Origin of the sequence: Hydrogenophaga sp. (assembly GCF_026125825.1) — a bacterium.
GTDB lineage: Bacteria > Pseudomonadota > Gammaproteobacteria > Burkholderiales > Burkholderiaceae_C > Hydrogenophaga.
This window is the reverse complement of sequence record NZ_JAHCKK010000004.1, coordinates 55,802-112,508: the sequence shown is the minus strand read 5'-3', so window position 1 is coordinate 112,508 and position 56,707 is coordinate 55,802. Positions and strand designations below refer to the sequence as shown.

General features: G+C 65.6%; 53 protein-coding genes and 1 tRNA gene (2 of these 54 cut by a window edge). 24 read left to right on the top strand and 30 right to left on the bottom strand.

Annotated elements, in window-relative coordinates; translation table 11 throughout:
* Positions 1–602 carry the beginning of a bifunctional tetrahydrofolate synthase/dihydrofolate synthase gene (gene folC / locus KIT86_RS03650; protein ID WP_297395126.1) on the bottom strand. 721 nt of this gene lie to the left of the window's left edge, so only the first 602 of its 1,323 coding nucleotides appear in the window; it begins with the start codon at positions 600–602; its stop codon lies off the left edge, out of view.
* A gap of 72 nt (positions 603–674) precedes the next feature.
* Here folC and KIT86_RS03645 point away from each other — a divergent pair, with 72 nt between their 5' ends.
* From KIT86_RS03645 to argG, 3 genes are all read left to right on the top strand, one after another.
* Complete coding sequence (locus tag KIT86_RS03645; RefSeq protein ID WP_297395124.1) at positions 675–1,046, top strand: ArsC family reductase; 372 nt, start codon at positions 675–677, stop codon at positions 1,044–1,046.
* Between the two features lie 138 nt (positions 1,047–1,184).
* Complete coding sequence (locus tag KIT86_RS03640) at positions 1,185–1,502, top strand: pyrimidine/purine nucleoside phosphorylase (RefSeq protein ID WP_297395123.1); 318 nt, start codon at positions 1,185–1,187, stop codon at positions 1,500–1,502.
* Between the two features lie 22 nt (positions 1,503–1,524).
* Entirely contained in the window at positions 1,525–2,877 is a 1,353-nt protein-coding gene (gene argG / locus KIT86_RS03635; RefSeq protein ID WP_297395121.1) for an argininosuccinate synthase, read from the top strand.
* A 27-nt stretch (positions 2,878–2,904) separates the two neighbouring features.
* On the opposite strand, the gene murB is transcribed toward argG, so the two are convergent.
* Positions 2,905–3,981: a UDP-N-acetylmuramate dehydrogenase gene (gene murB / locus KIT86_RS03630; protein ID WP_297395120.1), complete on the bottom strand. Its 1,077-nt coding sequence runs from the start codon at positions 3,979–3,981 to the stop codon at positions 2,905–2,907.
* Between the two features lie 54 nt (positions 3,982–4,035).
* On the opposite strand from murB, the gene KIT86_RS03625 reads away from it, so the two are divergent.
* The 3 genes from KIT86_RS03625 to KIT86_RS03615 are packed head-to-tail and all read left to right on the top strand — an operon-like array spanning position 4,036 to position 6,222.
* A complete protein-coding gene (locus KIT86_RS03625) occupies positions 4,036–4,521 on the top strand; it encodes a YajQ family cyclic di-GMP-binding protein (protein WP_297395118.1) in 486 nt (161 codons plus the stop codon).
* A gap of 17 nt (positions 4,522–4,538) precedes the next feature.
* Positions 4,539–5,216 carry a retropepsin-like aspartic protease gene (locus tag KIT86_RS03620; RefSeq protein ID WP_297395116.1) on the top strand — a complete coding sequence of 226 codons (678 nt, stop codon included), beginning with the start codon at positions 4,539–4,541 and terminating at the stop codon, positions 5,214–5,216.
* Positions 5,217–5,256: 40 nt separating this feature from the next.
* Positions 5,257–6,222: an HD domain-containing phosphohydrolase gene (locus KIT86_RS03615; RefSeq protein WP_297395114.1), complete on the top strand. Its 966-nt coding sequence runs from the start codon at positions 5,257–5,259 to the stop codon at positions 6,220–6,222.
* Between the two features lie 184 nt (positions 6,223–6,406).
* Here the strand turns inward: KIT86_RS03615 and plsY are convergent, their stop codons facing one another.
* From plsY to KIT86_RS03595, 4 genes are read right to left on the bottom strand one after another with little or no spacing between them, the layout of a single operon-like run.
* A complete protein-coding gene (gene plsY, locus KIT86_RS03610) occupies positions 6,407–7,045 on the bottom strand; it encodes a glycerol-3-phosphate 1-O-acyltransferase PlsY (protein ID WP_297395113.1) in 639 nt (212 codons plus the stop codon).
* A gap of 43 nt (positions 7,046–7,088) precedes the next feature.
* Positions 7,089–7,580 carry an aminoacyl-tRNA deacylase gene (locus tag KIT86_RS03605; protein WP_297395112.1) on the bottom strand — a complete coding sequence of 164 codons (492 nt, stop codon included), beginning with the start codon at positions 7,578–7,580 and terminating at the stop codon, positions 7,089–7,091.
* Positions 7,580–8,641, bottom strand: coding sequence for an aldo/keto reductase (locus KIT86_RS03600; RefSeq protein WP_297395110.1), 1,062 nt, complete (start codon positions 8,639–8,641; stop codon positions 7,580–7,582). Before KIT86_RS03600 ends, KIT86_RS03605 begins: the two co-directional genes overlap by 1 nt.
* 31 nt (positions 8,642–8,672) lie before the next feature.
* Positions 8,673–10,394 carry an acyl-CoA synthetase gene (locus KIT86_RS03595; protein WP_297395137.1) on the bottom strand — a complete coding sequence of 574 codons (1,722 nt, stop codon included), beginning with the start codon at positions 10,392–10,394 and terminating at the stop codon, positions 8,673–8,675.
* 88 nt (positions 10,395–10,482) lie between these two features.
* Here KIT86_RS03595 and KIT86_RS03590 point away from each other — a divergent pair, with 88 nt between their 5' ends.
* From KIT86_RS03590 to KIT86_RS03530, 13 genes are all read left to right on the top strand, one after another.
* Entirely contained in the window at positions 10,483–11,415 is a 933-nt protein-coding gene (locus KIT86_RS03590; RefSeq protein WP_297395108.1) for an alpha/beta hydrolase, read from the top strand.
* A 56-nt stretch (positions 11,416–11,471) separates the two neighbouring features.
* A protein-coding gene (gene prfB / locus KIT86_RS03585) for a peptide chain release factor 2 (protein ID WP_297395107.1) occupies positions 11,472–12,576 on the top strand; the annotation gives its coding sequence in 2 pieces (ribosomal slippage) (positions 11,472–11,552 and positions 11,554–12,576; 1,104 coding nt in all).
* The gene (locus KIT86_RS03580) at positions 12,576–13,244 is read left to right on the top strand and encodes an HAD family phosphatase (protein WP_297395106.1); all 669 of its coding nucleotides are present in this window, start codon (positions 12,576–12,578) and stop codon (positions 13,242–13,244) included. The genes prfB and KIT86_RS03580 overlap by 1 nt, the downstream gene beginning before the upstream one ends.
* Complete coding sequence (gene pepN / locus KIT86_RS03575) at positions 13,237–15,951, top strand: aminopeptidase N (RefSeq protein WP_297395104.1); 2,715 nt, start codon at positions 13,237–13,239, stop codon at positions 15,949–15,951. The genes KIT86_RS03580 and pepN overlap by 8 nt, the downstream gene beginning before the upstream one ends.
* 13 nt (positions 15,952–15,964) lie before the next feature.
* Positions 15,965–17,017 (top strand): class 1 fructose-bisphosphatase, encoded by a 1,053-nt coding sequence (locus KIT86_RS03570; RefSeq protein WP_297395103.1) that lies wholly within the window; start codon positions 15,965–15,967, stop codon positions 17,015–17,017.
* Positions 17,018–17,060: 43 nt separating this feature from the next.
* Positions 17,061–17,675, top strand: a complete 615-nt coding sequence (locus tag KIT86_RS03565; protein ID WP_297395102.1) for a 1-acyl-sn-glycerol-3-phosphate acyltransferase — start codon at positions 17,061–17,063, stop codon at positions 17,673–17,675.
* Between the two features lie 113 nt (positions 17,676–17,788).
* Positions 17,789–18,466, top strand: a complete 678-nt coding sequence (locus KIT86_RS03560; protein ID WP_297395100.1) for a response regulator transcription factor — start codon at positions 17,789–17,791, stop codon at positions 18,464–18,466.
* Positions 18,453–19,856 carry a sensor histidine kinase gene (locus KIT86_RS03555; protein ID WP_297395098.1) on the top strand — a complete coding sequence of 468 codons (1,404 nt, stop codon included), beginning with the start codon at positions 18,453–18,455 and terminating at the stop codon, positions 19,854–19,856. Before KIT86_RS03560 ends, KIT86_RS03555 begins: the two co-directional genes overlap by 14 nt.
* A 229-nt stretch (positions 19,857–20,085) precedes the next feature.
* The gene (locus tag KIT86_RS03550; protein ID WP_297395097.1) at positions 20,086–20,787 is read left to right on the top strand and encodes a TerC family protein; all 702 of its coding nucleotides are present in this window, start codon (positions 20,086–20,088) and stop codon (positions 20,785–20,787) included.
* Positions 20,788–20,843: 56 nt separating this feature from the next.
* Positions 20,844–21,281, top strand: a complete 438-nt coding sequence (locus tag KIT86_RS03545) for a universal stress protein (protein ID WP_297395096.1) — start codon at positions 20,844–20,846, stop codon at positions 21,279–21,281.
* Between the two features lie 69 nt (positions 21,282–21,350).
* Positions 21,351–21,426 (top strand) — tRNA-Thr (locus KIT86_RS03540).
* A 424-nt stretch (positions 21,427–21,850) separates the two neighbouring features.
* Complete coding sequence (locus KIT86_RS03535) at positions 21,851–22,462, top strand: hypothetical protein (protein WP_297395095.1); 612 nt, start codon at positions 21,851–21,853, stop codon at positions 22,460–22,462.
* Entirely contained in the window at positions 22,449–23,525 is a 1,077-nt protein-coding gene (locus KIT86_RS03530; protein ID WP_297395094.1) for an ImmA/IrrE family metallo-endopeptidase, read from the top strand. Before KIT86_RS03535 ends, KIT86_RS03530 begins: the two co-directional genes overlap by 14 nt.
* 358 nt (positions 23,526–23,883) lie before the next feature.
* Here the strand turns inward: KIT86_RS03530 and KIT86_RS03525 are convergent, their stop codons facing one another.
* From KIT86_RS03525 to KIT86_RS03420, 22 genes are all read right to left on the bottom strand, one after another.
* Positions 23,884–25,032: an acyl-CoA dehydrogenase family protein gene (locus KIT86_RS03525; RefSeq protein ID WP_297395092.1), complete on the bottom strand. Its 1,149-nt coding sequence runs from the start codon at positions 25,030–25,032 to the stop codon at positions 23,884–23,886.
* 19 nt (positions 25,033–25,051) lie between these two features.
* Positions 25,052–26,032: a tripartite tricarboxylate transporter substrate binding protein gene (locus KIT86_RS03520; protein WP_297395090.1), complete on the bottom strand. Its 981-nt coding sequence runs from the start codon at positions 26,030–26,032 to the stop codon at positions 25,052–25,054.
* A gap of 59 nt (positions 26,033–26,091) precedes the next feature.
* Positions 26,092–28,227: a 3-hydroxyacyl-CoA dehydrogenase NAD-binding domain-containing protein gene (locus KIT86_RS03515; protein ID WP_297395088.1), complete on the bottom strand. Its 2,136-nt coding sequence runs from the start codon at positions 28,225–28,227 to the stop codon at positions 26,092–26,094.
* Positions 28,224–29,435 carry an acetyl-CoA C-acetyltransferase gene (locus tag KIT86_RS03510; RefSeq protein ID WP_297395086.1) on the bottom strand — a complete coding sequence of 404 codons (1,212 nt, stop codon included), beginning with the start codon at positions 29,433–29,435 and terminating at the stop codon, positions 28,224–28,226. Before KIT86_RS03510 ends, KIT86_RS03515 begins: the two co-directional genes overlap by 4 nt.
* 79 nt (positions 29,436–29,514) lie before the next feature.
* Complete coding sequence (locus KIT86_RS03505) at positions 29,515–32,205, bottom strand: LuxR C-terminal-related transcriptional regulator (protein WP_297395084.1); 2,691 nt, start codon at positions 32,203–32,205, stop codon at positions 29,515–29,517.
* A gap of 36 nt (positions 32,206–32,241) precedes the next feature.
* Entirely contained in the window at positions 32,242–33,783 is a 1,542-nt protein-coding gene (locus KIT86_RS03500; RefSeq protein WP_297395082.1) for an AMP-binding protein, read from the bottom strand.
* A gap of 120 nt (positions 33,784–33,903) precedes the next feature.
* Positions 33,904–34,662 carry a 3-hydroxyacyl-CoA dehydrogenase gene (locus KIT86_RS03495; RefSeq protein ID WP_297395080.1) on the bottom strand — a complete coding sequence of 253 codons (759 nt, stop codon included), beginning with the start codon at positions 34,660–34,662 and terminating at the stop codon, positions 33,904–33,906.
* Entirely contained in the window at positions 34,662–35,843 is a 1,182-nt protein-coding gene (locus KIT86_RS03490) for an acetyl-CoA C-acyltransferase (protein WP_297395078.1), read from the bottom strand. Before KIT86_RS03490 ends, KIT86_RS03495 begins: the two co-directional genes overlap by 1 nt.
* A 5-nt stretch (positions 35,844–35,848) precedes the next feature.
* Entirely contained in the window at positions 35,849–36,820 is a 972-nt protein-coding gene (gene cofD / locus KIT86_RS03485) for a 2-phospho-L-lactate transferase (protein ID WP_297395077.1), read from the bottom strand.
* A 9-nt stretch (positions 36,821–36,829) separates the two neighbouring features.
* Positions 36,830–37,603 carry a coenzyme F420-0:L-glutamate ligase gene (cofE, locus tag KIT86_RS03480; RefSeq protein ID WP_297395075.1) on the bottom strand — a complete coding sequence of 258 codons (774 nt, stop codon included), beginning with the start codon at positions 37,601–37,603 and terminating at the stop codon, positions 36,830–36,832.
* Positions 37,600–38,265 carry an NADPH-dependent F420 reductase gene (gene npdG, locus KIT86_RS03475; RefSeq protein ID WP_297395074.1) on the bottom strand — a complete coding sequence of 222 codons (666 nt, stop codon included), beginning with the start codon at positions 38,263–38,265 and terminating at the stop codon, positions 37,600–37,602. Before npdG ends, cofE begins: the two co-directional genes overlap by 4 nt.
* Positions 38,262–40,709 (bottom strand): 5-amino-6-(D-ribitylamino)uracil--L-tyrosine 4-hydroxyphenyl transferase CofH, encoded by a 2,448-nt coding sequence (cofH, locus tag KIT86_RS03470; RefSeq protein WP_297395072.1) that lies wholly within the window; start codon positions 40,707–40,709, stop codon positions 38,262–38,264. The genes npdG and cofH overlap by 4 nt, the downstream gene beginning before the upstream one ends.
* A complete protein-coding gene (locus tag KIT86_RS03465; RefSeq protein WP_297395071.1) occupies positions 40,706–41,662 on the bottom strand; it encodes an enoyl-CoA hydratase/isomerase family protein in 957 nt (318 codons plus the stop codon). The genes cofH and KIT86_RS03465 overlap by 4 nt, the downstream gene beginning before the upstream one ends.
* On the bottom strand, positions 41,662–42,870 hold the full coding sequence (locus tag KIT86_RS03460; RefSeq protein WP_297395069.1) for an acetyl-CoA C-acetyltransferase: 1,209 nt from the start codon (positions 42,868–42,870) through the stop codon (positions 41,662–41,664). The genes KIT86_RS03465 and KIT86_RS03460 overlap by 1 nt, the downstream gene beginning before the upstream one ends.
* Positions 42,860–43,918: a TIGR03617 family F420-dependent LLM class oxidoreductase gene (locus KIT86_RS03455; protein WP_297395068.1), complete on the bottom strand. Its 1,059-nt coding sequence runs from the start codon at positions 43,916–43,918 to the stop codon at positions 42,860–42,862. Before KIT86_RS03455 ends, KIT86_RS03460 begins: the two co-directional genes overlap by 11 nt.
* 40 nt (positions 43,919–43,958) lie before the next feature.
* Positions 43,959–45,275, bottom strand: coding sequence for a phenylacetate--CoA ligase PaaK (paaK, locus tag KIT86_RS03450; protein WP_297395067.1), 1,317 nt, complete (start codon positions 45,273–45,275; stop codon positions 43,959–43,961).
* Complete coding sequence (locus tag KIT86_RS03445; RefSeq protein ID WP_297395065.1) at positions 45,272–46,804, bottom strand: 4-hydroxyphenylacetate 3-hydroxylase N-terminal domain-containing protein; 1,533 nt, start codon at positions 46,802–46,804, stop codon at positions 45,272–45,274. The genes paaK and KIT86_RS03445 overlap by 4 nt, the downstream gene beginning before the upstream one ends.
* An 85-nt stretch (positions 46,805–46,889) precedes the next feature.
* On the bottom strand, positions 46,890–47,630 hold the full coding sequence (locus KIT86_RS03440; protein WP_297395064.1) for an ABC transporter ATP-binding protein: 741 nt from the start codon (positions 47,628–47,630) through the stop codon (positions 46,890–46,892).
* Positions 47,623–48,405: an ABC transporter ATP-binding protein gene (locus KIT86_RS03435; RefSeq protein WP_297395062.1), complete on the bottom strand. Its 783-nt coding sequence runs from the start codon at positions 48,403–48,405 to the stop codon at positions 47,623–47,625. Before KIT86_RS03435 ends, KIT86_RS03440 begins: the two co-directional genes overlap by 8 nt.
* Complete coding sequence (locus KIT86_RS03430; protein WP_297395060.1) at positions 48,402–49,361, bottom strand: branched-chain amino acid ABC transporter permease; 960 nt, start codon at positions 49,359–49,361, stop codon at positions 48,402–48,404. The genes KIT86_RS03435 and KIT86_RS03430 overlap by 4 nt, the downstream gene beginning before the upstream one ends.
* On the bottom strand, positions 49,358–50,230 hold the full coding sequence (locus KIT86_RS03425) for a branched-chain amino acid ABC transporter permease (protein WP_297395058.1): 873 nt from the start codon (positions 50,228–50,230) through the stop codon (positions 49,358–49,360). Before KIT86_RS03425 ends, KIT86_RS03430 begins: the two co-directional genes overlap by 4 nt.
* 14 nt (positions 50,231–50,244) lie before the next feature.
* Positions 50,245–51,399, bottom strand: coding sequence for an ABC transporter substrate-binding protein (locus KIT86_RS03420; RefSeq protein WP_297395057.1), 1,155 nt, complete (start codon positions 51,397–51,399; stop codon positions 50,245–50,247).
* Between the two features lie 206 nt (positions 51,400–51,605).
* On the opposite strand from KIT86_RS03420, the gene KIT86_RS03415 reads away from it, so the two are divergent.
* Both KIT86_RS03415 and cofC read left to right on the top strand, forming a co-directional pair.
* Positions 51,606–52,736, top strand: coding sequence for a CaiB/BaiF CoA-transferase family protein (locus tag KIT86_RS03415; protein WP_297395056.1), 1,131 nt, complete (start codon positions 51,606–51,608; stop codon positions 52,734–52,736).
* 8 nt (positions 52,737–52,744) lie between these two features.
* Positions 52,745–53,488, top strand: coding sequence for a 2-phospho-L-lactate guanylyltransferase (cofC, locus tag KIT86_RS03410; protein WP_297395055.1), 744 nt, complete (start codon positions 52,745–52,747; stop codon positions 53,486–53,488).
* On the opposite strand, the gene KIT86_RS03405 is transcribed toward cofC, so the two are convergent.
* Positions 53,394–54,431, bottom strand: a complete 1,038-nt coding sequence (locus KIT86_RS03405; RefSeq protein WP_297395054.1) for an AraC family transcriptional regulator — start codon at positions 54,429–54,431, stop codon at positions 53,394–53,396. The two genes, cofC and KIT86_RS03405, sit on opposite strands and share 95 nt — an antisense overlap.
* On the opposite strand from KIT86_RS03405, the gene KIT86_RS03400 reads away from it, so the two are divergent.
* Complete coding sequence (locus KIT86_RS03400; RefSeq protein WP_297395053.1) at positions 54,431–54,652, top strand: hypothetical protein; 222 nt, start codon at positions 54,431–54,433, stop codon at positions 54,650–54,652. The genes KIT86_RS03405 and KIT86_RS03400 overlap by 1 nt on opposite strands.
* 225 nt (positions 54,653–54,877) lie before the next feature.
* On the opposite strand, the gene KIT86_RS03395 is transcribed toward KIT86_RS03400, so the two are convergent.
* Positions 54,878–55,528, bottom strand: a complete 651-nt coding sequence (locus KIT86_RS03395) for an NUDIX domain-containing protein (protein ID WP_297395052.1) — start codon at positions 55,526–55,528, stop codon at positions 54,878–54,880.
* A gap of 88 nt (positions 55,529–55,616) precedes the next feature.
* Between KIT86_RS03395 and KIT86_RS03390 the strand changes: the two genes are divergently transcribed.
* Both KIT86_RS03390 and KIT86_RS03385 read left to right on the top strand, forming a co-directional pair.
* Positions 55,617–56,111 carry a GTP pyrophosphokinase gene (locus KIT86_RS03390; RefSeq protein ID WP_297395051.1) on the top strand — a complete coding sequence of 165 codons (495 nt, stop codon included), beginning with the start codon at positions 55,617–55,619 and terminating at the stop codon, positions 56,109–56,111.
* Between the two features lie 99 nt (positions 56,112–56,210).
* A protein-coding gene (locus KIT86_RS03385) for a hypothetical protein (RefSeq protein WP_297395050.1) crosses the window boundary here: on the top strand, positions 56,211–56,707 show its 5' portion. Its footprint extends 616 nt past the window's final position; the window shows 497 of its 1,113 coding nt (coding positions 1–497); it begins with the start codon at positions 56,211–56,213; its stop codon lies beyond the right edge, outside the window.

The following is a 56,707-nucleotide window of genomic DNA, read 5'->3' as shown; positions in this document are numbered from 1 at the left end:
ACGATGACCGGCCGCCCGGTGCGCATCACCCCGGCCTTCTCGCGGCCGATGCTCTCGCGGTCCGGGCCGAGGAACTCCATGTGGTCCAGGTCCACGCTGGTGATCACCGCGCAGTCGGCATCGACGATGTTGACCGCGTCCAGCCGACCGCCCAGCCCCACTTCGAGGATCGCCACGTCGAGCTTCGCGCGCGTCATCAGGTCCAGGATCGCCAGCGTCGTGAATTCGAAATAGGTCAGCGACACATCCGGCGGGGCCTGGCAACGCGCGCGCTCGACGCGGGCGAAGGCCTCGATCAGCGGGTCCACGGCCACGGCCTCGCCCTGCAGCCGCAGCCGCTCCTCGAAATGGACCAGGTGCGGCGAGGTATAGACACCGGTACGAAAGCCGCTTTCGCCCAGGATGGCCTCGAGCATGGCGCAGGTCGAACCCTTGCCGTTGGTTCCGGCCACGGTGATCACCGGGCATGCGAACCGGATGCCCATGCGCTCGGCGACCAGGCGCACCCGCTCCAGCCCCATGTCGATGTGTTTCGGGTGCAGCCGCTCGCAATGGTCGAGCCAGTCCGCGAGGGTCCGGAATCCGGCGGGATCGGGGGTCAATCAGGCCTCCTGTGGTGCTGTGTTTGCATGGCAGGCGCATTGTCGCGCAGCGGATTGCGGCATGATGTGCGCATGAAAAACACTGCCATCACCGTATACGGCATTCGCAACTGCGACACCGTCAAGAAGGCGCGCCAGTGGCTGGACGAGCACGGGCAACCCTACGTGTTCCGCGACTTCAAGACCGAAGGCGTGCCGCCGGCGCTGCTCGACCACTGGATGGAGCAGGTCGGCTGGGAGACCCTGCTCAACCGCAAGGGCACGACCTGGCGCCGGCTCGACGAGGCCACGCGCGCATCCGTGGTGGACGCCGCGGGCGCACGCGCCGTCATGCTCGAGCACCCCAGCACCATCAAGCGCCCGGTCGTGGCCTGGGGCGGCCCCACCAACAAGGACGTCAGCGTCGGCTTCAAGGCCGAACTCTGGGAAACCCGGCTGGTCTGACAGGGCACCGGCGCGCGGCGCGCGTGCACAACGGCGTGGCCTAAAATCGCCGGCTGGCCTGGCTGCGGCATGTCCGAGCCGGCCGCCCGTCCGAGGCGCGGCTTCGCCCCTTGTCTTCGCTTGATCACTGCCTTTCCCATGACCACCCCTGTCATCTCCAACGTGTCCGTCACGACCCAGGCCAACGTGTATTTCGACGGCCGCTGCGTCAGCCACAGCCTGAGCCTGCCCGACGGCACGAAGAAGTCGGTCGGCGTCGTGCTGCCGATGGAACAACGCTTCAACACGGCCCAGGCCGAGGTCATGGAGTGTGTCGCCGGCAGCTGCGAATACCGCCTGGCCGGCAGCGACGCATGGCAGACGTCACGCGCCGGCGAATCGTTCCGGATCCCGGCCAACGCGTATTTCGACATCCGCGTGACCGAGCCCTACCACTACATCTGCCACTACGGCTGACACAGGAAAGCACCGACCCACCATGGCCACCATTCTCCAGAACCTGCCACTGCAACAGAAAGTCGGCATCGCCTTCTCCGGCGGCTTGGACACCAGCGCCGCGCTGCACTGGATGAAGATCAAGGGCGCGATCCCCTACGCCTACACCGCCAACCTCGGTCAGCCGGACGAACCCGACTACGACGAGATTCCGCGCAAGGCCCTGCAATACGGTGCCGAGAAGGCGCGGCTGATCGACTGCCGCGCCCAGCTGGCCCATGAAGGCATTGCCGCGCTGCAGGCCGGCGCTTTCCACGTCACCACGGCCGGCGTCACCTACTTCAACACCACGCCGCTGGGCCGGGCCGTGACCGGCACCATGCTGGTGGCGGCGATGAAGGAGGACGACGTGCACATCTGGGGCGACGGCAGCACCTTCAAGGGCAACGACATCGAGCGTTTCTACCGCTACGGCCTGCTGACCAACCCCAGCCTGAAGATCTACAAGCCCTGGCTGGACCAGGCCTTCATCGACGAACTCGGCGGCCGCGCCGAGATGTCGGCCTTCATGACCAAAGCGGGCTTCGGCTACAAGATGTCGGCCGAGAAGGCCTACTCCACCGACTCCAACATGCTGGGCGCCACCCACGAGGCCAAGGACCTGGAGCACCTCGACAGCGGCATCCGGATCGTGCAGCCCATCATGGGCGTGGCGTTCTGGCGCGACGAGGTCGAAGTCAAGCGCGAGGAGGTCACGGTCCGGTTCGAGGAAGGCCAGCCGGTCGCCCTCAACGGCGTGCAGTACAGCGACCCGGTCGAACTCATCCTGGAGGCCAACCGCATCGGCGGGCGCCACGGCCTGGGCATGAGCGACCAGATCGAGAACCGCATCATCGAGGCCAAGAGCCGCGGCATCTACGAGGCCCCCGGCCTGGCGCTGCTGTTCATCGCCTACGAACGCCTGGTCACCGGCATCCACAACGAAGACACGATCGAGCAATACCGCGACCATGGCCGCCGGCTCGGCCGCCTGCTCTACCAGGGCCGCTGGTTCGACCCGCAGGCCATCATGCTGCGCGAGACCGCCCAGCGCTGGGTCGCGCGCGCGATCACCGGCGAGGTCACGATCGAGCTGCGCCGCGGCAACGACTATTCGCTGCTCAACACCGAGTCGCCCAACCTGACCTACCACCCGGACCGGCTGACGATGGAAAAAGGCGAATCCGTGTTCTCGCCGCAGGACCGCATCGGCCAGCTGACAATGCGCAACCTGGACATCGTCGACACCCGCGCCAAGCTGGGCATCTACACCCGGACCGGGCTGCTGAGCATGGGCGACGGCTACGGCGTGCCGCAGCTGGGCAACGACGACGACAGCAACAACAGCCGCAAGTAAGGCCGGGCCCCGGCGCCGGGGCCCCGGTCAGACGACGACCGGCTCCGGCTCGAGCTGGATGCCGAAACGCTCGTACACGCTGGTCTGGATCGCCCGGGCCAGCGTCATCACCTCGCCGCCGGTAGCGTCACCCCGGTTCACCAGCACCAGCGCCTGGCGCTCGTACACCGCCGCATTGCCGACCGACTTGCCCTTCCAGCCGCAGGCGTCGATGAGCCAGCCGGCGGCCAGCTTGACCGCGCCGTTGTCCAGCGGGTAATGCACGATGCGCGGCTCGCGCTGGATGATGTCGTCGCACTGCTCGCGCGTCACCTGCGGGTTCTTGAAGAAGCTGCCGGCATTGCCCAGCACCGCCGGATTGGGCAGCTTGGCGCTGCGGATCGCGCAGACCCAGTCGAAGATCTGCCGCGCGTCGGGCGCGGTGATGCCGGTCTCGATCATCTTGCGTTCCAGGTCGGCATATCCGAGCACCGGCTTCCAGGGCTTGGGCAGGAACAGCCGCACATGGGTGATGACGACGCGGTCGCGCAGGCCGAAACCGGTCACCGGCGCGCCATCGGCACCCAGGGCCGCGCTCGCCGCGTCCGGCGCCGGATGTTTGAACACCGAATCGCGGTAGCCGAACCCGCACTGGGCGGCGTCCAGCGTGTAGCGTGCGCCGGTGACCAGGTCGGTGGCATCGAGCGAATGGAAGCGGTCCTGCAATTCCAGCCCGTAGGCGCCGATGTTCTGCACCGGCGAGGCGCCCACCGTGCCCGGGATCATGGCCAGGTTCTCCAGCCCGGGGTAACCCTGGTCCAGCGTCCAGGCCACCAGTTCGTGCCAGTTCTCGCCCGCGCCGACCTCGATCACGGTGCCCTTGTCGGTCTCCTGCAGCACCCGCCGGCCCATGACCTCGACCTTGAGCACCAGCGGCCGGACGTCGCCGGTCAGCACGATGTTGCTGCCGCCGCCCAGGATGAACCGGGGTTCGGCCGCCAGTTCCGGGTCCGCCAGCACCTGGTCGAGCACGTCCACCCCGGTCACGCGCACCAGCGAAAAGGCCTTCGCCACGATGTGAAACGTGTTGTAGGGTTGGAGCGGGACGTTTTTCTCGACTAACATGACAGGATTGTCGCATCGGGTCCCGATGCGGCCGCATTTGAAACTGGTGGAACCATGCCCTCATTCGACACAGTCTGCGAGGCCGATCTCGTGGAAGTCCGCAACGCGGTGGACAACACCGTCAAGGAAATCAGCACCCGGTTCGATTTCAAGGGAACCTCGGCCGCGATCGAACTCAAGGAAAAAGACATCACGCTGATCGGCGACGCCGAGTTCCAGCTCGGCCAGATCGAGGACGTGCTGCGCAACAAGATGACCAAGCGCGGCGTCGACGTGCGATTCCTCGACCGTGGCGACGTGCAGAAGATGGGCGGCGACAAGGTCAAGCAGGTGATCAAGGTCCGCAACGGCATCGAGACCGAGGTGTCCAAGAAGATCCAGCGCATGATCAAGGACAGCAAGCTCAAGCTGCAGGCCGCGATCCAGGGCGATGCGGTGCGCATCACCGGCGCCAAGCGCGACGACCTGCAGGCCGCGATGGCGCTGATCCGCAAGGACATCCCCGACCTGCCGCTGAGCTTCAACAACTTCCGCGACTGACCCCGCCACGGCGCGCCATGCTCCACCGCCCACGTCGCCGCTGCAGCGTCCTTGCGACGCTGGCGCCGCTTGCCGCGGCCGGCGCCATGGTCGTCGCGCCGGCGCAGGCGCAGGACGTCAACCTCTCGGGCATGCTGGGCAACAAGGCGCTGCTGGTCGTCGACGGCAGCGAGCCCAAGCTGGTGGCGCCGGGCGAATCCTTCCGCGGCGTGCGCGTCCTGTCCACCCAGGGTCAGAGCGCGGTGATCGAGGTCGGCGGACAACGCCAGAGCCTGCGCATCGGCGCCGCGCCGGTCAGTGTCGGGCAGCCGGTGGCGCAATCGAGTGGCGCGCGCATCGTGTTGTCGGCCGATTCGGGCGGCCACTTCGTGACCCAGGGCCTGCTCAACGCCAGGCCGGTGCAGTTCATGGTCGACACCGGTGCGACCACGGTCGGTGTCAGCGTCTCCGACGCCGATCGCATCGGCCTCAAGTACAAGCACGGCCAGGCGGTCCAGGTCGCCACCGCCAACGGCGTCGTGCCGGGCTGGAAGATCCGGCTCTCGTCGGTGCGCATGAACGACGTGGAGGTGCGTGACATCGACGCCGTGGTCACGCCCATTGCCATGCCCTTCGTGCTGCTGGGCAACAGCTTCCTGGCCCGCTTCCAGATGACGCGCAACAACGAGCAGATGGTGCTGGAGAAGCGCTACTGATGCGCCGCCACGCCCTCCACCCCCACCGGCACGCCGCACCGTGAGCCTCAGCGTCGAAAGCGAAACCGAATACGAGGACCTGCTCGGCCTGTGGTCCGACCTCGAGGCCGGCCTGGGCATCGTGCTGGGCCATTCGTCCAGCGTGCAGGAGTTCGAGCAACGCGTGTGGCAATACGACCGCTGGATGCAGACGCTGCTCGAGCGCGACACCGACGTCGGCCTGTACCTGCTGTTCCAGCTGGCGACCAATTCCCCGGTGGGCTACAGCGCCTCGCACGCGCTGGTGTGCGCGGTGCTGGCCCACCTGATCGGCGCCGAACTCGGCCTGCCGCAGGACGAACGCGACTCCATGGTGCATGCCACGCTGACGATGAACATCGGCATGACCGCGCTGCAGGACGAACTCGCCGGCCAGCTCGAGCGCCCCACGCCCGACCAGCAGGCCGGCATCGACGCGCACTCGGCGCTGGGCCGCGACATCCTGTCCGCGCTCGGCATCCGTGACGCCCTGTGGCTGGACATCGTCGCGCACCATCACGACGAGATCGCCGACAACAAACCCCTGGCCACGCTGACGCCGGTCGATCGCCTCGCGCGCATCGTGCGCACCGTGGACCGCTACGGCGCCATGATCAGTCCGCGCAAGTCACGGGCCGGGCGCAGTGCCACCGACTCGGTGCGCTCCATCATCAACGACGCCGGCGAACAGGGCGACGAGATCGGCCACGCGCTGGTGCGCGCCGTCGGCCTGTGCCCGCCGGGCACCTTCGTGCGGCTCGACAACGACGAGGTCGCGGTCGTGATGCGGCGTTCGCGCAAGCCCAACCATCCCCACGTGGCCATCGTGCTCAACGAGGAAGGCCTGATGGTCGGCCAGCCGCGCCTGCACCGCACGGCGCACGGCAGCCCGCAGATCCGCGCGGCACTGGCCACCGCGCTGGTGCGGGTGCGGCTCAACCACCACCTGATCCTGCGCCTGGGCGCGTACGCGGCCCAGCAGGCATAAGCAATGGACGCCCCCTGTCTGGCCGGCTTCACTTCGTGTAAGCCGGCCGAACCCCCCACTGGGGGGCGCCCCCTACGGCCTGGCAGAGCCAGATCCGTGGGGGTCTGGGCTGGCCTGCTTCTCGGCCGCTTGCGCTTTCGTGACCTGTGTTTGCACGTAACGCCCTGGAGCACGGGGATGGCCGTCAGGCCTTCTTCGCGCCCAGCTTCGATTCGGTGCCCTTGAACAGGCGGTTGATGTTGGCCGCATGGCGCCAGGCCAGCAGCAAGGCCATCACCACCATGGCCAGCAGCAGGCTCTTGTCCAGGTACCAGGCCACGCCGTCGCCGAAGATGTAATACACCGGCGCGAACACCGCCGCCACCAGCGAGGCCAGCGACGAGTACCGGAAGAACACGGCGATCACCAGCCAGCTGGCGGCAGCCGCCAGGCCGAGGATCCAGTTGAAACCCAGCAACACGCCCAGCGCCGTGGCCACGCCCTTGCCGCCCTGGAAGCGGAAGAACACCGGGAACAGGTGCCCCAGGAAGGCGGCCAGCCCGGCCATCGCCATCGTGCCCTCGAACATGCCGTACGGCTTGCCGTACCAGGCGATCAGTGCCACCGGCAACCAGCCCTTGGCGCCATCGAGCAGCAAGGTCACCACGGCGGCCGGCTTGCTGCCCGAGCGCAACACGTTGGTCGCCCCCGGGTTCTTGCTGCCATAGGTGCGCGGGTCGTTCAGCCCCATCAGGCGGCTCACGATCACGGCAAACGACAAGGATCCGACCAGGTAGGCGGCAAGCACCACCAGCACGGGCCACAAGGGGTTGGAAGCGTCCATCAGTCAATGTCTCCGCAGCGTCCGGGTCGGCGCCGTTCTGGCGTCATTCTGCCAGCGCGCACGATACCGGCCTGGCACCGAGCAGGCGCACGCACACCTCGGGCGCCAGGCCGACCAGGAAACCCCGGCGCCCGCCGTTGATCAGGATGCGCGGCAACTCCAGGATGGTCTGCTCGATGTACACCGGCATCTGCTTGCGCGTGCCGAACGGCGAGGTGCCGCCCACCAGATAGCCGCTGTGCCGGTTCGCGACCTCGACCGCGCACGGCTCGACCGACTTGCAGCCGATCTGCCGCGCCAGGTTGCGCGTGCTGACCTTGCGGTTGCCGTGCATCAGCACCAGCAGCGGCCGGGCCCGTTCGTCCTGCATCACCAGCGTCTTGACCACGGCGAACGGGTCCTCGCCCAGCACCTCGGCGCTGTGCTGGGCCCCGCCGTGTTCGAGGTATTCATACGGATGCTCGGTGAACGCCACGCCGTGCGCACGCAGCAGCGCGGTGGCCGGCGTCTCGCTGACGTGGGCCTTCTTCGCCATCACTGGGCCGGGTCACGCAGCTCCCACCGAATGGCGTCGATCGCGGCCAGCAGCTCGGGCGACAGGACCGTGCCCCAGGCGTCCAGGCATTCGTCGAGCTGGGCCACGCTGGTGACGCCGATGATGGTGCTGGCCACGCGCCAGTTGGTGTAGCAGAAGGCCAGTGCCAGCTGCGTCGGGCTCAGGCCGTGTTCGCGCGCCAGCGCGTTGTAGCGCCGGGCGCCGGCCAGCGATTCCGGCCTCCCCCAGCGCTGCTTGCGCACCGACTCGTAGCTGGAGATACGCGCGCCCTTGGGCGCATCGGGTCCTTCGGTGCCGCTGGCATCGTATTTGCCGGTCAACAGGCCGAACCCCAACGGCGAATACGCCAGCAGCGACACGCCCAGCCGGTGGCAGGTCTCGTCGAGGTTGTTGTCGTAGCTGCGGTTGATCAGGCAATACGGGTTCTGGATCGACACCACGCGCGACAGGCCGTGCTGTTCGGCCAGCCGCACGAATTCGTGCACGCCGTACGGCGTCTCGTTGGACAGGCCGATGTGGCGAACCTTGCCCGCCCGGACCAGCCCGGACAGGGCCTCGAGCTGGTCGTGCAGCGTCGTGGCGGTGCGCTCCTTGGCGGGGTCGTAATACATCGAGCCGAACGACGGCACATGGCGCTCGGGCCAGTGGATCTGGTACAGGTCGATGACGTCGGTCTGCAGCCGCTCGAGGCTCTTGTCGCAGGAGCGGCGGATGTCGTCGGGCGTCATGCCCGGGCCCTCGCGCACCCAGTCCATGCCGCGCGAGGGGCCGGCCACCTTGGAGGCGATCACCAGCTTGTCGCGCAGGCCCGGACGCGCCTGGAGCCAGCGGCCGATGATGGCCTCGGTCGCGCCGTAGGTCGCCGCGCGCGTGGGCACCGAATACATCTCGGCGGTGTCCAGGAAATCGATGCCGCGCTCGTAGGCGCGGTCCATGATGGCGAAGGCGTCGGCTTCGGACACCTGTTCGCCGAAGGTCATCGTGCCCAGGCAGATGGGCGTGACATGCAGGTCGCTGTGACCAAGCGGGACTTTGTTCATCGGATCCTCATTCATCGTATGAATGCCGAGTTTAGACGCCCGTTCGCGCCTTCGCCCGCGCCTCCTCCTGCAGCCGCAACACGCGCCGCTGGACCTTGCCGGTGGTGGTCATCGGCAGCTCGGTGACGAACTCGATCTCCTTGGGGTATTCGTACGGCGCGAGCTTGCCGCGCACATGGGCCTGCAGCTGGGCGACCAGGCGCTGGTCCAGCTCCGCACCCGGCCGGGCCTGGCGCTGCGCGGCGGCGTCCGGCGCCAGCACCACATAGGCCTTGACCAGTGCGCCGCGCTCCGGGTCGGGCTTGGGCACGACGGCGGCATTGAGCACCGCCGGATGCTTGACCAGGCAGTTCTCGATCTCGCCCGGCCCGATGCGGTAGCCGGCGGCCTTGAACACGTCGTCGGCGCGGCCCTGGTACCAGAGGTAGCCGTCCGCGTCGCGCGTGGCCAGGTCGCCGGTGCGGCACCAGTCGCCGGTGAACCGGGCCGCGGTGGCGGCCGGGTTTTTCCAGTAGCCCAGGAAAAACACCGGGTCCGGCTGGCCGTGCACGTCGTAGCGGTTCACCGCCACGTCGCCCGGCACGCCGACCGGGCACTCGTTGCCGTGCTCGTCGATGACCATGACCCGGTGGCCGGGGTATCCCTTGCCCATGCTGCCGGGCTTGGCCGGCCAGCCGACGCCGCCGGCGCGCTGGTCGTTCATGGTGCAGTTGCCGACGATGTAGTTGATCTCGGTCTGGCCGAACATCTCGTTGACGACGACGCCGAGCCGATCGCGGCAATAGTCGAACACCGCGTCGCCGACCGCCTCGCCGGCGCTCATGATGGCCTGCAGTTGCAGGCGGAACTGCTGCTTCGGCTCGGGATAGGCCTTCATCATCGCCTTGAGCGCGGTCGGAAAGATGAAGCTGTGCGTCACCGCGTGGCGCTCCATCAGCTCGAACGCGGCCTGCGGGCTGAAGCGGCCGTTCCAGGCCACGATGGGCCGGCCGAAATACAGCGTGGGCAACAAGGCGTCCATCAGGCCGCCGGTCCAGGCCCAGTCGGCCGGCGACCAGAACACCGCGCGCGAGTCCGAGCCCGGGCGCAGCGGGTCGAAGCCGAACCAGTTCTGGCTGCACACGAAGCCGCTGAGGTTGCCGATCAGCCCGCGGTGCGCGATCAGCGCGCCCTTGGGTTGGCCGGTGGTGCCGCTGGTATAGATCAGCACCGCCGCCTCGTCGGCCCGGGTGTCGCAGGGCGTGAATCGGTCCGACTCCTGTTCGAGCACGGCCTCGTAGCCGGGGTTGCGGTCGCCGGCCCGCTCGCCGACCCGGATCACGCTGCGCAGCAGCGGGCAGTTCTCGCGCACCGACTCCAGCGCCTCGATGGCCACGGCGTCGCAGATCGCGACCACCGCCTCGCTGTCGTGCAGGCGGAACTCCAGCGCCTCGGGGCCGAACAGCATCGACAACGGCATCGCGACCGCGCCGAGTTGCAGCACGGCCATGTAGGCCACCGCGGTCTCGAACCGCTGCGGCAACACGATGGCGACCCGGTCGCCCCGCTCCACGCCCAGCACCGCCAGCGCGTTGGACAACCGGTTGGCCGCCTGCTGCAGCTGCGCATACGACCATGGCGCGGGGGCCAGCCCGGTGCCGTCGGCCACCACCGCGACCCGACTGGCGGCGTCGGAGCCGTCTGCCCAGCGTCCGCAACAGGCCTGCGCCATGTTGAAACGCTCCGGCACATGCCAGCCGAATCCGCCATGCATGGCGGCGTAATGGTCGTGCGCCAGCGCTGCCGGCGCCCTGTCCTTCAGTTGACTGCGTGCCACGCCTTGTCTCCTTATGATCGCCGTAATGTACCAAGTCAAACGACCCTCGCGCTGCCTGCGCGTGCCCATCCGCGGCCTGCAATACAACGTGCGCTGCTGGGGTGAACCCGCGCCCGGCCAGGCTCCGGTGGTCCTGCTGCACGGCTGGATGGACGTGGCCGCCTCGTTCCAGTTCGTCGTCGACGCCTTGTCCGACACCTTCGTGCGGAACCGCTTCATCATCGCACCGGACTGGCGCGGTTACGGCGACACCGACGGCGGCGGCGTCGACAACTACTGGTTCCCCGACTACGTCGCCGACCTGGAATTCCTGGTCGACCACTTCTCGCCCGAGACACCGATCGACCTGGTCGGCCACAGCCTGGGCGGCAACGTGGCGATGTTCTATGCCGGCATCCGGCCCGAACGGGTGCGCCGCCTGGTCAACCTCGAGGGATTCGGCGGCCCCCCCACCGAACCGGCGCAGGCCCCCGGCCGTTATGCCGACTGGCTGGACCAGTTGAAGAAATTCCGCCGCGGCGAACTGGCGCTGCGGCCCTACGACACCGTGGACGGCGTGGCCCGGCGCCTGGCCAAGACCAACCCGCGGCTGGCGCGCGACCCGGCCGGGCGCGACAAGGCCGAATGGCTGGCCGGCCACTGGGCGCGCGCGAACGCCCAGGGGCAGTGGGAGATCCTGGGCGACCCGGCGCACAAGATCATCAACGCCCAGCTGCTGCGCGTGGACGAATTGCTCGAGATCTACAAGCGCATCACGATGCCGCTGCTGGCCGTGGAAGCGTCGGACGACGAGATGTGGCAATGGTGGAGGGGCCGCTTCACCCGCGAGCAGTACCACGAACGGCTGCAATCGGTGCCCGACTGCCGGATCGCGGTCGTCGACGATGCCGGCCACATGCTGCACCACGACCAGCCCGGGCAACTGGCCGCCTTGCTGGAGCCGTTTCTGGGCGGCTGATGGGGCGTGAGAAAATGCCCGGTTGTTTCGACATTTCCCCAACCAGGACAAGCACCATGGACGCAGTACACATCAACCAGATCGGCACCCAACTCGAGGACCTGTCGGAGCGCACCCAAGAGTTACGGGGGTATCTTTGACTACGATGCCAAAGCCGAACGCCTGAGGACGGTCAACGCCTCGCTGGAAGACCCCGCGGTCTGGAACGACCCCAAGAAAGCCCAGGAACTCGGGCGCGAGAAGAAGTCGCTCGACTCCGTGGTGTTGTCGCTGGGCCGGCTCACGACCGAGCTGGCCGACAACTCCGAGCTCTATGCGATGAGCAAGGACGAGGGTGACGAGGACAGCCTGCTGCAGATCGAGCGCGACACCGCCAAGCTGGCGGCGGAAATCGAGAAACTCGAGTTCCTGCGCATGTTCAACAAGCCGGCCGACCCGCTGAACTGCTTCATCGACATCCAGGCCGGCGCCGGCGGCACCGAGGCCTGCGACTGGGCCAGCATGCTGCTGCGCCAGTACCTGCGCTACGCCGAACGCAAGGGTTTTTCGACCACCATCGAGGACGAGTCCCCCGGCGACACCGCCGGCATCAAGGGCGCGACGATCAAGGTCGAGGGCGAATACGCGTTCGGCCTGCTGCGCACCGAGACCGGCGTGCACCGCCTGGTGCGCAAGTCGCCGTTCGACTCCTCGGGCGGTCGCCACACCAGCTTTGCCAGCGTGTTCGTCTACCCGGAGATCGACGACTCGATCGAGATCGAGATCAACCCGGCCGACGTGCGCACCGACACCTACCGCGCCAGCGGCGCGGGCGGCCAGCACATCAACAAGACCGACTCGGCGGTGCGGCTCACGCACATCCCCACCGGCATCGTCGTGCAGTGCCAGGACGGCCGCAGCCAGCACAGCAACCGCGACGTGGCCTGGAAACGGCTGCGCTCCAAGCTGTACGACCATGAGTTGCGCAAGCAGCAGGAGGAGCAGCAAAAGCTCGAGGACACCAAGACCGACGTCGGCTGGGGCCACCAGATCCGCAGCTATGTGCTGGACAACAGCCGCATCAAGGACCTGCGCACCAACGTCGAGGTCTCGGCCACGCAGAAGGTGCTCGACGGCGACCTGGACGTGTTCATCGAAGCCTCGCTCAAGCAGGGCGTGTGATGCAGCGCGTGCAAGGCCTGATCTTCGACATGGATGGCACCATGATCGATTCGATGCCCTACCACGCGAAAAGCTGGGTCGCGTTCGCCCGGAACCACGGCATCGCCATCGACGTGGCCGAACTGCTGCGCCGCACCACCGGGCGCACCGGCGCCGAATGCATGGAGCTGCTGTTCGGCCGCGCCATGGAGCCGCAGGAGTGCTGGGCGCTGATCCACCAGAAGGAAGAGATCTACCGCGAGCTGTTCGCGCCGGTGTTTGCCGAGGTGGCGGGCTTCAAGGCGTTCTTCGCCGATGCCCACCGGCGCGGGCTGCGCCTGGGCGTGGGCACGGCCGGCGACAAGCACAACATCGCGTTCGCGATGCAGCACCTGAAGATGGATCCGCTGCCCCATGCCATGGTGGGCGGTGACGAAGGCCTGCCGGGCAAACCCGAGCCGGCGATCTTTCTCGAGGCGGCGCGGCGCATCGGCGCCGACCCGCAGGCCTGCATCGTGTTCGAGGACGCGCCGTTCGGCATCGAGGCGGCGCGTCGCGCCGGCATGCGGGCGGTGGCGGTGTGCACCAGCCACCGCGCCGAGGAACTCGCCGGCGAGCATGTCATCGCGCATATCGACAGCTACCACGACCTGATGAAAAACAACTTCCTGGAGACATTGCATGCCTGAGACCCGTGATGACCAAGGCCCTGCAGTCAGCGTCCAGCGCGCCGACTACACCGCGCCCGCCTTCTGGATCGACACCGTCGACCTGACCTTCGACCTCGACCCGGCCAAGACCCGGGTGCTCAACAAGATGCGGCTGCGCCGCAACCCCGACGTGCCGGTGCAGCCGCTGCGCCTGGACGGCGACGAGCTCAACCTGTCGCGGGTGCTGGTCAACGGCGCCAGCGCCTCGTTCAAGATCGACGGCGGCAAGCTGGTGCTCGACAACCTGCCCGCGGCCGACGCCGGCGCCTTCGAGCTCGAGATCTTCACCACCTGCGCGCCGGCCAAGAACACCAAGCTGATGGGCCTGTACGTCAGCAACGACTCGTTCTTCACGCAGTGCGAGGCCGAGGGTTTCCGGCGCATCACCTATTTCCTGGACCGCCCGGACGTGATGGCCACCTACACCGTGACGCTGCGCGCCAACAAGGCTGCCTACCCGGTGCTGCTGTCCAACGGCAACCTGGTCGACAGCGGCGATCTCACCGGCGACGGCAATGCCGGCCGGCATTTCGCGCGCTGGGTCGACCCGCACCGCAAGCCGTGTTACCTGTTCGCGCTGGTGGCCGGCCAGCTGGAGTCGCGCCAGCAACGCATCACCTCGCGCGCCGGCAAGGAACACCTGCTGGAGATCTACGTGCGCCGCGGCGACCTGGGCAAGACCGACCATGCGATGGAATCCCTGATGGCCTCCATCGTCTGGGACGAGGCCCGGTTCGGCCTGCCGCTGGACCTGGAGCGTTTCATGATCGTCGCCACCAGCGACTTCAACATGGGCGCGATGGAGAACAAGGGCCTGAACATCTTCAACACGAAATACGTGCTGGCGACCCAGGCCACAGCCACCGACACCGACTTCTCGGGCATCGAGTCGGTCGTCGGCCACGAGTATTTCCACAACTGGACCGGCAACCGCGTGACCTGCCGCGACTGGTTCCAGCTCAGCCTCAAGGAAGGCCTGACGGTGTTCCGCGACCAGGAGTTCTCGCAGGACCTGTGCGCCGACGCGTCGGCCCGCGCCGTCAAGCGCATCGACGACGTGCGCGTGTTGCGTACCGCGCAGTTCCCCGAGGACGCCGGCCCGATGGCGCACCCGGTGCGTCCCGACAGCTATGTCGAGATCAACAACTTCTACACCGTCACCGTCTACGAAAAAGGCGCCGAGGTCGTGCGCATGATGCAGACCCTGGTCGGGCGCGCCGGCTTCGCCCGGGGCTTGCAGCTGTATTTCGAGCGCCACGACGGCCAGGCCGTGACCTGCGACGACTTCGCCCAGGCCCAGGCCGATGCCAACCCCGCGTCCGACCTGGCCCGGTTGCTGCCGCAGTTCAAGCGCTGGTACAGCCAGGCCGGCACGCCACAGGTCAAGGCGGTCGGCCGCTACGATGCCGACGGCGGCAGCTACACGCTCACGTTCACGCAAAGCTGCAAGCCCACACCCGGCCAGGGCGACAAGCTGCCGTTCGTGATCCCGGTCGCGCTCGGGCTCGTCGGCCCGCAGGGCGACGACCTGCCGCTGCAGCTGGCCGACGAAGCGGCACCGACCATGGTGCCGCGCACCCTGGTGCTCAGCGAGGCCGAGCAATCCTTCACCTTCGTCAACGTCGCGGCCGAACCGGTGCCGTCCATCCTGCGCGGCTTCAGCGCGCCGGTGGTGCTGGAGTTCGACTACAGCGACGCGCAGCTGCTGCATCTGCTGGCCCATGACAGCGACCCGTTCAACCGCTGGGAAGCCGGCCAGCGCCTGGCGATGCGCTGCGCACTGGCCGCGCTCGCGCAACCGGCCGACGCGCCGGCCGTCGCCGAGGTGTTGACGCCGCAATACCTGGACGCGATGCGCGGCATCCTGCGCCACGACGGCCTGGACGCGGCCTTCAAGGAGCTGGCGCTGACGCTGCCGTCCGAGGGCTACATCGCCGACCAGCTCGCGGTGGTGGACCCGCAGCAGATCCACGCGGTACGCGAGTCGATGCGGCTGCAGCTGGCCACGGCACTGGCCGACGATTGGCAACAGGCCTGGGAGGCCAACCGCGACACCGGCGCCTACCGCCCCGACCCACTGTCCAGCGGCAGGCGTGCGCTGGCCGGCATGGCCTTGTCGATGTTGTGCCTGGGCGCCGACAACGACATGTGGCCCGGCAAGGCCTTCGAGCGCTTCAAGCAGGCCGGCAACATGACCGACCGCCTGCACGCCCTGTCGGCGCTGGTGGGTTGTGCGCATCCGCTCGCGGGCGAGGCCTTGAACCGCTTCCACGCCATGTTCAAGGGCGACGAGCTGGTGCTCGACAAGTGGTTCGCGTTGCAGGCCGGCGCCAGCGACCGCGACGGCCACATCCTGCCGCTGGTAACAAAGTTGATGTCGCACCCCGACTTCCACCTGAAGAACCCGAACCGGGCGCGCAGCCTGCTGTTCGCGTATTGCAACGGCAATGCGGCCGCATTCCACCGCAAGGATGCGGCGGGGTATCAGTTCTGGAGCGTGCGCGTGCTCGAGATCGACGCGTTCAACCCGCAGCTGGCCGCCCGGCTGGCGCGCGCGCTGGACCGCTGGAGCCGCCTGGCCGAACCCTACCGCAGCGCGGCCCGCGAGGCCATCGCCAAGGTGGCCGCCAAGCCCGACCTGAGCAACGACGTGCGCGAGGTGGTCAGCCGCGCGCTGGCCGACTGAACACACGCACACCATGGCAACGAACAACAAGATTTCCCTGACGCGTTACCTGGTCGAGCACCAGCGCGTGCACAACCTGATCCCGTCCGACCTGCGGCTGCTGCTCGAGGTCGTCGCGCGCGCCTGCAAGGGCATTAGCCAGGCCGTCAACAAGGGAGCGCTGGGCGGCGTGCTCGGCGCGGCCAAGACCGAGAACGTGCAGGGCGAGATCCAGAAGCAGCTCGACATCATCGCCAACGAGGTGCTGATCGAGGCCAACGAATGGGGCGGCCACCTCGCGGCCATGGCCAGCGAGGAGATGGAAGGCATCTACGTCGTGCCGCACCGGTATCCGCAGGGCGAATACCTGCTGCTGTTCGACCCGCTCGACGGCTCGAGCAACGTCGACGTCAACGTCAGCATCGGCACCATCTTCAGCGTGCTGCGCAAGCCCGAGAACAACGGCGCGGGCGTGTCCGAGGCCGACTTCCTGCAACCCGGCAACAAGCAGGTGGCGGCCGGTTATTGCATCTACGGCCCGCAGACCACGCTGGTGCTGACCGTCGGCGACGGCGTGGCCATGTTCACGCTCGACCGCGAACAGGGCTCCTTCGTGCTCACCCAGGAGCGGCTGACCGTGCCGGCCGACACCAAGGAGTTCGCGATCAACATGAGCAACATGCGGCACTGGGACGCGCCGGTGAAGCGCTACATCGACGAATGCCTGCAAGGGGTGGAAGGCCCGCGCGGCAAGGACTTCAACATGCGCTGGATCGCCAGCATGGTGGCCGACGTGCACCGCATCCTGACGCGCGGCGGCATCTTCCTGTACCCCTGGGACAAGCGCGAACCCGGCAAGCCCGGCAAGCTGCGCCTGATGTACGAGGCCAACCCCATGGGCTGGCTGGTCGAACAGGCCGGCGGCGCCGCGAGCACCGGAACACAACGCATCCTCGACGTGTTGCCGACCCAGTTGCACCAGCGCGTCAGCGTCATCCTGGGCAGCCGGAACGAAGTGGAACACGTCGTCGCGCTGCATGCCGCCGCCGCCACCACCGACGCCGAACCGGCGACACGCGCTGGCTAACGCAGACGCCACGCCGCAAGCACCACCACCGCCGCCACAGCCGATGGCGGTGGTTGCGACGACCGTCACCACTGATCGCGGCAGCGCCTGGATGCGGCGCCTGCTCGGCCTGTTCGGCTGGCGCGTGTGTTACCACGGCACGCCGCCGGGCTGCGGCGTCATCGTGGCCTATCCACACACGTCGAACTGGGATTTCGTCGTCGGCATCGTTGCCAAATGGTCCATCGGCATCCCGGTGGCCTTCCTGGGCAAGGACAGCCTGTTCCGCGCGCCGGTGCTGGGCCGCTTCATGCGCTGGTGCGGCGGCATCCCGGTGCGGCGCAACAGTGCCAACAGCGTCATCGCCGACATGGCCCGCCGACTGCAGTCGGAAACGGAGCGCGGCGCGCGCTGGTGGCTGGTCATCGCCCCCGAAGGCACGCGCAAGGCCGGCGACGGCTGGCGCTCGGGCTTCTACCACATTGCCTGCACCGCCCGGGTGCCTATCGGCCTGGCGTATTTCAACTTCCGGCGGCGCGAGATCGGCGTCACCACCTTTTTGATGCCCAGCGGCGACATCCAGGCGGACCTGCGGCAGATCGAATGCTGGTATGCCGAACATGCGGTGGGCCGGTATCCGGCGCTGGCGGCACCGGTACGGGTCCAGGCGCGGCGCTGAGACGGCCACCCAGTGCGGCGCCCGCCGTCGCTGGCACGGCGGGTCTGGCGCATGCCGTACGATCACGCTTCCCACGAAGCCAACGCCTGCCTTGCGGCCAGGCCTTCATCGCCATGCGGATTCTTCTGGTCGAGGACGACGCCATACTGGCCGACGCGCTGTCGCGCGCGCTGGTGCAGTCCGCCTATGCGGTGGACGTGGTCAGCGACGGCGCGCAGGCTGACCATGTGCTGGCGCTGGACATCTACGACCTGGCCATCCTCGACATCGGCCTGCCCGGACTGAGCGGCCTGGACCTGCTGCGCCGCCTGCGTGCGCGCAAGTCGGCGTTGCCGGTCCTGATGTTGACCGCCTTCGACACGCTGGCCGACCGGGTACGCGGCCTGGACCTGGGCGCAGATGACTACCTGGCCAAGCCCTTCGACCTGCCCGAGCTCGAGGCGCGCGTGCGCGCGCTGATCCGGCGCGCCAGCAGCAACCCGACGCCATCGCTGATGCACGGAAAACTGCGCCTGGACACTGCGGGCCGGCGCGTCTACTACGACGAGCAGCCGGTGGACCTGTCGGCGCGCGAGTTCGCGGTGCTCGAGCTGCTGCTGCTGCGCGAGGGGCGCGTCGTGAGCAAGGAACACATGGTCAACCACCTGTACGGCTGGGGCGACGAGGTCGGCGCCAACGCCATCGAGGTCTACATCTACCGCATCCGCAAGAAACTCGAAGGCCGTGGCTTCGAGATCCGCACCGTGCGCGGCATGGGCTACCTGCTGGAGCGCGACGGTGGCCCGGGCTGAACCGCGGCTGCAGACCCAGCTGCTGGGCTGGCTGCTGCTGCCCCTGATGGCGCTGATGGTCGTCGACACCGCGGCCAGCTACTGGGCTGCGCTGCATTTCTCGAACCGCGCCCACGACCGCTCGCTGCAGGAGATCGCACGCGAGGTGGCGCTGCATGTCAAGGCCAACGGCGCCGGGCCCATGGTCGACATGACGCCGGCGGTGGAGCGGGTGCTGCTGGTCGACCAGGACGACCGGCTGTTCTACAGCGTGAAGCGGCGCGACGGCGTGCTGATCGGCGGCGATGCCGCACTGGCCGCGCCGGGGCCCGCCACGGAGACGATCACGCCGGCCGCGCGGTTCGGCGACGCCATTTTGCACGGCGAGCCGGTGCGGCAGGTCGCGCTCTGGTTGCCGTACGACACGGCCGCGACCGCCGACCCGGTACTGGTGCAGGTGGCCGAGACGCGCAACCGGCGCCAGCGGCTGGCGCTGGAGATCCTGGCCAGCATCGTGCTGCCGCAGCTGCTGCTGATCGTGCTGGCCGGCGCCGTGGTGTATGTCGGTGTCTCGCGCGGCCTGCTGCCGCTCAAGCGGCTGCGTACCGCGGTATCGAGCCGCTCGCACGTGGACCTGAGCCCAATCGAGCTCGACCGGGTGCCGGGCGAGGTCCGGCCGTTGGTGGATGACATCAATGCGCTGATGCTGCGCCTAGGCCAGACGCTGGACGTGCAGAACCGTTTCATCGCCGATGCCGCGCATCAGCTCAAAACGCCGGTCAGCGGCCTGAAGGCGCAGATCGAGATGGCACTGCGCGAGGACGACCCGGCCCGGGTGCGTCACGCGCTGGCCCAGCTGCACCTGGGCGCGGAGCGGCTGTCGCGCCTGGTGCGCCAGTTGCTGACGCTGGCGCGCAACGAACCCGGCGCCATCCACACGGTGGACATGCAGCGCATCGACCTCAATGCGCTGGCGGTGGACGTGGCCATGCGCTGGGTGCCGGACGCGCTCAAGCGCGGCATCGACCTGGGTTTCGAGCCGGCGGCCGAGACGGTGACCATCGACGGCGACCCGGACCGGCTGCGCGAGCTGATCAACAACCTGGTCGACAACGCCGTGCGCTACAGCCGCGAGCAGGGCCGCGTGACCGTGGCCGTGGGCCGCACCGGCGACGGCCAGGCCCGACTGTCGATCAGCGACGACAGCCCGACCATTCCGGTGGACGAGCGCGAGCGCATCTTCGAGCGCTTCCACCGGCTGCTGGGCAGCCACGTCGACGGCAGCGGCCTGGGCCTGGCCATCGTCAGCGAGATCGCCGCATTGCACCAGGCGCGCATCACGCTGGAGGACGACACCGACGGCATCGGCAACACCTTCAGCGTGGTGTTTCCGACCGCGGCCAGCCATTAGTCGCCCGCGCAATACCGGCGCAAGCGCCGACGCGCGACCCGGCGCCGTGCGATTGACCGGCATGGCGCCCAGGAACGGACGCCGCTGCCACCGTAAGCGTGGCGACAGCAAACCGACATCGTGGCGACAGCCAACCGGCAGAAGGCCGTAAGCGCGACTGCTTAAGCTCGTTACATACGCGCGCCCACCCGGGCACCGCACATCGACCCACCAAGCAGAGGAGCACCGGATGGCCACCATCATGACGCCAGAATTCTGGCTGGCGTTGTCCCAGATCATCTTGATCAACATCGTTCTCAGCGGCGACAACGCCGTCGTCATCGCGCTGGCCAGCCGCTCGCTGCCGCCATCGCAGCAAAAAAAGGCGATCCTGTTCGGCAGCGTCGGCGCCATCGTGCTGCGCGTCGTGCTGACGTTCTTCGCGATCTACCTGCTCAGCCTGCCCTACCTCAAGCTCGTGGGTGCCGCACTGCTGTTGTGGATCGGCATCGGCCTGCTGAGCGGCGACGACGAGGGCGGTGACCTCGAAGGCCACTCCAACCTGTTCGCCGCGATCAAGACCATCATCGTCGCCGACCTGGTGATGAGCCTGGACAACGTGATCGGCGTGGCCGCCGCTGCCAAGGGTGACATCGTGCTGCTCGTCGTCGGCCTGGTGATCAGCATCCCGCTGATCATCTACGGCAGCACCGTCATCCTCAAGCTGATGAACCGCTTCCCCATCATCATCACGCTCGGCGCCGGCCTGCTCGGCTGGGTCGCCGGCGAGATGGCGTTCAGCGACCCGTCGATCGCGGGGTGGGCCGGCAGCCACCACGACCTGCACCTGGTGCTGCCCGTCACCGGCGCGGTATTGGTCGTGGCGGTGGGCAAATGGATGGAAAGCCGCGCGTCGGCCCAACAGGCCGCGCTCGAAACCCGCGGCGCCTGACGACACCACCGACACCAACATTCCACGCACGCCACGAACCCGAGGAAACCACCACCATGCACAAGATGCTTGTCGTTGTCGACGGACTCAGCGCGGCGCGCACCCGCGACGCAGTCAACCGGGCCATCGGCCTGTACCAGCAGGAGCCGGCCGAGGTGCACCTGCTCAGCGTGCAACCGCGCGTGTCGGGCGACGTCGCGATGTTCTTCGGCGCCCATGAGCTGCACGACCTGCAACACGGCGCCGGCATGGACGACCTGGCGCCGGCCCGCGCCCTGCTCGACCTGGCCGGCGTGCCGTACCAGGCCACCGTCCACGTCGGCCGCAGCGCCCAGACCATTGCCCGGACCGCGCGCGAGCTGCACTGTGACCGCATCGTGATGGGCCAGGACGGCAACGACCATGGCCTGGCCCGCACATTGTTCGGCAGCGTGGCCGCGCAGGTACGGCAGCTGCTGGTGGGCACGGGGGACTACCAGGTCCTGGGATCCTGACGCGCCTTGCACGCACAGCGGCCCAGTCGGTTCCGGGCTGCATGTTTACGTGGCTATAATCACGCCTTCGCCGGTGTAGCTCAGTCGGTAGAGCAGCTCATTCGTAATGAGAAGGTCGGGTGTTCGATTCATCTCTCCGGCACCATGAAAACCAAGGGAAACCCGCTGCGATATTCGTAGCGGGTTTTTTCTTGGCACAACCTTGTAGGCAATCTGTAGGCAAATGGCTCGCGCGGAGCAGGCCAATTTCTATAAGCCTTCCATGCCTCTGGCGATCACACCCCACCGTGACAAGGCTGGCGTCCGCTTCGCGGAACGTCGCCACCCCAAACGTGTGTGCAGACTCCAACATGCTTTCGCATGTTATGAGTAGTCGCCACATGTTCTCATCGTGAAACTCTGCCTTCCGGAGGGCCCGGCTGGCACGGTAGTTTGTTGAGTCGGGTCTGCTTGGCTGCCCTGCCTTGCGAGGATCGCAAGGAGGCATCGGAATAATTTTTGGAATATTTTGTCGTTGATTCTGTAGTTTCACGATATAGTGCGATCGTCGCCACTTCGACCGCCGCAACATGCCCTTCGCCACAGAATCTCAAGTGAACTCGACGCTTAAGCCGTACTACCCCGACCTGATCGATCTCATCTATCAAGCCCACTACGACTGGGCTCAGTCGCCCTTTTCCGCATCAATGCAGGACCCTAAGGTCCGCGCTACCTTGATCTGGAATCAATTTCTAGCCCGTGCGAAGAAGACCTTTGAGGGCCGTGAGGGCATCTCTGTTCAGGTGATGCGCCATTGGCAAGGCCTGGTCGTGGGCAATAGCTTCTTCGTACGAATGAAGAAGGGCACAAACCAGCTGCTCTCTCGAAACTACCCAACACAGGCGGCCTTGGATTTCAATGACGCCAGCGTTGACTTGTTTGAAGGAGTGGTGCGCCTAGAGCTTGTTTACACGCTGAATGATCTTCAAACGGAAGTCGACCGTATCGTGATCGCTCAACGCCATCGCTCGAAATTACTTTGGTCTATCGATTTGCTTGATTCGGCTGAGGATCATGGTCAAAGTGTGATTTCTTTGCCCAAGCAACCGACTGGAGGCACGCCGGCCGAGCGCATGATCAAGCCCAAAAAGCCAACAGAGGAAAGCCAGGTGAAGCGCGAGGCGAACGATGGCAGAACTTAATGGCGCTTTCCGCCCAGAGATGGTGGGTGTGCGGCGACGGATGCTCGGATACAGCCAAGCGGACTTGGAAGGGAAGACCGGGGTCACGCAAGGAACAATCTCGAAAATCGAGCAAGGTCTGAAAGACCCCACTGAGCAACAGATCGCCAAGTTGACACAGGCCCTCTCCTGCTTGGAGTCTTTCTTTTATCAAGCTGAACGTGAATACGGGCCTCCAATTAGCGCTCATCCGATGTACCGGAAGCAGGCCTCTGTCGGTCAAAAGGTCCTGGATAAAGTCATCGCCGAATTGAGCGTTAGGCTTGGTCACGCGCGAGTCTTACTCAAGTCCGTCGACTTTGAACCCGAGCTTCCCCTTCCAAGATATGACGCGGAGGACTACGCTGCCGACATTGAGGAAGTCGCGGCGATGGTGAGGCGCGCCTGGTACGTTCCGCGTGGACCAATTCGATCTCTTATGGAGTACGTCGAGCGTGCTGGCATTCTCGTCATCCAGTCTGACATGGAAGCTGCGCGCATCGACGGCGCCAGCTACCAGGTTCCAGGGATGCCTCCGGTGATCTTCCTCAACAGAAATCTCCCGGGCGATCGTCAACGGTTCAGCCTTGCCCACGAACTTGGTCACATCATCTTGCACCGATTTCCATCACCAGACATGGAAAAACAAGCCGATGATTTCGCAGCCGCATTCCTTATGCCAGCGGAGGACATTGGCGGCGAGCTTCGCGATCTGACTTTGCCTCGTGCTGCCCAGCTAAAGCCCTACTGGCGCGCCTCGATGGGGTCAATCATCGTGCGGGCAAAAACCCTTGGGAAGATCGATACTGGGACTTCCTCATACCTGTGGCGTCAGATGTCGTTCAAGGGCTACCGCACACGGGAGCCAGCAGTACTTGATCTCCAGCCTGAATCGCCCACCCTGGCCCACGCGTTGATTTCCAACCTCACTGACGCCTTCGGCTACGGCGTTCAGGAGTTAGAGGGCGCGTTCCATTTACGCTACGACGAAATCGCGACTTTGTATGGGCTTAGCAAGCCAACTGCTCTGCGACGCATCAAGTAGCCTTCATTCCTACAGCCCGCACGACGCGGGCTTTTTTGCGCTTGTTCGCAGGACATGTCGTCAAGCGGCTTCATATCTTTAAGTGCTGCGTCCTCAAGAGTCTTCACACTTCTCTCTTTGCAATTGGCACCGGGTACATTGAGCTCTCCATCGGATTGAGCCCTGCTCACCGCTTCCGATGTACCGCGAAAATTGAACTGGCGCCAAAGTGCTGCGACCGGAGGTCGTTAGTTGTCGCGATTGCCCTATTTCGCGGTCAGAATGCGCACTCCAGGGCATTTCCTCCTTCACCCTCCACTTCTGAGCGGCTCACCAATTCAACGGGACTTCGATTTGGGGAATGCAGAGGGGATTTCCTTTACATTGCGCGCGCGATCACTTCGCGCATGACCTCGTTGGCGCCACCGTAGATGCGCTGGATGCGCGCGTCCACGTACATGCGGCCCACCAGGTACTCGTTCATGTAGCCGTAGCCCCCGTGCAGCTGCAGGCACTCGTCGATCACGCGGCCCTGCTGCTCGGAGCTCCAGAGCTTGACCATGGAAGCGGTGGCGGTGTCGAGCTGGCCGGCCACGAGCTTTTCCACGCACTGGTCGACGAAGGCGCGCGCGACCTGGCAGGTGGTGGCGATCTCGGCCAGGCGAAAGCGCGTGTTCTGGAAGTCGGCGATGGTCTGGCCGAAGGCCTTGCGGTCGCGCACGTAGTTGAGCGTGGTCTGGTAGGCGCCTTCCATCGCGGCGGCGGCCATCACACCGATGATGGTGCGCTCGTAGGGCAGGTCGGACATGAGCTGGAAGAAGCCCTGGCCTTCGGCGCCGCCGAGCAGGTTCTCTTCGGGCACCTCGACGTCGTCGAAGAACAGCTCGGAGGTGTCCTGCGCCTTCAGGCCGATCTTGTCGAGCACGCGGCCCACGCGGTAGCCCTTGAGGTCCTTGGTCTCCACGATCAGTATGGAGGTGCCGCGCGCGCGCTGCGTCGGGTCGGTCTTGCAGACCACCAGCACCAGGCCGGCGAGGTAGCCGTTGGTGATGAAGGTTTTGGACCCATTGATGACATAGCGGTTGCCGCGTTTCTCGGCGCGGGTGCGCACGCCCTGCAGGTCCGAGCCGGTGCCGGGTTCGGTCATGGCGATCGCGCCCACGATCTCGCCGCGCGCCAGGCGCGGCAGCCACTTCTGTTTCTGGGCCTCGGTGCCGTGGTTGAGGAAGTAGTGCGCCACGATGCTGTGCACCGACGGGCTCATGCCGGTGAGGCCGCGCCGGCTCATGGCGTCGTACAGCACGGCCTCGTGGCGGAAGTCGCCACCGCCGTCGCCGTAAGCCTCGGGGATGTCCGAGCACAGCACGCCGAGTTCACCGGCGCGCTTCCACAGGTCGTGGCCGACGTGGCCCTGGTGGCGCGCCGCCTCGTCGTTCGGCAGCATCTCGGTTTCGACGAATCGGACGACGGTGTCCTGGTACATCGCCAGGTCTTCGTCCAGCCAGCTGGGGCGGAATTCGATGGTCATAAGCGTCCCACGCCACGCGTCATTCGGCGACCACGCCCAGCTTTCTGATGAGGCTGTTGGTTGTCACGAACTCCTTGCCGATCTGGGCCGAAAAGTCGCCTGACTGCGCCACATAGGGGGCCATGCCAACCTGCGACAGAAAGGACTTGAAATCCGGCGACGCCACCACGGCCGTGAACTCCGTGGAAAGACGGTCGACCACCGAAGCAGGCAGGCCGCGGGGACCGACAACCCCCATCCACAACCTCGAGCGGGCCAAGTCGCCCTCTACAGCCTGCTCCGCGAGCGTTGGCACATGGGGCATCAAGGCGGAGCGCTCGTCGCTGACCACGGCGATCACATGAGCCATGCCCTTCTGCACGTACTGGGCGGCAATGTGCGGCGGCGCGAACCCAATCTGGATCTGACGCGCCACGACATCCTGGATCGCGGGCGCCTGCCCCCGGTAGGGCAGTTGCACGAACCGGCCTTCGTCCTTGGGATCGATGGTCGCCATGAGCAGGTGCGGCAGTGTTCCTGGCCCCCAGGAGCCGTAGGTGAGCTTTCCGGGTTGCGCGCGACCGCGTGCCAGGAGATCCTGCACGCTCTTGATGTCCGAGTCCGTGCTCGTCATCACCGCTACGGGCGAAGCCACCAATCGGACGATGGCCGTCAGATCCCGTCGCGCGTCGTAGCTCGGAGACTTCACCAACGACGCCACACTGATGAGCGAGTCCGGAATGGCCCATGCGAGGGTGTAGCCATCCGCGGCGGCTCTGGCGACTTCACCGGTTCCGATGGAGCCATTGGCCCCCGGCTTGTTGTCGATCACGATGGGTTGCCCCAGACGAACGCTGGCCATCTCGGCCACCTTGCGCGCTACCACATCCGTCCCCCCGCCCGCGGGATAGGGCACCACCAGGCGGATGGGCCGGCTGGGGTATGGGGCCTGCGCCAGAGCGGCCGGCGTGGTGGCCAGCAGTCCGAGGACCGCCAGCAAAGAGGCAATGCGTCGATTCATGGTCGTGTCTCCTAGTCGTTGTGGAAAGCCGCTTCGCGGCGAACGTGAAAATCCAGTTTTCAGGTCGTCTCGGCCTCGTGAAAGCGCCGACCTTCTGAGGCCATGCGTTGCAGCAGCGCCGGCGGCGCGAACCTCGTCCCATGCCGCTGAGCCAGCTGCCCAGCCTGCAGGCAGAAGTGCTCAATGCCGTTGCGCTCGATGGCTGCAAATGGGCCGCCGAGGTGAGAGGGGAAGGCCCAGCCGAGCACGGCCCCCAGGTCCGCCTCCGCGGCGTCCTCGACGACACCCTGCTCAAAGGCCGATGCGGCGGTCAGGCACTGGATGAAGAGGAGGCGCTGTCTCACCTCCGCGTCGTCCATCCCCGGTCGCTCGTCGGCGCGCAAGTCGGCAATGCCGGACCACAACCGCTTGCCGGTCCCGCCGTACTCGTAGAAGCCGCCGCCGGATTTACGCCCCAGCCGGCCACGGCGCTTCATTTCGTCGAACAGCCGATCCGACTCGTCGGGCACATAGGTGCTCCCGCACGCCAAGCGTGCCGATTCCTTGATGTTCCACAACACGTCAAGGCCGGCCTCATCGGCCATGGCCAGAGGCCCCACCGGCATGCCGATGGCCAGCGCCGCGTTCTCGATGCGCGCGGGCTCGACGCCTTCTGCGACAAGCCGCAGGCTCTCCCGCACATAGGCCTCGACGCAACGGGAGGTGTAGAACCCATGGGCGTCGTTGACCACGATCGGCGTTTTGCGCAGCTGCCGCACAAAGTCCAGGCCGCGCGCCAGCGTGGTGTCGTCGGTCGCCGATGTCACCACCGTTTCGACCAGTGCCATGCGTGGCACGGGTGAGAAGAAGTGAAGGCCGATGAAGCGCTCGGGATGCTTCAGGGCCTGCGTCAGCCCGCCGATGCGCATCGTGGAGGTGTTCGAGGCGATGACCACGCCAGGTGCCATCACGTCGTCGAGTTGGCGAAGCACCTCCTGCTTCAACCGCGCATCCTCAAAGACCGCCTCGATCACAAGATCGCAATCGGCCAGCGAATGCCAATCGGCCACCGGGGTGATGCGGGCCTTTGCCGTCGCGGCGGCGGCCTCGCTCAAACGCTTTTTCTCCACCGCGGCGTCGATTGCGGCGACCACGGCGCTCACGCTGGCGGTCGACGCGGCCAGATCGCGGTCCATGACTTGAACGTCAATGCCCGACAGCGCGGCGACCTCTGCAATGCCCCGCCCCATCAACCCCGCGCCCACCACACCCAGACGCGACACTCGGGATTTGGGCACGCCGGCGGGTCGACGGGCCAGCTTGTCCGCCGCCTGGCGCGCAAAGAAGAGTGTGCGGATCAGCGCCTGGGCGGTAGGCCCAGTCACAAGCGTCGCGAAGTACTGGCGCTCGACGTCCAGCGCAGCGTCCATCGGCAAACGCGATCCTTCGTAGACGCACGAGGCAATCGCCTTGGGCGCTTCCAGATTGCCGCGGCTCGCAGCCTGCAGACGGGCATTGGTCGCCAGAAAGAGATCGCCGTGCACGGTGGTGTCACCGCCCGGGATGCGAAACCCCTTCTGATCCCAAGGGGCTTTTGAAGGCACGCGGCCCTCGCGCAGCGACCGAAACGCCGCCGGTAGGAGGTCCGTCTGCGGCACCACTTCGTTGACCAGGCCCAGGGCCTGCGCTTCGCCGACATTCAGGCCACGTCCTTCGAGCAGCAGCGGCAGGGCCTTCGGTAGGCCAACCAGACGCGGCAGACGCTGGGTACCGCCGGCACCGGGCAGCAGACCCAAAGTGGCTTCGGGAAGGCCGTACCGCGCATCGCCCGCGTCCGACACCACGCGGTAGTGACAGGCCAGCAGAAGTTCAAAGCCGCCGCCCAGCGCCGTCCCGGGGCTGGCACCAACGACGGGTTTTCCCAGGAGTTCGATTCGGCGCATGGGCGCGCTCAGGCGGGCAATCAGGTCGCGGGCCTTGGCGGGTGTGACGTCCGGGCGGGCGAACGCCTGCAGCATCGCCAGATCGGCACCGGCCATGAAGCCGGCCTTGCCCGATGTCAGAACGACGCCGGTCACCGCAGGGTCCTCGGCCACCCGCGAGATCGCGGCCTCCAGTTGATCGGCGAAGTCCCATCCAAAGACGTTGACAGCACGCTCGGGTTGGTCGATGGTGAGAACGGCGATGCCGCCCTCCTGGTAGGAAACGTGAATCATGCGAGGCGTTCGATGAGGGTTGCAACGCCCATTCCGGCGCCGACACAAAGGGTGATGAGGGCCGTTTGGCCACCGGTGCGCTCCAGCTCGTCCAGCGCCGTGCCGATGAGCATGCCGCCCGTGGCACCGAGCGGGTGGCCCAGTGCGATCGACCCGCCGTTGACGTTGATGCGATCGACGGGAAGGCCCAGCGCATCCGCGAAGCGCAGGGGCACGGCGGCGAAGGCCTCGTTGACCTCGTACAGATCCACGTCACGGGGTTGCATGCCCATCCGGGCCAAAGCCTTCTGCGCGGCGGCGGCCGGCGCGGTCAGCATGATGGTGGGCTCGGAACCGATCTCGGCGAACGAAAGCACCCGGCCTCTGGGCCTCAGACCCGCCTTTGCGCCCGCTGCCCGGCTGCCGAACAGCACCGCGCTGGCCCCGTCGACAATGCCCGACGAGTTGCCCGCGTGGTGGCGGTGCTCGATCGCTTCGATCTCGGGATACCGTTGGGTCGCAATGGCATTGAAACCCAGCTTGCTGCCCATCTCGGCGAAGGAGGGCTTCAGCGACTGCAGGTGCTCCAGGCGGCAGTCCGGCCTCACCGTCTCGTCGTACGCCAGAACCGCCTCGCCCAGCAGGTTCTTCACCGGCACGATGGATCCCAGGAAGCGCCCCTGCTGCTGGGCCTGCGCAGCGAGCTGGTGGCTGCGCACGGCGAACGCATCGAGATCACCACGGGAGTAACCCCACTTGGTGGCCACGAGGTCCGCGCTGATGCCCTGCGGCACGAAATGCGTGGCGAACGCCAGTTGCGGATCGCTGGTCCAGGCGCCACCGTCGGACATGATGGGGGTGCGCGACATGGACTCACAGCCACCGCCGATGGCGAAATCGGCCTGACCGGCCATGACCTTCGCCGCAGCGATGTTGCAGGCGTCCAAGCCTGAGCCGCAGAACCGGTTGACCTGTATGCCCGCGACGCGCTCGTCGTAACCCGCCGCCAAAGCGGCAATCCGGGGTAGGCACTGCCCCTGCTCGTGGACCGGCGTGGCGATGCCGAAGACGATGTCGTCGATCAGGCCGGTGTCCAGCTGGTTTCTGTCTCGAATGGCAGACAGAACGGTGGTGGCGAGCCGAACCGAGGGAATGGTGTGCAGCGAGCCGTCCGGCTTGCCTTTTCCACGCGGTGTTCGCGCGTGGTCGTAAATGTATGCGTGCTCCATGGGTGTCTTGCTTGTTGAGTGCGACGCCATGATTCCAGGGCACACCCAACAGCGCCCCCTCCTTTCGGAGGGGCGGGTTTCACCCGAGCAGGCTGCCCTGGATGCGCGCGCGCTTGATGGCGGCGGCGCGGTTGCGCACGCCCAGCTTTTCGTACACGTTCGCGCAATGCCACTTCACGGTGGTGATAGACACGGCCATGCGATCGGCGATCTGCTGGTTGCTCAGGCCGCTGTCGAGCAGGACCAGCAGGTCGTGCTCGCGGGGTGTCAAACTCTCGCGCGAGGCGATCGGATCGCTGCGTGCGCCGCCGGTATGGCGTCCTCTCAACTCGGCCAGCAGCCTCAGGTCGTCCACGCCCGTGAAAGAAAGATCACGGTCACTGAACGCGTCCAGCAGTTGCGCGACGGCCGATCGATGCTCGAGGAACGGCCCCTGCAGGCGGCGCCTGGACGCCAGCACGATGGCCATCGAAAAATGCCGGAGCGCCTGCCGCTTCTGCCCTTCGCGCAAGGACAGTTGCGCAGCCAGAATCTGCAACTCGATGCTCTCGCGCGGCAGACGACGGGTGGCGGGTTGGCGCAGTTGACGGTCGATGAGCACCAGCGCCCGCTCGCCCAGGTCCTGCGCGATCAGCAACTCGACATGCGCCAGCAGCCTGGCCATGCCCTCTCGATCGAGCGGTCCATGGCGGCCCGGCAACAACCAAAGTCCGGCCCGACGGGCCTGTTGCTCGGCGGCCTCGACCTCGCCCGATCGGGCCAAGGCACGCAACCTGAACATGTCGAGAATGCGGCGCGCGCGCGCCGGGTAACGCAGCGCCACCGCATCCTGCGCCCGGTGTCCGCTGCATTCGGGCAGCGGATACCCCTGAGCCTCCAACGAAACGCACACCCCCATGCCGAGCACCACCGTTTCGACGATGCCGTGACGTGTCGCACTGCGCAGGCCGCGAGCCGCACGCTGCGCGGCCAGTGGAGCATCTCCCAGGTCGAGCGCCACGCGCGCGTGCACGAGATCGAGGGTGTCGACGATGTCCGCGTTTTCCCCCAGGTGCGAGACCGCGGTCTCGCGCAGTGCGGCCAGCTCGGCCTCCACCTTGAGCGAATCCCCGGCGTCGATGTGACCGATCGCCTGCAGTATGCCGACCCAAACCTGTCCGTACGACCCTTCCCAGCCCGACACGGCGGCCAGGGCCAATTGCAGAAAACCCTCTGCCGCGTCGTCGTCGTGGGCCGACAGCGCGGCGATGGCGGCAGCGCTGCACACCATGGCGCGGTCGAATGGGTCCCGCGACCGGTCTTCGGCGAGCCATTGGTTTGCGGCCATGCGCGCATCGTCGGTGCGGTCGAGGAACACCGAGGTGAGCACACGCAACAGACCGGCGCGCTCCACCAGCGACGGCTCGCCCGTCTCCTCTCGTGCCAGGCGTTCGAGCAGGCGCTCCGTCGCCCAGCGGGCCCTTTCGTGTTCGTTGGAGAAGCACAGCGCCCAGGCATACCAGCTGTGTGCCGACAAACTCAGTGGCAATCCGACGGCCATCAGATGCCCCGCCCAGCGGATGTAGCGCAGCCGCCAGTCGCGCCCCAAAGGCAGCTTGCGCGCCAGGCGGTCCAGCAGCTCCGAGGCCAACTCCAGGGCCGAAGCCTCCAGCGCGTACTCCATCGCGACGGCCTCGTCGCGGAGCACGAAGAATTCCGCCGCATACCGACGGATAGCCTGACGGCGGCCCACCGTGACGCGGCGCTCGCCTTCGGCCAGCAGGAACTGCCTCAGCAAGGTGTGCATGCGCAGCCAATGCCGCGTCCCATCAATGCGGAACACCAGCAGGTTGCGGTGCGTCAGCATCCGTATCCATTCCTCGGCCCGCGCCTGCCCGGTCACGGCATGGGCCAGGTCCGCGCTGAATTCACGCAGGCAGGCGATTTCCATCAGGAACTCGACCAGCTCCGACGAAAAGCCCGCGAGCACCCGACCGGTGAGCACTGATGCAATGTCCTTCCCGTCACCATCGAAGCGGGCCAGGGCGGACTCCATGCCGCCCCCCTCGATCGCCAGCACCTGGAGCAGCCTCAACGCGGCGGGCCAGCCTTCGGTTCTGTGGACGGCATCGTCAATCCGATCGGTGGTGACCGCACCGACGCCGGCCCGGGCAAAGAGAAGGGCAGCCCTTTCGTGGTCGAAGCAGAGCTGACGGGCGTCGACCTCCGAGACCGCGTACTGCAGCTTCGCACGCGTGACGTCCACCGGCGGTGCATGGGCGCTCGAGAGCATCATGTGCAAGCCGGGGCCCGCGCCAAAGACCAGCTGGTCCAGCAGCCCCGCAAGGCGAGGGTCTTCGCAGTAATGCAGGTTGTCGATGAACACCGCGGTTCGACCAGGCAGGGCATCCAGCCGTCCGATCATCGCCTCGATGCGCAGATCGGCTTCACCCGGGAGGCTGAAGGCGGGCCGTTCGACCACCGCGATGGCGGCGTCCAGCAGCACCAGCAAGTCTTCCGCGTCGCGATCGCGGTCATCCAGGGTCACCCAGATCGTGCGCACCTTGCGCTGCCGCAGCCGGTGGTGCAGCTCGGTGAGAAACACCGTCTTGCCATAACCCACGGGTGCGCAGGCCATCACCAGGCGAGGCAAGGAGGCCTCCAGAATCCGCTGACACGCTGGCGGGCAGATGGGGTCGAACCCGAACGAGGGCGGCGCCAGTTTGCCCAGCGGGAGCGGTTCGGCACCGAACCGCTTTCTGCGGTCGGAGGCGTCCGAAAAGAAATGCATGGCAGCGCCGCCCTATGCCCGACTGGCCACGCCGTCTCAGGCCGGCGCGCCCTGCTTCATCTGGGTCCTCAGCGTGCCCTTCAACACCTTCCCCAGGGGATTGCGCGGCAACGCGTCCAACAGCACCAGGCGACGAGGCAGCTTGTAACCCGCGAGCCGCTCGCGCGCGAACTCCCGCAACCCCTCGAGCGTCATGTCATGCCCAGGATGGGGAACGATGCACGCGGTGACGATCTCGCCCCAATGCGCATCCGGCGACGCCACCACCGCCACCTCTTTCACGTGCGGATGCGCTGCAAGGACATTCTCGACCTCGGCCGAATACACGTTCTCGCCACCGCTGACGATCATGTCCTTCGCCCGATCCACGATGTAGAGATAGCCTTCATCGTCGACGCGACCGACGTCGCCGGTGCGGTACCAGCCGTCGACAATCGCATCCCGCGTGGCGTCCGGGTTGTTCCAGTACCCCTTCATAATGGATGCGGAACGCACCCAAACCTCGCCCGTTTCCCCCGGGGGCAGCCGAGTCCCCTCCGGCGAGGTCAGATGCACCTGGGACAGTGAACAGAACCGTCCCGCCGACGTGATGTAGTGGCCGCCGCGCCGATGGTCATCGGGCGAGAGCAGCGTCAGCGCCGCGGTGGTTTCCGTGGCGCCGTAGATCTGCACGAACTCGCAGTCGAAAACCGCCATGGCCCGCTCCAGCAGCGGTGCATCGATCGTGGACGCACCGTAGTAGATGCGCCGGAGCTTCGGGTAGGCCCCCGCACTGGCTTTCGGCACCAGCATGCCGATGAGCGTCGGGACCATCACCATCGCGGTCACCCGCCCGCTCTCCAGCGCCTGGAAGATCCGATCCGCATCCGGCGCACGCTGGATCTCCACCGAGGTCCTGTACCGCACCGCCAGAATGGGAAACGTGATCCCGGAAGCGTGGAAGAAGGGCATAAAGATCAGCAGGTTCTCATCCGATGGCGGTGGGCCGATCAACACGCACCATTGTTCGACAAGGCTGGCGTAGTTGGCGTGCGTCAGTCGCACCCCTTTGGGTCGACCTGTGGTTCCGCTGGTGTAGAGCTGCAGGAAATCGTCGTCCGCTGAAATGGCCCAGGTCTGCAGCGGGCTGCAGGCCTCCAGCCACGTGTCGTAGTCCAGGGTCGGGGCGTCCGGGCGTTGCGCGGGTCCGTCGATCACGATGACCTGACGGATGACCGGCAGTGCCTTCGTCACCTCCAGCGCCTGCGTGAGGTACTCGCCGTCGGCGAAGAGAACGGTTGACCCGGTGTCGCGGACGATGTCGATCCACTCTGGCAGGGCCAGTCTCCAGTTGATCACGGCCGCCGGATGCAAAGCCATGGCGCCCCCGTAGACCACCTCCAGGGCGCGGTCCGAGTTCTTGCCCAGGAAGGCAATGCGCTGGTCCTTCGCCAGTCCGAAGGCCTGCAGGCCGGCTGCCACGCGCCGCACCCGGTCGAAAAAATCGGCAAAGATGGTGCGGCGTTGTTCGAAAACGCAGAAGGTTCGATCGGGGGCCTCGGCCGCGGCGGATTGCAATGCATCGATCATGGTGTCCATGTTGTCTCCTTCTTTTTGGACGGGCTGCGCAAGCCGCGCAGCCCGTCCATTGTTCGCTTCCCTCCTTTTCCCGCCCCCTCCCAAAGGAGGGGCTGCGGGGCGCTGCGGCCCCGACCGCCGTTACGCCGGAGGCATCCGGATCGCGCCATCCAGGCGAATCACCTCACCGTTCAACATGTCGTTTTCCAGGATGTGCTGGGTTAGCCGCGCGAAGTCTTCCGGCTTGCCCAGGCGCGAGGGGAAGGGCACGGTGGCCGCCAGGGCGTTCTGCACGTCCTGCGGCATCGAGAACAGCATCGGCGTGCCGAAGATGCCGGGTGCCACCGTCATGTTGCGGATACCATGCCGCGCCAGCTCACGGGCAATGGGCAGGGTCATTCCGACCACGCCCGATTTGGACGCGCTGTAGGCCGCCTGCCCGATCTGCCCGTCGTAAGCTGCCACGGACGCCGTGGACACAATGCAGCCGCGTTCGCCATTGCGCTCGGGCTCGTTCTTCACCATGGCCTCGGCCGTGAGGCGGATCACGTTGAAGGTGCCGACCAGGTTGACCATGACCACCTTGGTGTACAGGCCAAGGTCGTGCGGCCCGTTCTTGCCAACGGTCTTTGCCGCCGGCGCAATGCCCGCGCAGTTCACGACGCCCATCAGCTTGCCGAGGCCAACCGCACGGGCCACCACTGCTTGCACGTCGGCCTCCTGGCTCACGTCGCAACGAACGAAGGCCCCGCCGATCTCGCGCGCCACCTGCTCACCCAGGTCCGTCTGCATGTCGGCGACCACCACCTTGCCGCCTTGGGCCGCCAGCATGCGCGCCGTGCCCTCGCCGAGGCCGGACGCCGCGCCCGTGACGATAAAACTCTTGCCATTGATGTCCATCAGTTGATCTCCAGTGCCATTGCCGTGGCTTCACCGCCACCGATACAGAGCGTGGCCACGCCCTTCTTGCCGCCGCGCGCCTGCAGAGCGTGCAGCAGCGTGACCAGGATGCGCGCACCGCTGGCACCGATGGGGTGGCCCAGCGCGCAGGCGCCGCCGTTGACGTTGACCTTCTCGTGCGGGATCTTCAGCTCGGTCATGAGCGCCATCGGCACCACGGCGAAGGCTTCGTTGATTTCCCACAGGTCGACGTCGCCAACCTGCCAGCCGGTTTTCTCCAGCAGCTTCTGCGTGGCGCCCACCGGGGCGGTGGCGAACCAGTTGGGCTCCTGCGCATGCGTGGCGTGGCCCACGATGCGCGCCAGCGGCTTCGCGCCGAGCTGCTTCGCGGTCGATTCGCGCATCAGCACCAGCGCGGCGGCGCCGTCGTTGATGGACGAGCTGGAGGCGGCGGTGATGGTGCCATCCTTCTTGAACGCGGGCTTGAGCGCGGGGATCTTGTCGAGCTTGACCTTGCCCGGGCCTTCGTCGGTGGAGACCACGCGTTCGCCGCTGCGGTCCTTCACCGTGACCGGCGTGATTTCGGCGGCGAAGGCGCCGCTGTCGGTGGCGGCCTTGGCGCGGGTGACCGATGCGATGGCGAAGGCATCCTGCTGCTCGCGGGTGAAGCTGTACTTGGCGGCGCAGTCCTCACCGAAGGTGCCCATGGAGCGGCCAGGCTCGTAGGCGTCTTCCAGGCCGTCGAGCATCATGTGGTCGTACACCTTGTCGTGGCCCATGCGGTAGCCACCCCGGCCCTTTTGCAGGAGGTACGGCGCGTTGGTCATGCTTTCCATGCCGCCCGCGACCATCACCTTGGCGCTGCCGGCGGCGAGCATGTCGTGCGCCAGCATGGTGGCCTTCATGCCCGAGCCGCACATCTTGGACAGCGTGACCGCGCCGGCCGACTTCGGCAGGCCGCCCTTGAACGCGGCCTGGCGCGCCGGCGCCTGGCCCTGGCCGGCCATCAGGCAGTTGCCGAACAGCACTTCGTCCACCTGGGCCGGGTCCACGCCGGCACGCTGCACCGCCGCCTGGATGGCCGCGCCCCCGAGGTCGTGCGCCGAGAGGCTGGCAAAGTCGCTCTGGAAAGCGCCCATGGGGGTGCGCGCGGCGCCGACGATGACGATGGGATCTGTCATGAATCTCAACCTTTGAAAGAAGAAGAAAAGGAAACAGGCGCATGGCCGGCGCGGATGTCGGACAGCCAGGCGAGCAGCGCCTCGGCCACCTCGCGCCTGCGCAAGGCGGTGTCGAGACGGATGTGGTGCGACCTCAGCGACACACCGGGGGGCACGGGAAGCCCGAAGTCCTGGGGGTCCACCAGCCAGCCGTCCACCAGCGGTCCGTACCAGTCGCAGAGCCCCGTCACCGTCGGCTCCAGGCCCAGATGGGAAAAGATGCGCGCGGCCGGCCCTTTGACAGCCGTGCCCCCGATGAAAGGGGAGACCGCCAGCACCGGAAAGCGCCGCGCGCGCAGCCACTCACGAACACCACGCACCGCCAGCAGCGGCTGAATGCTCAGCACGGGATTGGAAGGGCAGACCAGCACCGCTTCAATGTCGTCCCGCTTCATGGCCATGGCCAAGGCCTTCGAAGGTTCCGGCGGCTCGCCGTCGCCAAAGCTCACGCCCAAACACGGCGGCTCGCCGCGTTGACGGACAAAGTAGTCTTGAAAATCCAGAAGGCCCCGGTCCGTCTGCACCTGCGTCCGGTGGGGCGCATCGGTGACGGGAACCACCGGGTGCGCCAGGCCGTGCGCGAGGAAGAGTTCGCGCGTCACTTCACTCAGGCTCCGGCCAGCCGCCAGTCCCGCCGTGCGCTTCAGGTGCGTGGCAAGGTCGTGGTCGCCCAGGCGGAACCAGGATTCCCCGCCCAGCCGCCCCATGGAGGTCAACGCATTCCAGGTGTCTCCGGCAATGCCCCAGCCCTGTGATTCATCAACACGGCGGGACAGGGTGTACATCACCGTGTCCAGATCCGGGCAGATGCGAAGCCCCCAATGGTCGAAATCATCGCCGGTGTTCACCACCACGAGCACCTCCTCCGGGGTGAGAACCTGCACCAGCCCCGCACACAGACGCGCTCCGCCGACGCCCCCCGACAACACCACGATCATCTTTTCACCTCAACGAAAAAGGTCTTGCGCCGACGTTCTGTGAAGCGCGCCGATGCCGGCAGCCTCGCCATCGAACGGCAGCCCGCGGATCAACACCAGTGGCCGGCCTTCATCGGCCTGCCCCATCAACAGCGAGGCGGCCGCGGCCACCTCGTCTGCGTGCGCCACCAGCGTGACCTGCAGCGGTCGCCCCTCCCGGTCGGTCTTTCCGCGCCGGTCGATCACCGCCGGCAACCCGTAGACGCCGATGGCGGTGCCGCACACGCCCTCGCGCCACGGCCGGCCGAAACTGTCCACGATCAGCACCGACACGTCGAATCCAAGGCGTTCCCGCAACCCGTCGGCGATCGCTCTGGCGCTCGCGTCCGGGTCTTGGGGCAACAGCAGCGCGCACTCGTCGCCCGCTTCGGAAGGCACATTCGATTGGTCAACACCGGCGTTCGCGAACACATGGCCGAGCCGGTGTTGCGTGATGACCAGGCCGCGCACCGCGCGAACCACCCGCACCGATTCGCGCAGCACCAGCTCCAGCAGACGCGGGTCCTTTCCGGTGGTGCCCGCGAGTTCGAGCGCTGGCGGCGAGGGCGTCACCGAGCCCAGCGCCACACGCCGCCCTTCGGCCTTGGACACCACCTTCTGAGCCAGCACCACACAGTCTCCCGGACACCAGGACCAGGCGACCTCCCTGCAGGCGTGCAGGACCAGTTCCACCAGGTCGTCGCCCTCGCGGACCTCTGGCAAACCCTGGGGTGCGACCAGATGCAGCCTGGCTGAACCGTTCATTCGGGCAACCCGGTGATGCGCACGCCGGCGCCTTTGACCTTGTAGCGTTTGTTGATGAAGATCAGCAGCGAGGTGAGTGCCTCGGCCGCCGCGGCATTGGCCACCGGGCCGGCGTGGATGGCTCGCAGCCCCGCACTCGAGGCGAGCGCTACCACCTCGTCACAGGCGTCGCGGTCATCCCCGCAGATCAAAACATCGCAGTCCACTACGTGGGTCGGGTCCTTGAGGTGGTGCGCCGACACGTTCTGAAAGCCCGCCACGACGCGCACTTCCTGCCCCAGTTCGACCTGCAAGGCGGCGACAGCGGAACCGCCTTCCGGCAATGCCACATGGTCGACCTTGGGTGGTTTCAAGGGGACGGTGACATCCACCAGAATCTTCCCGCGCAGCGCTTCGCGAAGCGGCAGCACGGTCGGACGCTGCGCGGCATAGGGAACGGTGAGCACCGCGATGTTCGCCGCCAGCACAGCCTCCTCGTTCGACATGCCCTGGATGCCACTGGCGCCCGCCAGGGTGTTCAGTTCTGCCGCACTGGCGCGCGCCTTGTCGGCGTCGCGCGAGCCGATGACCACCGCGTGGCCAGCGCGCGACCAACGGTAGGCGAGCCCAGATCCTTCGGCGCCGGTACCGCCCAGGACGGCAATGGTGAGGGGATGGTTCATTCTGAGGTCTCCTGCATGCGCGCGGCACGATCGCGCCGCGTCTTTTCAAAAATCACGGGGGTTTGCACCAAAGGGGTCAGCTCCGGCGCTTCATAGGAACGGGCGCGTTGATCGATCGGCGCCGGACCGTAGAGCGTGGTGCGCTGGCGTGGATCCCGTCCGCTGTCACGGATCAACGCATCCATTTGCGCGGGACCCAGCTCCTGGCCATGACAAGCGCCGGCCGCCCGTGAAATGCTCTCGTTCATGAGCGTGCCGCCCAGGTCGTTCGCACCGGCGGCCAGGCAGGCCCGAACGCCGGTGGTGCCCAACTTGACCCACGAGACCTGGATGTTCTGGATCAGCGGATGCAGCACCAGACGGGCCACGGCATGCATCAACACCACCTCGCGCGCGGTCGGGCCTCGGCGCGCTTGTCCGCGCAGGAACATCGGTGCCTCGTTGGGCACGAAGGGCAAGGGGACGAACTCGGTGAACCCGCCGGTTTCCTGTTGCAGGTCGCGCAAGGCGAGAAGGTGCCGCGCCCAATGAACGGGACTCTCCAGGTGCCCGAACATGATGGTGCAGGTGCTTCGGATGCCTTCAGCGTGGGCGGCGCGCATCACGTCGAGCCATTGCGTGGTGCTCAACTTGCCAGGGCAAATGAGCGCGCGCACGCCATCGTCCAGGATTTCCGCCGCCGTGCCGGGCAAGGTGCCAAGACCCGCCTGCTTCAGCAACCGAAGGTAGCTTCTCAGCGGCATGCCCAGGCTCTGGGCGCCATGGGTCACCTCCAGCGGCGAGAAGGCGTGCACGTGCATGGCGCCTTGCTCGGCCTTCACCATGCGCACGATGTCGAGATAGGTGTCGCCCGTGTAGTCCGGATGGATGCCACCCTGCATGCAGACCTCGGTGGCACCACGCTCCCAGGCCTCTGCCACACGCCGCCGGATTTCCAGCTCGTCCAGGTTGTAGGGCTTTCCACGAAGATGGTCGGCGCCCTTCCCCTTAGAGAAGGCACAGAAGCCACACTTGTGTGTGCACACATTGGTGTAATTGATGTTGCGGTTCACGACGTAGCGAACGTCGGAGCCCACAGCCTCGTGCCGAAGCCGGTCCGCGCTATGCAGCACGCGCGCCAACGCCGCGCCGCTGGCATTGAACAGCGTTTCCACGGCCTCCACCGGCAGGCGGTGTCCTGCCCAGCACCGGTCCAGCAGGCGCGCGACTTTCAGATCGTCGCTGCGTCCGGCGACGTGCGCGGCCGGGGGAAACTCGAAGTCTTCCTCCACCCCCACCGAGACACCGCTGACCCACTGCCCCTCGCGCGGAGCACCTCTGGAATCCGTGGCCTGTCGCACGCGCGGCGCGAGCTTTTCATCGACCCAGCGGCCGGCGTCGCGTGCCCACTCGGGATAAATCGCCAGGCGCTCGGACAGCACCTTGCCCGCCTGAGCGCAGCGCTGCTCCAACACCTGGATCTGGGGCCACGCAGCCTCGGGGTTCACATGGTCGCGCGTGACCGGCGAAATGCCGCCCCAGTCGTTAATGCCGGCGTCGATCAGACGCTGGTACTCGTGCGGCGTGAGGTTGGGCGGCGCCTGGATGTTCATGCGCGGGCCGAAGACGATGCGGGCCACCGACAAGGTCCACAGCAGTTCCTCCAGGTCGGGCTCGGGCGCGTTGGCCATGGGCGTTCCAGGCTTGGCCCGGAAATTCTGCACGATCACCTCCTGCAGATGGCCATGCCGCTGGTGCAGCTCGTTGAGCGACAGCAGGGAATCGATGCGTTCCTCGCGCGTTTCGCCGATACCGATGAGGATGCCGCTGGTGAAGGGAATGCGCAGCGCGCCGGCCTGATCGATCATGGCCAGCCGCACCGCCGGGTCCTTGTCAGGCGAGCCGTGGTGGGGCAGACCGGGCTGCATGAGCCGCGGCGATCCGCTCTCCAGCATGAGCCCCATCGAGACCGACACCTCCCGGAGCCGGCGCATTTCGTCGATCGTCAGCACGCCGGCATTCAGGTGCGGCAGCAAGCCCGTTTGCTCCAGCACCAGGGCGGCGCTCGCGTGCAGGTAGTCCACCGTGGTGGCATGACCGAGTTCGGCCAATGCCTGCCGCGCGATGTCCCATCGGTGTTCGGGGCGGTCGCCCAGGGTGAAGAGCGCTTCCTTGCAATGGGCCCGGTCGCCACCGCGCGCAATGGACAGCACCTCATCCGGCGTCAGGTACGCGCGGCGGTCTGCCTTCGGCGGTCGGGAGAAGGTGCAGTAGTGGCACACGTCCCGGCACAGCTGTGTGAGCGGAATGAACACCTTGCGGGAATACGTCAGCGTGTCTCCGTGGTGCGCATCGCGCAGCTTTCTCGACAACGCCATCAGCGAGGGGAGGTCCGCTTGCAACAGCTCCCGTTTCAGTTCGCGGTCCTTTGGTCGTGGAAACACAAAGGACGAGGTCGTGTTCATGCTGCGCTCCGTTCGGCCTCGGAGGGCTGCGCCTTCCGGGGTGATTTTCGGTCAAGGAACTCCTGCATGCGTTCCCGCGCGTGGTCGGTGCGCAGCAACTCGATGAGCACCCGCGTTTCGTACCGAAGTGCGGCGTCGAAATCCATGTTCAGGCTCTCGGCGGCCAGCGCCATGTTGCGCTGCGCGGCAAAGGCGGCGGGATGTCCGGCCATGAGACGCGAAAGCCGCGCGGGCTCCAGCATCAGCGCCCTGCGTTGGTTGGCGGACAAGCGGTGCGCCGGCGTGGCGTTGTCGGGCTTGTCCCAGGGCTGGCGTGCCTGGGGGTTGGCGCGGATCCAGGCCTTCGATTTCTCCAGCAGCTGTTGCGCGTCGTCCGCCAGATCGTCCACCAAGCCATGCTCCAACGCCCCCATCACGTCCTCCAGCGTGCCCTGCGTGAGATAGGGTGTTGCACGCTCGAAACCCAGAAGACGCGTCAGGCGCACCACACCGCCGGCGCCCGCCAGGATGCCGAACTCGATTTCCGGCAGACCCAGGCGCAGGCGCGGCTCTCGCAGCGCGATACGGTGGTGGCAGGCCAGACAGGTTTCGTAGCCTCCACCCAGGGCGGAGCCATTGATGGCCGCCACGACCGGCCGGTTCAAACGCTCCAGCCGACGCAGGTAGGACTTGAGTTGTTGAAAGTAGTCGAACAGCGCCGACTCCTGCCCGGGCGCGGAGCGAACCATGCGCTTGAGATCCCCCCCCGCCAGGAAGACCGGCTTGGCGGAGGTCAGCACCACCCCTGCGTAATCGCGGGAGGCCTCCAGCTCCGACAGGAGACATTCCATCGCGTCGATGAAGTCGTCGTTCATGATGTTCACCTTCCCGGGAAGATCCAGGGCGGCGACCACAATGCCGTCGTTGTCGCGGTTGAATTGCCAACCGGGAAGGGTCTTGGTAGAGGTGTCCATCAGATGCGCTCGATCAAGGTGGCAATGCCCATGCCGCCACCGGCGCACAGGGTCACGATGCCGCGCTTCGCGTCGCGGCGTTCAAGTTCGTCCAGCAGGGTTCCCAGCAGCATGCCGCCGGTCGCGCCGAGCGGGTGTCCCATGGCGATGGCGCCGCCATTGACGTTGACCCGGTCGTCCGAAACACCAAGGTCCTCCATGAAGCGAAGGACAACCGCCGCGAACGCCTCGTTGACTTCGTACAGGTCGATGTCTTCGGGGGCAAGGCCCGTCAGCCGCAGCAGCTTCTGGGTCGCGGGACCCGGCCCCGTCAGCATGAGCGTCGGGTCCGTCCCGGCCAGTGCGGTCGCCACGATGCGGGCGCGTGGTTTCAGACCATGACGGCGCCCGGCCTCGGCGGACCCGATCAGCACGGCGCTGGCGCCATCGGCGATGCCCGACGAGTTGCCCGGGGTGTGAACGTGGTCCACGCGCCGCAAGCTCGGATACCGCGACAGCGCGATGTCGTCGAATCCCACCGCACCCTGAGCGGCAAAGGAAGGGGTCAGCCCGGCCATCGCCGACGGGTCGACGCGCTCGCGCACCAACTCGTCGCGGGACAGCACCGGCAAGCCAACGGCGTCGTGGAACGGCACGATCGAGGTGAAGGCCGCCTCGCGCCAGGCCCGGCTGGCCCTTTCGTGCGATTGCATCGCGTAGGCGTCGACCTGCTGACGGGAGTACCCGCCTAGGGAGGCGATGAGATCCGCCGAAATGCCCTGCGGGACGAAGTGCGTTGCGAAGGCGGTCTCCGGGTCTTCCAGCCACGGCCCGCCATCGCTGCCCATGGGGACCCGCGACATGGACTCGACGCCCCCAGCGATGGTCAGGTCGTGATGTCCTGCGACAGCGCGGTCGGCGGCGATGGCGATCGCCTCCAACCCCGAGGCACAAAAGCGGTTGACCTGCAAACCGCAGACATCCTGCCCCAGTCCGGCCAGTTGAGCGGCCGTCTTGGCCACCACGCTGCCTTGTTCGCCGAGCGGATTCACGACCCCCATCACGACATCGCCGACCGCATTGGCCCCCAGGCCGTTGCGCTCGCGCACCGTGCGCAGCAAGCCGGTCAGGATGTTGACCGGCTTGAATTCGTGCAGCGCACCATCGCGCCGCCCTTTGCCACGGGGCGTTCGAATGGTGTCGTAGATGAGTGCGGATTCAGCTGGCATGGATCTTCCGGATCAGGTCACGCATCGTTTCCATGTCTTGCTCGTTCGCAATGGGGATGCTGAATTCCGCATTGGTGGCCACCTTGCCGTACCGATCGACCAGCTTCTTGCCGATGACATCGAAGGTGCCAACGGTGGCAAACAGGTCGAGTACGTCGTCGTCGATGAAGGCCGGCATCTCTTCCCAGCGCTGCTCTTTGGAGAGGATCTTCAAGCGGGATGCCAGGTCGGACAGCCCATGGAACTCGAAGGCGGCCGCGTAGGCGGGCGTCGAGGCATAGAAGGCCACGCGCGCGCGCACATCGACGATCTTTTTCTGCAACGCCTCCTCATCGGCCGCCGTGGCAATAAGCGGCTTGATGGAGACCTTGAAATCCTTGAGATCCCGACCGGATTTCTCGGCGCCCTCGCGCACGGCGGGCAGCATCACCTTCTCGATGTACTCCGCCGAGCAGACCGGGTGCGGACGGATGCCGTCGGCGACCTCGCCCGCCACCTGGCACAGAACGGTGTTCACCGCCGCGAGGTGGATCGGAATGTGCGGGTGCTCGATGGGGCCGGGATTGAACAGCGGCACCATCAGGTTGATGTTGTAGTGCTCGCCCTTGATGTCCAGCTCGGTGCCGTTCTGCCAGCAGTCCCAGATGGCGCGCACGGCGCTCACGTACTCGCGAATCCAGGGGCCCGCGGCCGACCAGTTCATGCCGTAACGGCGCTCGATGTGGCCCTTGACCTGGGTCCCGAGACCGAGCGTGAAGCGCCCACCGGAGAGCTTGGAGAGCGTCCAGGCGCTCATGGCCGTCACGGTCGGGCTGCGCGGGAAGGCGATGGCCACGGCCGTGCCAAGGCCGAGCTTCGTGGTCGCCTGTGCGGCCAGGGCCATGACGATGAAAGGATCAACCTTGGTCTCTTCCACCATCAGCGCGTCGTAGCCGAGGTCTTCGACGATCTTGGCATCAGCGGCGACCTGGGCGATCTCCAGCGCTTTCTCCGGCTGGCGCAAACCCGGATCGACCTTGCCCAGTGGCAACAGCGTCTCGATTTTCATGAAGGTATTCCTTGTTGTATGTATGAGGGAAAAGAACGGTTCAAACCTTGGGACGGCGATCGACCACGCGCACCGCCTTGCCTTCCGAGCGCGGCACCTGCCCAGGTTCGAGCACCTCGACCTGGATCGAGATGCCGATGAAGGTCTTGACCAGACCAGCCAATTGGGCACCGGCCGACGCAGCGTCACCCGGCGCGCGCGGCTCGACCCGGACCTTGACCTGGTCCAGGGAGCCTTGCCGCGTCACCTCGATCAGGAAGTGCGGCGCCAGCTGGGGCACCATCAGCAGTTGCTCCTCGATCTGCGAGGGGAAGACGTTGACGCCGCGAATGATCAGCATGTCGTCGGAGCGCGCCATCACCTTGCCCAGGCGGCGCATGGTCCGGGCGGTGCCGGGCAGCAGGCGCGTGAGATCGCGCGTGCGGTAGCGCATCGTCGGCAGGGCTTCCTTGGTGAGGCAGGTCAGCACCAGCTCCCCTTCGGCGCCTTCGGGCAGCACCTCACCGGTTTCGGGGTCGATGACTTCGGGGTAGAAGTGGTCTTCCCAGAGCGTCGGCCCATCCTCCGTTTCGATGCACTCCTGCGCGACACCCGGACCGATGATTTCCGACAGGCCATAGGTGTCGAGCGCGCGCAGGTCCATCCGGCGGTTGATCTCCTGGCGCATGGATTCCGTCCACGGCTCTGCGCCTACCACGGCCGCGCGCAGCGACAGTGTTGCGGGGTCAATGCCCTTGCGCTCCATGGCGTCGGCAATGTTCAGAAGATAGGACGGCGTGACCATGATCAGGTCCGGATCGAAGTCGCAGATCATCTGGACCTGCTTCTCGGTCTGCCCCCCCGACATCGGGATGACCGTGCACCCCAGCCGCTCGGCGCCGTAGTGCGACCCGAGGCCGCCGGTGAAGAGGCCGTAGCCATAGGCCACATGCACCTTGTCACCGCGGCGCGCGCCCGCCGCGCGCAAGGTTCTCGCCACCAGATTCGCCCAGGTGTCGATGTCGCGTGCGGTGTAGCCCACCACCACCGGCTTGCCGGTGGTCCCGCTGGAAGCATGGATGCGCGAGACACGATCCATGGGCACCGCGAACATGCCAAACGGGTAGTGCTCCCGGAAGTCCTGCTTGGTGGTGAACGGGAACTTCGACAGATCGCTCAGTTGGTGAAGGTCGTCGGGGTGCACACCCAGTGCCTCGCACTTGAGGCGGTAGGGCTCCATGTGGTCGTAGGCATGGCGCAACGACTTCTTCAGCCGCTCCAGTTGCAAGGCACGAAGCTCATCGACGCTGGCGGTTTCGATCGGCTCCAACCCATCCGGCCGCACCGAAGGCATCTCGGTATCCAGGACCGCACTCATGAAACCACCTTGACCGGAATGGCGGCGAGCTTCCTGGCGTAGTCCTTCTTGCGCTCGACGTCCATGCCACGGAGGATCTGGATGCGCTGGGCCTGGGGTGATCCCGCACCGTGCATGGATTCCGTCAGGTAACCCACCGCGTTGCGACCCAGGGTCATGTTCTCGATCAGCCGCAACATACGCACGCGGTACTCCACGGGCACCTCGGCGCGCCCCTTGAAGTACTTTTCCAGGAGCGGTCCGGCGATCTCGTGCTCGAAATCGCTCTGCGACGGCAGGGTCACCATCAGGCCACCCGCGAGATCCTGGGCAAGCCGGGCAATCTCGTACGGAAACCGGGTGACGTTGTGCTTGCAGACGTTGGCCAGCATAGCGTCGTTCATGAAGATGCCCGAGGGAAGCTGCCGGGCTTCGTGAGACGAGGCGATGCTCGATGAATAGATCGTCTCGTTCAGATGGGTCATCTCCACCAGCTTGTCTTTCACATGCGAAGCACCGTCGGCACCGTTGTACTCGGCCACCGCCGCGGCGGCGCCCACCATCACATCGCCCAGCCCGGTCTTGCAGACGTAGCTGGCCCGGTGGTAGGCGGTGAACCGCGTCACCATCTCTTGGGCAAATTCGTATTCGCCGTCCATGAGGACGTGCTCCCAGGGAATGAACACGTCGTCGAACACAACGAGCGTCTCCTGTCCACCGAACTGCGCATTGCCCTGATCGATACTGCCCTGCTCGAGCGCCCGCGTGTCGCAGGACTGGCGGCCATAGATGTAGGTCAGGCCCGGGGCATCCGCCGGCACCATGCCGACCACTGCCCAGTCCTTGTCCTTCTCGCCCAGGTTCATGGTCGGCATCACGCAGATCCAGTGCGAGTTCAGGCCGCCGGTCATGTGTGCCTTGGCGCCCCGCACATAGAGGCCTTGCTCGGTTCGACGAGTGACGTGCATGAACAGGTCGGGATCCGCCTGCTCGTGCGGACGCTTGCTGCGGTCCCCCTTGGGGTCCGTCATGCCGGCGCCGACGATGATGTTGTTGGCTTGCGCGAGCTTGAGCCAGTCCAGGTACCGTTGGTGGTAAGGCGTTCCGTGCTTGGCATCGATGTCGTACGTGATCGAGTGCAGCACGCTGATGGTGTCGAGCCCCGCGCAACGCTGGAAACAGGTGCCGGTGATCTGGCCCATGCGGCGTTGCATCCGGTTCTTCATCACCAGGTCTTGCGGGCTCTCCACGATGTGCAGAAAGCGGTTGACGCGGGCATTGATCAGCGGTGAGTGCGCGCTGGCCAGGTCCGGGTCGGCGATGGTCAGGTCATACGTGGCCTTCAGTGCGTTCATGGACGGCCGGATGATCGGATGGTCCACCGGATCTTGCACCTTCTCACCGAAGAGATAGCAGGTGATCTTCCGGCCACGCAGGCTGTTCAGATAGTCCTCACCGGTGGCGATGGGCTTGAAACGCGCCCAGCGCTCCTGCGCCGTTTCTTCCTGGCCGGTGCCACGAAAGTGGCGAGTGTCCGCGATGTCGTTCATGGGGTCTCCTTCAATTCGTCGTCGCTGTGCAGCGATGATCCCGGCATTGCCCGGATGTCATAAGGTCGGATTCGGTCAATCTATGTCACGCGACCGCGCGCTCACCAAGCAGTGGCGCCTCTTCGGCCAGGCCCAGGTAGGCCTCCCGCACGCTAGGGTCGTGCAGCAGCTCCTCAGCCGGTCCACCAGCCACGATGCGCCCGGTCTCCATCACATAGCCTCGGTCGGCGGCCGCGAGCGCGGCGTACGCGTTCTGCTCGACGAGCAGGATCGTGAGACCCGCGGCCTTCAGGGTCGGAAGCAGCGCGAAGATCTGATCCACCAACACGGGCGCCAAGCCCATCGATGGCTCGTCCAGCAGCAAAAGTTCGGGTTCCGACATGAGGGCACGGCCGATCGCCAGCATCTGTTGCTGACCGCCGGACAGGGAACCCGCCATCTGGTGGCGCCGCTGCGCGAGAGCGGGGAACAGACCGTATGCAAAATCCAGGCGTTCCTGACGCCGGGCCGCGGGGCGTGTCCATCCACCCAGAACGAGGTTGTCGTGAACCGACAGAGGTGCGAACACATGGCGGCCTTCCGGCACCTGCGCCATGCCCCGCCGAACCCGTTGGTGTGCCGCCATCGATTCGATGACCTGGCCCTTCAGACGGATGCGCCCTGCCAGCACCGGCTGCACGCCCGACAATGCCCTCAACAGGGTGGTCTTGCCGGCGCCGTTGCTGCCGACGATGGTGACGATTTCGCCGCGTTTGACGTGGAAGTCCACGCCATGCAGCACTTGGATGCGGCCATACGCGCTGGCCAGGCCTTCGACTTCAAGCACGAAGGGCCTCCTTGCTTCCATGTTCACCCAGATAGGCGGCAATGACTTCCGGCCGTCGCATGATGTCTTCACCCCGCCCTTCGGCCAGGCTTCGCCCCTGGTTGAGCACGTGGATGCGGTCCGAGATGCGCATGACCAGCTTCATGTCGTGCTCGATGAGCACGACGGTGATGCCGCTGTCCGCGATGGTTCGGATGGTGTCGGCCAGGGCGTCCGTCTCGGCGGGATTGCATCCTGCCGCGGGTTCGTCCAGCAGCAGCAGCGTCGGTTCGGTCGCCAATGCGCGAGCGATTTCCAGGCGCTTCGACTCACCGTAGGGCAGACCAGCCGCCAGGAGATCGGCGGTGTGTGACAGGCCCACTCGGTCGAGACATTTCTGCGCCTCGCGGGCCGTGAGCGCGTTTTGCCGGAGCACCGAGGGCAAGGTGAAGAGATGTCCGACGAAACTGCCTCGCTCGTGCCGGTGGCGTCCCACCATCACATTTTCAAGAGCCGTCATACGACCGAACACCTGAAGGTTCTGAAACGTCCGGGACAGCCCGGCGCGCGCAAGCTTCCATGGGGCAAGTCCGGTAACGGGTTGATTGCGCAAGAGCACCTGTCCACGTTGCGGCGTGTAGACACCGGTGATCACGTTGAAGAGCGTGGTTTTTCCGGCGCCATTCGGTCCGATGAGCGAGAACACCTCGCCCTGACGCACCTGCAGGGAAATGCCATCCAGCGCCTTGACGCCACCAAAATCCACACCGATGTTTTCAACAGTCAACAGATTCACAGCGACCTCCCACCCCAGCGCGCCGCGAGCGCGGGCACGATGCCCGATCGCAGGAAGATCATGAACAGCATCATCAGAAGCCCCAGGATCATGTGTTCGTAGTCGTGAAAGGCCACCAGCGCCTGCGGCAAAACCACCAGCACTGCGGTTCCCACCACGCTGCCGAGGATGGAGCCCAGTCCACCGAGTACAGCCATGGTCACGAACTCGACGGACCGCAGGAACCCCGCCGACACAGGCGTCACGTGCCCGTCGAACAGGGCCAGCATGGAGCCTGAGAAAGCCGCCATGCCCGCCGACAGCACGAACGCCGCGAGTTTGTAGCGGGCCACGTCAACGCCCAGCACATCGGCGGCCACTTCGCTGTCGTGGATCGAGCGCAACGCACGACCTGTCGGACTGTTGACCAGGTTGGTGATGCCCCAGCACGCCAGGACCAGCAGGCCGCCGCTCATCCAGTACCACGGCATGGTGCCGCGCAGGGTCCAGCCGAACAGCTCCAGACGCGCCACCGTCATGCCATCCGGTCCACCCGTGAGCGGGGCTTCGTTGGTAACAACCATCGATATCAACAAACCGACCCCCAGTGTCGCCACCGCGAAGTAGTGGCCCTTAAGCTTGAGAATCGGTCGCCCGATGACGAACGCTAACGCGCACGCGGCGGCGATGCCCATGACGAGCGCGAACCAGGACGGCATGTTCCAGTGAGCCGGACCGACCGCCACCGCGTAGGCGCCAATCGCCAGGAAGCCTGCGTGGCCCAAGCTGACCAATCCGGCAAAGCCCATCAGTACATTCAGCCCCAGCGTGGCAAAGGCGAAAATGAAGACCAGCGCCGCAACCCGGAGGTAGAAGGCGTTTTCGATCACCAGGGGCAGCAAGGCAATGACCAGCGCCAGCAACGCGACGCCGCGAAAACGCGCGAGCTGCCTTTGTAGAACCGAGGTTGCCTTCATACGCGATCCACCTTGGCCGACGCGAACAAGCCACGCGGCAAAAACATCAGCACCAGCAGCAACACCACAAAGGCAATCGCGTCCTTGTAGAGCGATGAGATGAAGCCCGCGCCGAACGCCTCCAGCAGACCGAGCAGGAGGCCGCCCACGACCGCCCCCAGCGGATGGCCAAGACCGCCCAGAACCGCTGCGGTGAAGCCCTTGAGCGCGAGGGGTGCGCCCACGTCGTAGGCGGTGAGCGCCACCGGGGTGATCAGGGCTCCGCCAATGGCGCCAATGGCACCCGAGACGGCGAAGCTCGACGCGATCACCAGGGACGTGTTGATCCCCGACAGCCGTGCCGCCAGCGCGCTGGCGGCGGTGGCGAGCATGGCCTTGCCGGGCAGAGTCCGGCTCAGGAAAAGCCAGAGACCACCGACGATCAGACCCACGCCGAACAGGACCAGCAGGCTTTGGGCCTGTATGGTGGCACCGGCCATCTGCAGGGTTCCGCCGGGCACGAAGTCGGGCAGTTTATGGATGCTCTTGTCGAAGAGCACCGACGCCAGACCACGCAGAAAAATGGACGCGCCAATCGTGATGATGATCAGAGTGACGATGGACGCGTTACCCGCCGGCCGGATGGCGAACGCGTACAGCATCAGACCAATCACGGTGGCGGCCGCAATGGCCATGGCCACCGCCCACGGCAGGGGAATGCCCGCCTTGAAGGCAAACACGGCCACCATGCCACCAATCATCACAAACTCACCTTGCGCGAAGTTCACCACCTCGCTCGCGTTGTAGATGAGAACGAAGCCGATGGCGACCAGCGAGTAGATCGCCCCCATGGTGAGCCCGGACAGGGTGAACTGCAGCAGTTCGCTCATGACATCCCCGCCCTTCACTCGAACAGCTTCCACTTCCCGCCCTGAATCTCCAGCATCTTGAACGCCCCCAGCGTGATGCCCAGGTGGTCGGTGGGAGACATCGTGATCAGTCCGACCGTCCCCATGAAGTTGCGCGTTTTTTCCACCTCGTCGCGAATTCGATCCTTGTCGGTGAAGGTGCCCGCACGCTGCATGGCGTCCAACAACAAGAAGAGTCCGTCGTGGGCGTAACCACCGAAGGCCGAGACCGGCTCCTTCGCGTAAGCCTGGTAGGCGGTCGTGTAGTCGATCAACACCTTCTTCTGCGGATCGCTGTCGAGCAAGTCCTTGGCCACCAAGAGGGCTGGCCCTGGCATGCGGACACCGTTGGCGGCATTGCCCGCTAGCTCGATGAAGCCGTTCGTGGCGGCACCGTGGCTGAGGTAGAGCGGAACCGTCAGACCGACCTGGCGGTAGTTGCGGGTGACGATGGCCGGGCCTTGGCCAATGCCGGGGCTAAGCACGGCCTGCAAACCAGCGAGCTTCTTGATGTTGGTCAGTTGCGGGGTGACGTCGGCATCCGCCGGCCCGTAACTCTCTTCGTGCTCGATCTTGACGCCGTACTCGCCTTGCGCCTTCTGGCAGCTGGCCCGCATGGACATGGCAAACCCGTCGGTGCCGTAGATCATGGCGATGCGCGAGATGCCACGCTTCTTCATGTCTTCAAAGATCTTCTGGCACGCCATGATGTCGGTCTGCGGCGGCTTGAAGGTGTACTTCCTCACCGGCTCGACGATCTGAACGCCACCCGACAACGAGATGAAGGGCGTCTTGGCTTCCTCGAACACCGGCAGCATGGCCAGCGAGGCGCCTGTCGATGTGCCGCCCACGACGGCAACCACCTTGTCATCCTCCACCAAACGCGTGGCAAAGGTTCGCGCCTGATCCGACTTGCTGCCATCGTCGTAGACGACCAGCTTGATCTTCTCGCCCTTGATGCCACCGCTGGCATTGATGCGCTCGACATACATCTCGAGCGTCTTTTTCTCAGGGGTGCCCAGGAAGCCCGAAGGACCCGTGACCGATAGCACGCTGCCAATCTTGATCTCCGCCCAGGCGGGGGCTGAGAGCATGGCGGTGCATGCCAGAAAGGCCGTGACGGTGCGCGAACGCCAGGTGGTCATTTTCATGTCTGTCTCCGTGTGTGGTTTTGAGCGGAACGGATCGTAGGAGCAGTGCACCGCACAACGACAGGACCAAAAGCGACAGTCATTCGGACCGTTTTTAACAACGTGGCGTTGATGTTCCTGGCAGTGAATTCGCCCGATCGTTTCGGACCTGTCCGTCCTTTTGACCGCTCGCTGTAATGGGACCCGTTACAAGAGGAGATATGTGAATGGGTGCATTGAACGGCTTGACCGTTATCGAATTTGCAGGTCTGGGTCCGGTGCCGTTTGCCGGCATGGTGTTGGCCGACCAGGGTGCACGCGTGATCCGCATCGAGCGCCCGGGCGCAGCGAACAACGAAAACAATGTTCTCTGCCGCAACCGAAAACGCGTTGCACTCGATCTGAAGCACAGCGATGCCCGCGATGCGGTCCTTCGCCTGATCGAGACGGCGGACGCCCTTATCGAGCCATACCGCCCTGGTGTCATGGAACGACTGGGACTCGGCCCGGATGACTGCCAGGCGCACAACCCCAAACTCGTCTACGGGCGGATGACCGGCTGGGGACAAACAGGACCGCTGGCGGCGGCAGCCGGCCACGACATCAACTACATCGCGCTCTCAGGTGTGGCCCATGCCATCGGACGGGCGGGAGAGGCGCCCGTACCGCCATTGAACCTGGTAGGTGACTACGGCGGTGGCGGCATGCTGCTCGCCTTTGGCGTCATGGCCGGTGTTTGGGAGGCGCAGCGCTCCGGCCGTGGACAAGTGATCGATGCCGCCATGGTCGATGGCGCTTCACTGCTCATGGCCGAGTACTGGGGCTTTCTCGGGCGAGGCGAATTCAGCGATCGACGCGGCACCCACCTCTTGGACGGCGGCGCACCTTTCTACCAGCTCTACGAGACGAGTGACCACCGGCACATCTCCGTGGGCCCGCTGGAGCCCAAGTTCTACGACGAGCTGCTGCAACGTCTGGGACTGAATCCGGATGAATGGCAGCCGCAGAACGATCCCACCGTCTGGGCACGACTGAAGACGCGGTTGACCGACATCTTTCGGTCGCGCACCCGCGCGGAGTGGACGGCGGCGCTGGAAGGCACGGACAGTTGCTTTGCGCCTGTACTGTCACTGGCCGAAGTGCCCGACCACCCCCACCATCTCGCGCGCAAAACCGTGGTGCGGGTAAATGGAATGCACCAGCCATCGCCCGCGCCGCGCTTCGCGAGGACACCCGCGGACAAGCCCTTGCCGGGCGGACTTCCAGGCACACACACCCGTGAGGTTCTCCGAGGTGTGGGCCTCACGCACGATCAGATCTCATCGCTCATCGCTGGTCGCGCGGCACAACAGGACTAGGTGAAGTCGTGCATCTCCTCATCCCAGTCAAACGATTTGATGCCGCCAAATCGCGGCTGGCCCCGCATATCAGCTCGACACAACGGGCCGCCCTTGCAGCCGCGATGCTGGAAGACGTTCTGGCAGAGATGTTCCAGATCCATGGATTGACAGGAATCTCGGTCGTGTCGGCACAATCTGGGTTGGCCGAGCAACTCAAAGGCCGTGCCCGCGTCTTACCGGAACACCGACATGGACTCAATGAGGCGCTGACCGCTGCTCTCGCTCAGCTGACCGATGAAGGCGTGCGCCGCGTATTGATCCTCCATGGCGACCTTCCTATCGCCAGGGCCTCGGATGTGCAGGGCCTGGTCGACCGTCACCGCGACAGCGACGCCTTGGTTCTGGTGCCGGATGTCGACGCCAAAGGAACGAACGCCATGATGTGCAGCCTCCCTTTGGATTTCCCTCTGCAGTTTGGACCCAAAAGCCTGGAGCGACACCAGCACGCTGCGGCCATGGCCGACCGGGTCTGCACCACAGAGCCCATACCTTCTCTTGCGTTGGATGTGGACGACCTGAGCGCGCTCAACACGGTGCATGCCATCGCCCGCCGTGGAGCGCCCAGCTTGGCCCCCAAAACCCGCCACTTGCTGTGCCAATGGGGCATGGGCGGCACTAGGACAACATATCGTGCCGACCCGCCGACTGTTGGAACCTTTGCCGGTACTGCAGGGGGCTGTACCCCGTCCACTGGTGAAAAGCGCGAGTGAACGACCGCGTCTCAGCATAGCCCACAGCCTGGGCAATGTCTTCGATCCGTGCATTGCCCTTCAGCACGCGCTGAATCGCAATGTCGCGGCGAATGTTCTCTTTGATCTCGCCATAACTGCTGCCCTCACGATTGAGCTTGCGACGCAATGTTTGTGGCGTGGTGTGCAAGGCGGCCGCCACCGTCTCGATGCTCGGGAAGTCAACCGCCTGCCCTTGCCGAGGCACCATGGTGGCTCGAACCCTTCGGGCGATGCCGAGATCGCTGGAGGGCATGGTCATGAACATCAGCGGGGCGGCTTTGAGCATGGCCTTCAACTCTGCCTTGCTTCGCACCACGGGAAGTCGAAGGTACTTTTCGTCGAAAGCAAAGCCATTGATTGCTTGTTCGAATCGCTGCTCGCAGGGGAACAGGTACTTGAATTCCTCCTGGTACTCCAGGGGCGAACTGAAGGTGAATGAGGCCCAACGAAGTGGCAAAGGCCCGCCGGTGATCCAACCTGCGAGTCTGTGCCAGATCACCATCCAGAACTCCAGGAAGTAGTGATTGGGATCCAGATCGGGTCGCGAGAATTTGGTCTCGAACCGGGCTTCATCGCCATGATGGCTGAGACCCAAAAAAACATCCGTTCGGGTTAGGTTGTAGAACCTTACGCCAGCTTGCAACACCTGTCCCAGGGACTCGCAGGGGACGATGAATCGCGTCATCAACCCGAACAGCCCCACCTTGGCCCGGTTCTCGGTAAATCCCATGAATTCATCGTCCATGGAGTACCAGAGTTGTTGCACTAGATGCGCCATGGCATCCACATCGCCGCGTGCGTAGGGATCTTCCAGCAAGGACTTTGGCACATCAGCAGCTGCAAGCAGCTTGTCGGTGTCAACACCTTTTCGTGCTGCACCTTTTATGCACTCTCGAAAGTAGTAAGAGGAGATCGTGGCCAATGACAAACTCAATCGGTAGTTCAGCAGGAGAGTATCAACTGTTGGTGGCTCAAGGCTGTGTCGATCCACAAGAAGAGTCAACAGATCAACGCCAGGGCATGCACGCTCACTCCATTGCTGGAATGCTCACAGGTGCATTCACCTTGGTGAGACCGTGCTCGCCGAACACTAAGTTCGCCGATTCAATTGTAGAAGCGGCTGATGCGATCAGAGATAGATGAGGTTCAACACTCCGCCTGGCAAAACCGGGGTGCTCAGCTGATTAGCAACCCTTCATCTGCCACCCACACGGGGATCGTGCGAGCGACACCCGGACATGCAGGCGCGGTTGATCTCGCACAAAGACGGGGCCTTCGATAGATACACGCGACATCGTGGCAGTGCTCGCCGGAGACGGCATCGCTTGAAGAATGATCCGCAACGCAACTGCTCGAACAACGAGCGGCCTACAGAGCAGGCTCCGGCGTGAAGCGATACAGCTGCGCAGGCCGATGGGCACCCGCTGCCCTCATCTGCCCTTCCAACGGCAACGCCATGCCTGCGGCATCCATGCGACGTCGAAACGTCACCTTGTCCAGAGACGTGCCCAATACCGCCTCGCTCAACGCCTGAAGCTCTCCGTACGTGAAGGGCTCGGGCACCCATCCCATTGGAAAGCGCATTTCGGCGATCTCACGCTGGACCGCGCGGACTGCGTGCTGCACCAGATCGGCATGATCAAAGGCAAGTGGGTTGTCCGAAAACAACTCGCTCACCGGACGCCAGTTCAGCGCCTGCACCCTCTTTCCCGGCGTGGCCTCAAGATCGGCTTGCACCAAACTGCGGAAGACGACGCTCATGGCCCAAGGTGCTCGCGGATCACGATCTGCGCCTCCCACCGCGGCCACCTGGCCCAGGTTGGGTAGACGCATGTTCAGACGCTCCTGCGCCACCCGCTGTGCGGCTGCCTCAAGTGAGCCGTCCAGATCAATTCGCAAGACGCCACCAGGCAAACCCCATTTCCCCTTGTAAGGCTCCTCTTCGCGTTGGCTCAGCAGCACTTGCAGGCGATCTTCGATCACACAGAGCGCCACCAGCTCCACGCGCACGAACGGCATTGGGTAGTTTTTTCTTGACTTAGTTGCACTTCGCATTTATCTTGCTACACTTAACATCGCGATGCAACTAAGTTTACAAGACTGCTCCATGTATATCAATCGAATTTCACCACCTGGATCACTATCCAGAGCCATCGAGATCGCAGCAGAAGCCCACGCTGGCGTTTTGGACAAGGCTGGCGCCCCTTACATCCTGCACCCCTTGCGCGTGATGTTTTCTCTGGAAAGCGAAATCGAACGCATCGTGGGCGTTCTGCACGACGTCGTGGAAGACGGTGGTCCGGTCTGGACTTTTGAGCGACTGGCTTCCGAAGGCTTCTCTGATGAGGTGATCAGTGCACTCAAATCCGTCAGCAAGTTGCCTGAGGACGAAGACGCCGAGGATGACAGCATCGAAATCAAACGCGATCGCTACCTCGCCTTTGTTCGTCGTGCCGGCGCGCACCCTGTGGGGAGAAGGGTCAAGCTGGCCGACCTTGAAGACAACCTAGACGTCTCTCGACTGCAGGAGGTCAGTCCAAAGGACGCTGCTCGACTGAGCAAATATTTAGATGCGAGAAGACTGTTGAGCAGTCTGGGCTAGCGTTGTCTGCATATTCTCCGTTGTGAGTTTCCACTGGGACCGGTTTTTTCTTTGACGGCATTCAGCCTACAGCTGGAATGTTGCACCAGGAGCGCAGCCTTGAGCACTCTCCCCATTCCAGACAATGCCATCGGATTCCCTGGCATGGTGGCAATGCTTCAGCGCACCAGCGACGGAGCGCACGACGGTAAGTTGGTGGCCTTGCGCAATCCGTCGGGGTTCGTCGGCACACTGCTGGGAGCAACGAAGCCAGTTTTCGCCTGGCAGGTGCTTGTACTGGGCAACCCCATTTCGATTCGAGGCAAACCCACCCGCGAGATCATCGTGGCCGATCTCTGCCTGCGTCCAGTCACCCAGATCAGCCCGGCCATGGTGGAGTTGCTGACCAAGCGCCAGGCGCATCAGGACTTTGACGCCGGCATGGACGACCTGAAACGAGTCCTCAATGCCAACGCCATGGACGCTCGCGAGTTCAATACGTTCTTTGAGAAGGCAGAAAAGCAGATCGGCATCGAGCGTGCACTTGAAGTGGTGCCCATCGCCCAAGCCCTTGGCGAGCTGGGGTTTAGGCAGCAGAACCCGCCCCACGGGGACGT

What these genes read in the sequence shown, in the direction of transcription:
- KIT86_RS03645 (WP_297395124.1), top strand. Translation starts at nt 675, where the DNA reads ATGAAAAACACTGCCATCACCGTATACGGCATTCGCAACTGCGACACC.
- KIT86_RS03640 (WP_297395123.1), top strand. Translation starts at nt 1,185, where the DNA reads ATGACCACCCCTGTCATCTCCAACGTGTCCGTCACGACCCAGGCCAAC.
- argG (WP_297395121.1), top strand. Translation starts at nt 1,525, where the DNA reads ATGGCCACCATTCTCCAGAACCTGCCACTGCAACAGAAAGTCGGCATC.
- murB (WP_297395120.1), bottom strand. Translation starts at nt 3,981, where the DNA reads ATGTTAGTCGAGAAAAACGTCCCGCTCCAACCCTACAACACGTTTCAC.
- KIT86_RS03625 (WP_297395118.1), top strand. Translation starts at nt 4,036, where the DNA reads ATGCCCTCATTCGACACAGTCTGCGAGGCCGATCTCGTGGAAGTCCGC.
- KIT86_RS03620 (WP_297395116.1), top strand. Translation starts at nt 4,539, where the DNA reads ATGCTCCACCGCCCACGTCGCCGCTGCAGCGTCCTTGCGACGCTGGCG.
- plsY (WP_297395113.1), bottom strand. Translation starts at nt 7,045, where the DNA reads ATGGACGCTTCCAACCCCTTGTGGCCCGTGCTGGTGGTGCTTGCCGCC.
- KIT86_RS03605 (WP_297395112.1), bottom strand. Translation starts at nt 7,580, where the DNA reads ATGGCGAAGAAGGCCCACGTCAGCGAGACGCCGGCCACCGCGCTGCTG.
- KIT86_RS03600 (WP_297395110.1), bottom strand. Translation starts at nt 8,641, where the DNA reads ATGAACAAAGTCCCGCTTGGTCACAGCGACCTGCATGTCACGCCCATC.
- KIT86_RS03595 (WP_297395137.1), bottom strand. Translation starts at nt 10,394, where the DNA reads ATGCATGGCGGATTCGGCTGGCATGTGCCGGAGCGTTTCAACATGGCG.
- KIT86_RS03590 (WP_297395108.1), top strand. Translation starts at nt 10,483, where the DNA reads ATGTACCAAGTCAAACGACCCTCGCGCTGCCTGCGCGTGCCCATCCGC.
- KIT86_RS03580 (WP_297395106.1), top strand. Translation starts at nt 12,576, where the DNA reads ATGCAGCGCGTGCAAGGCCTGATCTTCGACATGGATGGCACCATGATC.
- pepN (WP_297395104.1), top strand. Translation starts at nt 13,237, where the DNA reads ATGCCTGAGACCCGTGATGACCAAGGCCCTGCAGTCAGCGTCCAGCGC.
- KIT86_RS03570 (WP_297395103.1), top strand. Translation starts at nt 15,965, where the DNA reads ATGGCAACGAACAACAAGATTTCCCTGACGCGTTACCTGGTCGAGCAC.
- KIT86_RS03565 (WP_297395102.1), top strand. Translation starts at nt 17,061, where the DNA reads ATGGCGGTGGTTGCGACGACCGTCACCACTGATCGCGGCAGCGCCTGG.
- KIT86_RS03560 (WP_297395100.1), top strand. Translation starts at nt 17,789, where the DNA reads ATGCGGATTCTTCTGGTCGAGGACGACGCCATACTGGCCGACGCGCTG.
- KIT86_RS03550 (WP_297395097.1), top strand. Translation starts at nt 20,086, where the DNA reads ATGGCCACCATCATGACGCCAGAATTCTGGCTGGCGTTGTCCCAGATC.
- KIT86_RS03545 (WP_297395096.1), top strand. Translation starts at nt 20,844, where the DNA reads ATGCACAAGATGCTTGTCGTTGTCGACGGACTCAGCGCGGCGCGCACC.
- KIT86_RS03535 (WP_297395095.1), top strand. Translation starts at nt 21,851, where the DNA reads ATGCCCTTCGCCACAGAATCTCAAGTGAACTCGACGCTTAAGCCGTAC.
- KIT86_RS03530 (WP_297395094.1), top strand. Translation starts at nt 22,449, where the DNA reads ATGGCAGAACTTAATGGCGCTTTCCGCCCAGAGATGGTGGGTGTGCGG.
- KIT86_RS03525 (WP_297395092.1), bottom strand. Translation starts at nt 25,032, where the DNA reads ATGACCATCGAATTCCGCCCCAGCTGGCTGGACGAAGACCTGGCGATG.
- KIT86_RS03520 (WP_297395090.1), bottom strand. Translation starts at nt 26,032, where the DNA reads ATGAATCGACGCATTGCCTCTTTGCTGGCGGTCCTCGGACTGCTGGCC.
- KIT86_RS03515 (WP_297395088.1), bottom strand. Translation starts at nt 28,227, where the DNA reads ATGATTCACGTTTCCTACCAGGAGGGCGGCATCGCCGTTCTCACCATC.
- KIT86_RS03510 (WP_297395086.1), bottom strand. Translation starts at nt 29,435, where the DNA reads ATGGAGCACGCATACATTTACGACCACGCGCGAACACCGCGTGGAAAA.
- KIT86_RS03505 (WP_297395084.1), bottom strand. Translation starts at nt 32,205, where the DNA reads ATGCATTTCTTTTCGGACGCCTCCGACCGCAGAAAGCGGTTCGGTGCC.
- KIT86_RS03500 (WP_297395082.1), bottom strand. Translation starts at nt 33,783, where the DNA reads ATGGACACCATGATCGATGCATTGCAATCCGCCGCGGCCGAGGCCCCC.
- KIT86_RS03495 (WP_297395080.1), bottom strand. Translation starts at nt 34,662, where the DNA reads ATGGACATCAATGGCAAGAGTTTTATCGTCACGGGCGCGGCGTCCGGC.
- KIT86_RS03490 (WP_297395078.1), bottom strand. Translation starts at nt 35,843, where the DNA reads ATGACAGATCCCATCGTCATCGTCGGCGCCGCGCGCACCCCCATGGGC.
- cofD (WP_297395077.1), bottom strand. Translation starts at nt 36,820, where the DNA reads ATGATCGTGGTGTTGTCGGGGGGCGTCGGCGGAGCGCGTCTGTGTGCG.
- cofE (WP_297395075.1), bottom strand. Translation starts at nt 37,603, where the DNA reads ATGAACGGTTCAGCCAGGCTGCATCTGGTCGCACCCCAGGGTTTGCCA.
- npdG (WP_297395074.1), bottom strand. Translation starts at nt 38,265, where the DNA reads ATGAACCATCCCCTCACCATTGCCGTCCTGGGCGGTACCGGCGCCGAA.
- cofH (WP_297395072.1), bottom strand. Translation starts at nt 40,709, where the DNA reads ATGAACACGACCTCGTCCTTTGTGTTTCCACGACCAAAGGACCGCGAA.
- KIT86_RS03465 (WP_297395071.1), bottom strand. Translation starts at nt 41,662, where the DNA reads ATGGACACCTCTACCAAGACCCTTCCCGGTTGGCAATTCAACCGCGAC.
- KIT86_RS03460 (WP_297395069.1), bottom strand. Translation starts at nt 42,870, where the DNA reads ATGCCAGCTGAATCCGCACTCATCTACGACACCATTCGAACGCCCCGT.
- KIT86_RS03455 (WP_297395068.1), bottom strand. Translation starts at nt 43,918, where the DNA reads ATGAAAATCGAGACGCTGTTGCCACTGGGCAAGGTCGATCCGGGTTTG.
- paaK (WP_297395067.1), bottom strand. Translation starts at nt 45,275, where the DNA reads ATGAGTGCGGTCCTGGATACCGAGATGCCTTCGGTGCGGCCGGATGGG.
- KIT86_RS03445 (WP_297395065.1), bottom strand. Translation starts at nt 46,804, where the DNA reads ATGAACGACATCGCGGACACTCGCCACTTTCGTGGCACCGGCCAGGAA.
- KIT86_RS03430 (WP_297395060.1), bottom strand. Translation starts at nt 49,361, where the DNA reads ATGAAGGCAACCTCGGTTCTACAAAGGCAGCTCGCGCGTTTTCGCGGC.
- KIT86_RS03425 (WP_297395058.1), bottom strand. Translation starts at nt 50,230, where the DNA reads ATGAGCGAACTGCTGCAGTTCACCCTGTCCGGGCTCACCATGGGGGCG.
- KIT86_RS03420 (WP_297395057.1), bottom strand. Translation starts at nt 51,399, where the DNA reads ATGAAAATGACCACCTGGCGTTCGCGCACCGTCACGGCCTTTCTGGCA.
- KIT86_RS03415 (WP_297395056.1), top strand. Translation starts at nt 51,606, where the DNA reads ATGGGTGCATTGAACGGCTTGACCGTTATCGAATTTGCAGGTCTGGGT.
- KIT86_RS03400 (WP_297395053.1), top strand. Translation starts at nt 54,431, where the DNA reads ATGACAAACTCAATCGGTAGTTCAGCAGGAGAGTATCAACTGTTGGTG.
- KIT86_RS03395 (WP_297395052.1), bottom strand. Translation starts at nt 55,528, where the DNA reads ATGCCGTTCGTGCGCGTGGAGCTGGTGGCGCTCTGTGTGATCGAAGAT.
- KIT86_RS03390 (WP_297395051.1), top strand. Translation starts at nt 55,617, where the DNA reads ATGTATATCAATCGAATTTCACCACCTGGATCACTATCCAGAGCCATC.